The organism is Nannocystis punicea (assembly GCF_026965555.1).
GTDB classification, from domain to species: Bacteria; Myxococcota_A; Polyangia; order Nannocystales; family Nannocystaceae; genus Nannocystis; species Nannocystis punicea.
In genome coordinates, this window is sequence record NZ_CP114040.1 from 1207151 (window position 1) to 1264821 (window position 57671).

The window sequence follows — 57671 nt, forward strand, 5'->3', positions numbered from 1 at the left end:
GGCGCCCGGGACAGGCGCGAGGGCGGCGGCGGGCGCGGGCGGGGCGGCGATCACGGGTGACCGCAGGGACATGCCGAAAGGGACAGGTGCGAAGAGACCTGCTCCTACGGGCATGTCCCATGGCGCAGCCGCGGCCGCCGCGGGGGCGAGCAGGGCGCAGGCCAGGGCCAGGCGGGCGAGGGCGCGCGACATGGGGTCACTTGCCGGGCGCGGCCGCGGCGGGCTCGGCCTTCGGTGCGGCCGCGGCCGCGGCGGCGCCGTCCTGGCCGACGACCTGGAACTCGACGGCGGGGCGGTCCTTCATCTCGGTGGTGAGGTTGCCGCGCTCGTAGCCCTTGCTGACCAGCTTGAAGTTGCCGCCCTCGGTGACGTTGAAGCCGTAGGTCTGCGGCGACTTGAAGGTGTAGCCGCGCAGGTAGGTGAAGACGCCGTAGCCCTGGCCCTGGTAGGTGAGCTCGATGCGGGCCTCGTGCGGGCCGGGCGGCAAGGTGCCGTCGAACACGAGGATCTCGTCCTCGGCGTCGAGGCCGCCCGACTCGTCGCTGCGGGCGAAGATCTGCGCGCCGTCGAGGGTGTAGACGATCCGCACCAGGCGGAAGCCGACGCCCATGAGGTTGCGGTGGGCCAGGACGACGCGGCCGCCGGCGGCGACGCCCGCCATCACAGTGTCCCGAAGGACAGCCAGCCGCGCCTTGCTGCGGAAGATCTTGTCCTTGAGGCTGTTGACCTCGGCCTCGATGCCGTCGAGGCGGTCGCCGTAGAGGTCCGAGGTGCGCGCGCTGGCGGCCGGGTCCTCGCCGAGCAGACTGCCCTCGCTCTTGGCCGGGGTGGGCGCCTGCGCGGTCGGCTGGGCCGGCGCCGGATCGGCAGACGCAGGCGCCGCGGTCGGGGCCGCAGCGGCAGGCTCCTTGGCCTTCTTCGGGGCGGGAGCTGCGTGGGCCCACGTGCCGGCGCCGGCGAGGGCGAGGACGAGGGCGGCTGTGGAGAGCCGGCGCGACGGCGAGGCGACCATCGCAGACAGGCTACCAAGGCGCGTAATTCTGAGCCAGTCGGACGACAATTCGCGGGACTCCGAGGGTGCGTGCAGGAGGAGGGCGGGATCGAACCAGCGGCGACCGCGCTCGAGATCGTGCTGGGGCCACGAGTGATTCGCTGGTGCGGCGATCTAAGTAGTGGCCAGATCGCGGCGGTCCTGCCGAGAGCTGGAGCGATCGGCGGAGGGACGCGGCGGATCGCCCGAACGCGCGGCTGCTTGGCGTGTTCGCGGTGTGAGGGCGGCCTGTCCCGCAGGACAGGCGGCTCACCGCTTCCGCGGCTTGTCGGGCTCGCACGCGCCCGCGTGGGCGGTGATCCAGCGGGCGGCGAGCTCCGGCGGAGTGGCGGTGCCGAGGTAGCGATCCATGAAGTCGACCAGGCCCTGATCGACGCAGTTCGGCGTGCACTCCAGCGGCTCGTCGAGGTCTTCGGAGGTGATCACGAGCTTGCCCCGCTTCAGACGATAGTCATGGGGACGGGGGAGGTCGTCGTGGTCCGTCGGGGCGTGTTGGCCGTGCGGCCACTCGGTGTGCCGCCGGGCGAGGCTGAAGCCGCCCGCGGGGCCGTAGGTCAGCGCGAAGCGAGTGCGCTTGTAGATCCGCCGCTGGCCGAGGGCGCGCAGGGCCGGATCGCCCATGACCTCGACCAGCGAGTCGCCCCAGAACGCCCAGGCCGTCAAGACACCGCAGTGCCAGGCGGTGTGGTCGAGCTCGTGATCGAGGGCCCGCGGCGGCCGAGGGACGGCTTCGGCGGGCTCGGGCGGCGGGTCGACGGATGCGGCCGCCGCGAAATTGGGGGGAGGCGCGGCTCGACGGATGCGGGCGTCGGCGGCAGAGGCGGCGGTTCGGCCCGCTCTGGTGCGGCGGGAGGTGAACACGCGGCGCCTGCGAGCACGAGCGCCGACCAGGATGGGGGAGCGGGCCGAGGGCGCGGCGGCATTCGAATCTCACTCCGGGGCGATGAGGAACCGTCGGGTCTGTTGGCCGCGGCGGGATGAGGATCGAAGCTGGCGGACCCTTCCGGATGGAAGTGCGGAGCCGGGATGGGCGGTGAGGACGGATTGCAGTGCGGAAGAGATCGGGCGAGCGGAGCGGTCGCAGGCGCCGCGATGGCTTCGACCGTGCGCGTTTGTTTGGTAGAGGCCGGGTCTTCGCGAGGGCGCTTCGCTCGACTCGCGGGACCGATAGGCGTCATGGACATGTCGTCAAAGACATGTTCGAATGGACATGCCCCGACGCACATGTTTTAAATGACGAAGCGCGACCGCGGCACGGGGCCGGGGTCGCGCTGCGACGAGGAGCCGGAGGCTCAGCGGGCGGCGGCGGCGGCGAGGGCCTCGGCGCGGTCGGTGCGCTCCCAGGTGAAGTCGGGCTCGCTGCGGCCGAAGTGGCCGTAGGCGGCGGTCTGGGCGTAGATCGGGCGCAGGAGGTCGAGCTCCTTGATCAGCTTGGCCGGGCGGGCGTCGAAGTGGGCCTCGATCAGCTGGGCCAGCTTCTCGTCGGAGAGCTTGCCGGTGCCGAAGGTGTCGACGGCGATGCTGACCGGGCGGGCGACGCCGATCGCGTAGGCCAGCTGGACCTCGGCGCGGCTGCACAGGCGCGAGGCGACCAGGTTCTTGGCGATGTAGCGGGCGTAGTAGGCGGCGCTGCGGTCGACCTTCGACGGGTCCTTGCCGGAGAAGGCGCCGCCGCCGTGACGGCCCATGCCGCCGTAGGTGTCGACGATGATCTTGCGGCCGGTGAGGCCGCTGTCGCCCATCGGGCCGCCGACGACGAAGCGGCCGGTCGGGTTGATGTGGAACTTGGTCTTGGCGTCGAGCAGGTTGGTCGGGACGACCTTCTTGATCACGCTCTCCATCACGTACTCGCGGAGGTTCGCCTGCGAGACCTCGGCGCCGTGCTGCGTGCTGATGACGACGGTGTCGACGCGGACCGGGCGGCCGCCGTCGTACTCGACGGTGACCTGGCTCTTGCCGTCGGGGCGCAGGAAGCTGCTGCTGTCGGCGCGGCGGACCTCGGTCAGCTGACGGGTCAGCTTGTGCGCGAGGCTGATCGGCAGCGGCATCAGCTCGTCGGTCTCGGTGCACGCGTAGCCGAACATCATGCCCTGGTCGCCGGCGCCCTGCTCCTTCTCGCCGCCCTCGTCGACGCCCATGGCGATGTCGGGGCTCTGACCCTCGATGGCCACCAGGACGCCGCAGCTGTCGGCGTCGAAGCCCATGTCCGAGCTGGTGTAGCCGATGGTGCGGACGGTGGCGCGGACGATCCGCGGGATGTCGACGTAGGTGCTGGTGGTGATCTCGCCGGCGACGTTCACGTAGCCCGTCTTCACCAGCGACTCACAAGCGACGCGCGCGCGGGGGTCCTGGGCGAGGATCGCGTCCAAGATCGAGTCGCTGATCTTGTCGCACATCTTGTCGGGGTGACCTTCGGTGACGGACTCACTGGTGAACAGTCGGCTTGCCATGTGGACTCTCGGTGGCCTGAACGGCGGTTGACGTAAGGATTGGCACCCGCGGGCGCGGCGCGAGCATATGCGCGCCTTTTGCGCAGGGCAAGCGCTTTGCGGCCCTTTCGCGGCGATCTCACGCGGGCCAGGCCCGCTGGTCACGCAGGCCGCTGCCAACCCTCACACGCCCCGCACGAGGGCGTCATGGTGCAGCAGGCATGCCCCAGGACGTCGGCTCGGGCACGAGGCGCAGGTTCAGCGTGAAGGCCGGATCGCCTTCGCTGTCGGGCGGCAACTCGATGAACAGATACGGCGCGACGCCGGCCGCCCGCCGAGCCGCGAGGCGATCGACCACGACGCGCGCCGGACCGCCGGTGCCGGCCGCGCAGGCCAGTTCGTCCGTCGCAAGGCAGCCGGGCGTGCGCACGGCGAGGCCGACGTCCGGACGACTGACCGTGATCTCGAGCGCCCGCGCCGGCGGCACCGCAGGCAGGTCGAGCTGCAACACCCGCTCGCGCAGGCCGGCGCCGCCGCAGCTGTGGGCGTGCGCGTCGGTCTGCGGCAGGGCCGGATCGACGACCAGCGCGCCCTGGCCCTCGCTCAGCACCACCGGCGTACGCAGAGCGGTGCTGCAGGTGTCGGCCGGCAAGGTGGTGCACTCGGACGCCTCGCCCGGGGCGGCGGCCATGCACAGGGTGCCCGCGACGCAGCGCCCGCGCGAGGCCGGCTCGCACACCTCTCCGGCGAGGAGGACCCGGGTCAGACCGATGTCGAGCTCGTAGCTCAGGGGATCGAGGGCGTCCTCGGGGGCTGGCTTTTCAGACAGGTCCGAAAAGACAGTCGGGTCGACGCCGACGGCGAGGCGCAGGACGGTGCCGCCGGCGAGGTCGCGCAGCTCGAGCGGAGCGTCGGTGGCGCAGGCGATCTCTCGCCCCCCGAGGCAGTCGTCGGGGGCGAGCGAGAGGACGGGGGTGAAGCCGACCCCGCGGGCAGCGACGCGCAGGTCGGCCCGCACCGGGACCTCGACGCGGAGGAAGCCGTCCGGGCCGCCGCCGCCGCAGGCCCCGCCGATCGCCGCGTCGACCTTCATCGGCCGCAGGTTGCCGAAGTAGCGCCCGTGCGACACCAGCAGGGCGTCGTCGCAGGCGTCGGCGGGCGCGGGCGCCTCGGCCCACACGCCGCTGGTGCTGCTGTCGTCCGGGCCGCCGCCCTCGGTCGTCTCCGCGCCCGGCCCGTTGCAGGCCGCGTGCGCGAGCGTGAGCGCGAGCAGGCCGAAGGTCGCGCGTGCAGGCGCGAGGACGCGAGCTGTGCGGTACGCGGCGGGCGACATCTGCGCAGCAGGCAGGATAACCAAGATCCGGGCGAGTTTCACTTCCGTCAGGACCGTGAGCGCTGTACCTTGCGAGCCATGCGAGACCTCGGCTTTCGCACGCTCGACCTCCGCGGCGGGGGTAGAGCCGAGGAGCAGGCGACCTGGAGGAGCCTCTGCTCCCGCGCGGCCGGCCTCGAGGGCGAGGCCGACGCGGCCGCGCGCGCAATCATCGCCGACGTGCGGGCGCGCGGCGACGCGGCGGTGTGCGAGCTGACGAGCCGCTTCGAGCAGCGGACCCTGACGCCCGCGCAGTTCGAGATCTCCCGCGAGGCCCGGGCCGAGGCGGCCGCGCGCGTGTCGCCCGACCTGCGGGCCGCCCTCGTCACCGCGGCCCACGGGATCCGCGTGTTCCACGAGACGCAGGTCCGCGGCGACACCGGCCTCGAGATCGAAGATGTCTCTTTGTACAGCCGCGTGGCGCCGCTGCGCCGCGTCGCCGTGTACGCGCCCGGCGGGACCGCGGCGTACCCGTCGTCGGTGCTGATGGCCGGGATCCCGGCCAAGGTCGCGGGCGTGCCGGAGGTGATCCTGGTGACCCCGCGCGCGCCCGACGTGGTGCTGCTGGCGGCCGAGATCGCGGAGATCGACCGCGTGTTTCAGATCGGCGGGGCGCAGGCGATCGCCGCGCTGGCGCTCGGGACGGCGACGGTGCCCCGCGTCGACAAGATCGTCGGGCCCGGCAACGCCTACGTCACCGCGGCCAAGCGCCAGGTATTCGGCCTGTGCGCCATCGACGGGATCGCCGGGCCCAGCGAGATCGCGGTCGTCGCCGACGCAGAGGCGGACCCCGAGCTGGTGGCGGCCGACCTGATCGCGCAGGCCGAGCACGACGTGCTGGCCTGCGCGATCCTCATCACCGACAGCGAGCCGCTGGTGCCCGCAGTGAGCGCGGCGCTGGCCCGCCAGCTCGGCGACCTGCCGCGGGCCGAGATCGCCGCGCAGGCGCTGCGCGAGCACGGGGCGGCGGTGCTGGTCGACGACGTCGCGGCGATGGTCGCGGCCGTCAACGCCTACGCGCCCGAGCACGTCGAGCTGCTGCTCGCCGAGCCGGACGCGGTGGCCCGGCAGATCGTCACGGCGGGGGCGATCTTCGTCGGGCCGTTCACGCCCGAGGCCGCCGGCGACTACACCGCCGGCCCCAGCCACGTGCTCCCGACGGCCGGCGCGGCTCGCTTCGCCTCGCCGCTCGGGGTGTGGGACTTCGTCAAGCACACCAGCGTGCTGCGGCTCGGCCGCGCCGCGCTGACCGCCCAGGCGCCGGCGATCGCCCGCCTCGCCCGCGCCGAGGGCCTCGAGGGCCACGCACGCGCGGCCGAGCTGCGCCTGCGCGAAACGACATAGCTTTTACGACATGACGCGGAGGACATGTTCATGACGACATCTCAGTGGACCCGCCACTTACGGCCCGCGCTTGCGGGACTCGACGTGTACGACATCGAGCCGTTGCCGGCCAAGGCGCGCCTGGCAGCGAACGAGCTGGCGGAGCCGTGGCCGATGGAGGTTGTGCAGGAGATCGGCAAGCGGGTCGCCCAGATCGAGCTCAACCGCTACCCCGACACGTCGGGGCGCAAGCTGCGGGCGCTATTGGCCCAGCGCCACGGGGTCGAGCCGGACGCGGTGGTGATCGGCTGCGGCAGCGACGAGCTCATCGGCTTCTTGCTGACGGCGCTCGGCGGGCGCCCGAGCGAGCCGAGCTTCCTCGTCGTGCCGACGCCGACCTTCCACATGTACGGCCACGCGGCCCGCTGCCGCGGGATCGGCGTGCTCGAGGTGCCGCTCACCGAGGAGCTCGAGCTCGACGAGCCGCTGATGCACGAGGCGCTCGACGTCGCCACCGGGGCGGCGCTGTGCTTCCTGGCCCGCCCGAACAACCCGACCAGCAGCCTGTGGGACGCGGCGGTGATCGAGCGCTTGATCGCGCAGCACCCGGGGACGGTGTTCGTGCTCGACGAGGCGTACACCTCGTACGCGCCGGGGTCGACGCTGTGGCGCGCGGGCCTGCCCGACAACGTGGTCTACATGTCGACGCTGTCGAAGATCGGGCTGGCGGGGCTGCGGGTCGGCTACTGCGTGGCCCCGCCGGCGCTGCGCCGCCCGCTCAACGTGGTCCGCAACCCGTACAACGTGTCGGCCACCAGCCAGGCGATCGCCGAGCTGGTGCTGACCAAGTTCGAGGGCGTGCAGAAGGCGATGCTGACCCGCAGCCTGGCGGCCCGGCAGAAGCTGGTCGGCCTGCTCGGCAAGATCCCCAGGGCCAAGGTGTTCCCGGCTCACGCCAACTTCGCGGTCGTCCGCCTCGATCCCGCCGGCGAGGCCACCCGCGTCGCCGAGGCCCTGGCCCAGCGCGGGGTCCTCGTCAAGGACGCCTCGGCCCTGCCGCGCCTGGCCGGCTGCCTGCGCGTCGGGGTCGGCACCAACGCCGAGCTCGACGTGCTCGCCAAGGCGCTCGCCGAGGTGATCCCCGGCTACGGCGCCGACGCGAAGTGATCCCGAGGGACATGTTTCGAGGGACATGCCTTCGCGGGCATGTCCCTTGATGCATGTCCGAGAGGGCATGCCCGAAAGGACCGCTCACTCCGGCGGCGGCCGGCGCGGCAGCAGGCAGTGGAAGCTGGTGGTCTCGCCGGGGGTGCTCTCGACCCACATGCGGCCGCCGTGGGCCTCGACGATGCCGCGCGAGATGTAGAGGCCGAGGCCGAGCCCGGGGACGGAGCCCGCGCGGGCCTCGCGGGTGCGGGCGAACCGGCAGAACAGCGAGCGCTGCTGGTCCGGCGGGACGCCCTCGCCGTGGTTGGTGACGACCAACTCGACGGCGTCGTCGCGCGGGGCGACGTCGACGCGGATCTCCCGGCCCGGCTCGCCGTACTTCACGGCGTTGGACAGCAGGTTGTCGAGGACCTGCTGGATCCGGTCGGGGTCGACCCACGCCGGCTGCGGGCCCGCGGCGGCCGCCCGGATCGGCGCGCCGGGCAGGGTCTCGCGCGCCTGCTCGACCGCGCCGGCGGCCAGGGCGGCGAGGTCGACGAGGCGCGGCTGGACGGTCAGGCGGCGCGACTCGATGCGCGAGGCGTCGAGCAGGTCGTCGATCATGCGGCCGAGGCGGCGGCTGGAGGCCTTGATCCGCTCGAGGCCGCGGAGGGTCCGCTCGGGCGCGGCGTCGGGGCTGCAGCGCAGCAGGCCGTCGATGGTCAGCTCGATGACCGCGACCGGCTGCCGGAGGTCGTGCGCGACCACGGAGGTCCACTCCTCGCGCAGGCGCTCGATCTCCTTGAGGGTGCGGATGTCCTGGAACACGATCGCGGCGCCGGCGGGCTCGCCGACGGTGACGAGCGGGGTGGCGCTGACGAGCACCGGGACGGTGCGGCCGTCGGGGCCGACGATGCCGTACTCGACGCCGACCAGGGTCTCGCCCCGGGTCGCGCGGCGGGCCGGGGTGCGGTCGAAAGGCACGGGGGCGCCGGAGGGCTCGCGGATGTCGTAGAGGCGGTCGTCGGGGGTGCCGACGAGGCCCGAGCGGCGGGCGAGCGCGGCGGCGACGCGGTTGCGCAGGACGATCGTGCTCTCGCTGTCGACGATGATGATGCCCTCGGGCAGCTGGTCGATGACTGTCTGCAACCAGGCGCGCTGGAACGCCTCGCCGACGTAGCGGGTGGCGATCTCGATGGCCGCGCCGGCGCGCGCGGCCAGCAGCTCGATGAGCCGCTGATCCTGGATCGAGAATTCTTCGGCGCCGATCTTGTCGGCGAGGAAGAGGTTGCCGACCGAGCGGCCGTGGAAGCGGATCGGGACGCCGAGGAAGCTGTGCATGTCCGGGTGACCCGACGGGAACCCGCCGAAGGCGGCGTGCGCGTGGAGGTCGCGGGTGCGGATGATGCGGTTGTCGCGGGCGACGGCGCCGAGCAGGCCGATCGGCCGCGGGTTGCGGGCGATCCTGCGGGCGACGTCGTCGGCGACGCCGAGGGCGATCCACGGGTCGAACGGGACGGCGGGGTCGGTGCCGATGCCGAGCCCGACGTAGCGCGCGTCGGTCAGCGTCTGGGCCTGGCGGGCGATGACCTGCAAGACGGCGGCGAGGTCGGAGCGCGGCAAGTCGGCGACGGCCTCGGACACCGCGGCGGCGGCCCGCGTGAGGTCCTCGAGCTCGGCGCGCAGCCGCCGTTCGGCGTCGTGGGCCCGCTGGAGGGCCTCGTCGGCGCGCTTGCGCAGGGTGATGTCTTGACACGTGCCGATGCCGCGCAAGGGGACGCCGGCGCTGTCGAAGTCGACCTCGGCCCGCTCGCGGATCCACTTGACCTCGCCGCCGAGGACGATCCGGTGCTCGATGTCGAAGGGCGCGCCGGCGAGGGCGGCTCGCCACGAGCGGTCGAGGTGCCGGCGGTCGTCGGGGTGCACGAGCTCGAGGAAGCCGCGGTAGGTGAGCGTCGTGCCGCGCGGGACGCCGAAGATCCGGTAGCTCTCTTCGCTCCAGTAGACCTCGTCGCGCCGCAGGTCGAGCCGCCAGCTGCCGACGCCGGCGACCGACTGGGCGCGATCGAGGTCGGACTGCCGCTCGCGCAGGACCTCCTCGACGCGGCGGCGGGCCGAGACGTCGCGGACGTACGCCTGCCAGCGGCCATCGGAGAGGAGCCGGGCGCGCAGTTCCACCGGCACTGCGGCGCCGTCCTTGCGCCGCACGGTCGACTCGAGCGCCTCGGGCAGGTCGCGCAGGTCGGCGTCGCCGGCGTGGAGCAGCTCGGACAGCGACTTGCCCAGCAGCTCCGCGCGCGAGTAGCCGAGCATGTCACAGGCGGCCGGGTTGACCTCGGTGAGACGGCCCGCGAAGTCGGTGATGAGGATGCCGTCGGGCGCCTCCTCGACCAGCGAGGAGGTGAGCTGGCGGTGGGTATCCGCGAGCCGTCGCTCGGCCCGTCGCAGTCGCTCGTGAAAGAGGCTGAAGGCGATGCCCATGCCGACGAACACGGCCATCGGGATGATGGTGGCTGGGTCGTACTTGCGCAGCTGAAGCGACGGGGGGACGAAGAACCACCACACGAGCACGACGGACAGGGCAGTGGCGCCCAGGCCGGCGCGGAGGCCCGCGATCGAGGCGGCGAAGAAGACCGCCGGGTAGAAGCAGATGAACCACGTGCGGGGGATGAGGCGCCACAGGAGCAGCTGCAGGGTGAGCGCCACGAAGGGGAGCGACATCGAGGCGAGCAGGCGCGGCTCGAGGACGCTCGCAGAGCCCGCCGCTCGTGGCGGCGCGGCGGAGGGTCCCGGCGATCCGCGGGTCGCAGCGGGCGCGTCGCCGATCTCGCTCCGCCTGTCCGTGCTGTCGTGCTCGTCGGCGACGACGCGGCTCGCCATGGCGGAAGGTGTGAACCCGTTCGTCGGCGAGCGCCCGGACGGCGATGCGCGCGCGCACAGTGCCACGTTTCCGCGGGTGCGGCGCCGCGGGTGCGGCACGGTCGACGGTCCCCGGGGGGAGGTGGGCCGGCCGGGAGGCGGACTCCTGGTCCGACGCGCGAGGTCTGCGAGGCCGTAGCGAGGCGGGCGAGACGCAAGGCTGAGCCTGGCCCGGGTCTGCGTGGCGCCCGGCGAGCGCGCGGGGTCGGTCTCACGCGAAAGGCCGGCTCGCTTCGCCGAGCGCTGCTGGACAGAGGTGTCTGAAAGGGCATGTCTTTTGGAGCATGCCCTTCCGGACTAGCGGCGGCGCCGCCGGAGCAGCATGACAAGTGTCCCGAGAGACATGGCGAGGAGGCCATGTCCTTCGCGACTCGTGGTGCAGCCGCAGCCCTCGTCGGAGGCGGGCAGCAGGTCGGGGAGGCTGGCGTCGGGGGTGGCCTTGACGACGCGGGCGAACGCGCGGGGGTTGCCGGCGAGGTCGTAGGCGACCAGGACGAAGTTGTAGGCGGTGCCGTTGGTGAGGCCGCCGACGACCACCGAGTCGTCGCTGAAGTCGACGTGGTCGCTGCAGACGTGGTCCCAGGACAGGGCGTGGAGGCCGGGGCCGACGCGGAGCCGGCAGTCGCGGTCGCACAGGCCGTCGGGGTCGTTGTCCTCGCCGTCGTCGCAGGCCTCGCCGGCCTCGATGACGCCGTTGCCGCAGGTGTCGGGGTCGGTGACCGCGGCGGGCTCGAGCTGGACGGTGGAGAAGGGCTGGTCGCCGCACAGGTTGCCGGCGGTGAAGTAGTGGGTGCCGTCGTGCTCGGCGGTGGGATCGGGCGTAGCGAAGGCCTGGCCCGGCGCGGCGCCGCCGTCGGCCTCCTCGCACAGGACGCGGAAGCCGGCGATGTCGCCCGAGCTCGGCAGCTCCCAGTGGAGCTGGACCGCGCCGTTGCCTGGCTCGACGGACAGGTCGGTCGGCTGGATCAGCGGCGGCTGGTAGTCGAAGGCGAGCGACGGGATGCCGGACAGGGCCGAGAGGGCCTCGTCGGCGCGGACGAAGAACTCGGGCTCCTGGCAGTTCGCCATGGAGTTCTCGTTCGGTTTGCACATCCACAGGCCGGCCTCGCCGGCGCCGTCGCAGCCGCCAGCGACCATCACCAGGGGATCGTGGGCGAGGCGAGTGGGAGTCTTCGGCAGGAGCCCGTGGGCCAGGAAGGCGGGGTGGAAGGTGCTGCTGAGGCCGTAGATGTAGGTCGGGACGAGCTCCGCGGCGAGCATGCCGCAGCGCCGGAACGCGCCGGCGAGCGCAGTCTCGGCGACCGCGCACTCCTGGCCGATCATGGCCTGGAGTTGGTCGGCGGTGCTGGCCAGCTTGGTGTTCAACTGGATGTCGGCGCCGACCTGCTGGCCGCACTCGCAGCGGGCGCGGTTCAAGAACTGCCGCTGGTCGCGCTCGGTCATCGGCCGGACCTTCTCGCCGGCCTCGTCGGTGATGTGCCAGCTGACGGTGAAATCTGCCGGCTCGGGTAGCTCGGCCCGCGCGGTGGCTGCGAGGCACGGGGAGGCGAGCAGGATGGATAGCGGGAGGAGGCGCGAACGATACGACGCGTCAGACATGACTGCGGAACTTTGCCGGGTTCACGGTTGTTCCGCGAGCGCCTCGCGCGGCCGGGAGAGCGTCGACCTGCGACAGGTAGGACGGGCGGCCGCTACGAGGTGGTCCGAGCGAGCGACAGGAAAAGCACCTACTCGGTGCGCGTCGCTCGCAGGGCGCGGGCACGAAGCCTCGTTCCTGCGGGCGCGTGACGGACCGGCGAGCAGGTGGCGGAGATCGAGTCGGCCGGCTTCGACTGCCACCGAAAGGTCGCATTCTCGAGATGTTCGCAAGGACATGTCTTTTCAGTCATGCCCTTGCGACCAGAGGTATCAGCGGCGACGGCGGCGCAATGGGCCGAGGAGGAACGAGTAGAGGGCGATGCCGGCGACGCCGAGGCCGGACACGCCGGCGACCCATTTAAAAAAGCTGGTGTGCGGGCGGCCGCAGACGGTGTACCACTCGGCGCCGTCGGCGGGCGGCGTGGTGCAGGCGAACGTGTAGTCCTCCTCGAAGTCCTCGGCGCAGACGTACAGCCAGCGCGTGTGGCCGGTGATGTCGGTGGCCTCGACGTGGCACTGGCCGTAGGTCTGGTGCATGCTCGCGCTGACGTGGCGCTCGGGGGTGAAGGCCGCCATGATCACGGCCAGGCTCGTGAAGTAGAGGACCGCGGCGGCGTGGAGGATCCGGTCGGCGCGGCGCGGCTCGGCCGGGTCGGCGCGCTGGCGGCCGCGCCAGATCAGGAGGCCGTAGACGGCGATCACCGTGACGAGGCCGATCGGGCCCGGGACGCCGCCGTCGAGCTGCTGCAGGACGTTGAGCTGGAGCATCATCAGCAGCGTGCTGAGGCCGCACACCAGCGCCAGGCCCCTGGCGATCGTCTTGCCCGACACGGCGGGGTCGCGGTCGGTGGCCTTGCCGAGCAGCCACGAGAACGCGGCGACGAAGGTGATGACCCACATGGTGCTGCCGATCGGCGCGCCGAGCAGGCGGCTGGCGATCGGGGCGTCGCTGTCGTGCCAGGTCCACCACAGGAACTTGGCGCCGGTGATGTCGTAGGGGGCGTAGAACAGGCTGCCGGCCAGGCCGGTGAGGGCGGCGCGGGCCAGCGGCGGCAGGCCGAGGCGCCACACCGAGACCGTCGGGAAGTACATGAAGCAGACGTAGACGCAGGGGATGTACAGCGGCAGGCGCGGGGTGATCATGATCGTCCCCTGCGCCTGCCAGAAGTTGTCGACCAGCGGCAGGGCCATGAAGATCATGTCGTTGGCGGTGCCGGCCAGCAGCGCGCCGAACCACGCGAGCAGGTGCTTGCGCCGCTCGGCGCCCTGCTTCCACGCGTGCGTGAAGGCCAGCGCGGCGCAGGCGTAGAACAAATACTCGCCGAGCAGGAACGACGGCATGGTCGCCCACTTGTCGGCGGGGCTGGTGAAGACGTGCCAGGGGAGGTGCGGGGCGAGGTCCCAGGGGGCGTGCATGCGGGGCCGATCGTGGCGATGGGATGCTTGGCGGACGAGTCGTCGGGGCGATGAGATGCGCGGCGAACGAGCTCGCCGCGAGCGGGTCATTTGTAGCGGACGAAGTCGTCGTCGCTGCTGCCGCCCTCAGCCCCGGAGGGGCGTGAAGCCAGGCCCCGGCCGCCGTAGACGTCGGCGCCGTAGCGGCGGTTCTTGCGGCGGAGGGTGCCGTGGAGCCGGTCCCACAGCAGGAGGCACTGGCCGAAGTTGCAGTGGAAGTGGGCGTGGTGGTCGTCGTGGAACGTGGTCGGGCCCTGCCACGGCCAGCGCGAGCTCAGGCGCACGCCCGAGTGGTCGATGATGTTGAAGACGAGGATGTAGACGAAGACGGTGATCGCGGTGAGGTAGTAGATCGGCAGGAAGAACATCGGGATGAAGGTGACGCCCTGGAAGGTCAGGAACTCGACCGGGTGCATCGCGGTGACCACGAACGGGGTGGTCGCCACGTAGCGGTGGTGCCACGAGTGAACCTGGCGGAACACCAGCTTGTGGTGCATCGCCCGGTGGGCGTAGTAGGCCAGCAGGTCGACGAGCAAGAAGAAGGCGACGGTGCTGAACAGGAACCACGCCCAGCCGCGCTCGGCGAAGTCGAAGTAGAGGCCGGTCGGCAGGCCGCGGTCCAGGCCCCAGATGAAGGTGCCCGACAACAGCCCGCCGATGGTCATGTTCATCGTGCTGAGCTTCATCGCCTGCCGCTGCTGCTCGGGCCGGAGCCAGCGCTTCGGCTGGCACTTCCAGGCCTCGGGCTCGTGGCGGCGGAGGACGTAATAGCGGAGGTGGTAGTAGCCGCCGACGCCCCAGACGATGACGAGGCCGCCGACGATCGACCAGAACGCGAGGACGAGCCAGCGCAGGAACTCGTCCATGTTCACACCGCGGCGTCGAGGGGGAACAGGCGCTGCATCTTCATCGCCAGGCGCACGGGGCCGCGCAGGCGCCCGCGGCCGGTGGAGAAGGCGCGGGCGCCGTTGAGCTCGCCGTTGATCATGAGCAGGTAGTCCTCGGCCGACATCTCGATGGTGATGGTCGGCGAGGGGTGGGTGCCGGCGACCCGCTGCACGCTGCCGCCCTTGATCTCGGCGAAGTAGGCGCAGGCCTTGTCGCCGGTGAGCACCCACTGGATGACGACCTGCAGGTCGCCGGCGGCGGCCGGGTTGAAGCGCCGCTCGAGCGTCTCGAAGTAGTCGCAGACGGAGGCGAACTTGCCGGTGGCGGCGACGGGCCGCGGCTTGCGCGGGCCGAGGTCGATCAGGTGGGCGTCGAGGCCGGCGTCGTTGTTGTTGTTGCCGTCGTTGTTGTTGCTGCCGCCGTTGCTGTTGGCGGCCGGGGCCTGGGCCAGGGTGCGCAGCCAGCCCTTGAGCTTGCCGAGCGCGGTGGTCGGCTGAGCGGAGGCCGACGCGGGCGCGGCGGCCGGCTGGGCCGCGGCCTCGGGGTAGTCGTAGAACTGGCGGCACCAGCGGCGGTAGCGACCGATCGGGCCGTCGCCGCCGGCGAGCATCGGCTTGTCGAGATAGGCCTTGTTCTCCCAGATCGGGAAGTCCTTGGGGAAGTCGACCAGGAACGCCTTGTAGAAGATGTCCTCGATCTCGCGGGTGTAGCCCTCGTCCGCCATCTGCTTGATGTTGCTGACGCCGAAGATCGCGATCGTGTCCTCGTCGATCGGGGTCGGGTAGATCCGCTGGCGCGTGCGCATGTCCGAGGTCAGCACCGTGGTCGACGAGACGATGTGGCCGATGCCGTACAGCTTGACGTCGAGCTGGACGTCGTTGAACTCGTCGGGCATGTCGATCGGCGCGCCCGAGGCCTCCATGTGGAGGACGACGCGCATGAAGTGGCCCTCCTGCTCGACCGAGAGCACGTCGGTGCGGCCGACGTGGTGGACCGGGCCGAGGTGCGAGCAGTCGACGGTGTTCTCGGCGACCTCCTGCGGGTGCGAGCGCACGACCCACCGCACTGTCTTGTTGCCGGTCCAGCCCTCCTCGTCGAGTACGGGGACCTCGTAGGTCGGCGCCTGTCCTTTGGCGCAGTACCAGGCGAAGATCACGCCGTTCTGCTCGCGGATGTGCCAGGTCTTGACCGCCGCCTTGGGCGGGATCTTCGGCGCGTAGGGGACGTCGACGCAGGCGCCGTCGGGCCGGAAGCCCCAGTCATGGAAGGGGCAGCGCAGGCACTCGCCCTTGACGTGGCCGCCGCCGAGGTGCGCGCCGAGGTGCGGGCAGGTCTTGTCGACCGCCGACAGCACGCCGGACTCGGTGCGGAACACGACGATGTCCTGCCCGAAGTAACGGAGAGTCTTGACCTGCCCGGGAGCCACGTCCTCGGGGAAGCCGATGACGAACCAACCACGCGGAAACGAAGGGAAAGGAAAACGAGCGCCCACGGCCGCACACGGTAGCGGCGCGCGTCTCGCGAATCAATGCGGCGGAATTACGGGGTCGGCAGAGGTCTCGTGGGCCCTCGCCCCCAGAGGCGGGCAGTCTACGTGGGCGCTGTCGCACCCTGTACAAAAGGCCAGGCCCCGAAGGACCTGGCCCAAAAGACATGGCCGAAGAGACCCGCTCGCGCGAACGGGCGCCGGCGGGCGCTCAGGCGCGGAACCAGCGGGCGAGCGGGCGGGCGTAGGTCAGGGGGATGAGCAGCATCAACGAGGCGAGCAGGGCGAAGCCGGGCCCGTGGAGGATCAGGCTGCCGCTCGGCGTGGTGAGGAAGTATCCATGCGTGGGGGCGCCGAACAGGCCGAGGCCGTCGCCGAGGGCGATCGCGCCCGCGCCGGCGGCCGCGAACAGGCTCCACGTGCGCCCGCGGATCAGGCCGACGAGGGCGGCGACGCCCAGGCCCAGGGCGACGAGGTGCAGCGCCGTCTCGCGCGGGGCGAGCGTGAAGAGGATGAGGAAGGGGATCGACATGCCGGCCGACTTGATCGAGCGGCGCAGCAGGATCAGCGACTCCTCCTGGAAGTTGTAGCGCTCGACGCAGGCCTCGCTCCGCTCGTAGCGGGCGGCCATGCCCTCGCCGCCGAGGAACAGGGCGACCAGCAGGTGCGAGATGCCGAACACCAGCAGCGACGGCTCGGGCCCCGTCTGCGGCAGCGCCAGCAGCGAGAACGCCCCGAACTGGCCGAGGCCGATGGCGAACCACCGGGCCCAGAACCACTCGGCGGCGACGCCGACGAAGGCCACGCCGTAGACCGTCGCCAGAGCGAGGTAGCAGGCGTACACGTCCTCCGGGCCGATCAGGGCGACGAGCAGGAAATTCCAGAAGTAGAGGCTCACGAGGAGCAGGGAGATCGCGCGTCGGATGCCGAGAAACATGGTGGAGTGTCGCAAAGCCTACGCCCGCCCGGGGACCGGTGCAACGACGGCGGAGGCCGCGCGGACCGCCCACCGCCCAGGGCCGCCTCGGCAGGAGGTCGGGAGATGTCTCTTCGGACAGGTGAGCGGCGGGGGCGCGGGGGCGCGCAGGTCGCGAGGACCCGAAGTTGACCCGGAGTTGGCGGACTCGACCGCGGCCCCGCGCCCTCGACGAGAGCCGGACCGACCTCCGCGGCTCGGACGGAGTGCAGGGAGATCCACGCTGGCAGGATGGCGGAGGTCGCGAACGTCGCCAGCCCCGGACGAGCGACAGGATCGCGGAGTCGTGAACGTCGCCGGCCCCGGAAGGTGGCAGGATCGCGGGTCCGGCAAGCGGCAGGATCGCGGAGTCGTGAACATCGCCGGTCGCGGACGAATGGCAGGCTCGCGGAGGTCGTGAACGTCGCCGGCGCGGGGCGGCAGGCTCGCGGAGGTCGTGAACCTCGCCGGCGCGGGGCGGCGGCAGGTTCGAGGGTGAATAAAAGGACATGTTCATTGGAACATGTCCTTTTGCGCATGTAACAGCGAGGGCCGCGCCGGGGTGAACCGGCGCGGCCCTCGTGCGCGGCGGCGCTCACTGGCAGGAGAGGTGGACGTCGACGACCTCGCCGAAGCGCTCGCGGCCGACGGCGTCGCGCCAGGTGAAGGCGGCCCGCTCGATCTCGCAGTTGGAGCGGCCGTCGCAGCGCGAGTCGTTGCGGTAGGTCAGGCCGATGGCGACGATGCCGGCGGAGGTGATGGGGGTCAGCTCCCAGCTGGTGGAGCGGCGGTCGGCGTCGTGGTCGGCCCACAGGAGCAGGCGGGCGAAGCCGGGGTCGCTGGCGGAGATCTTGCCGTCGCGGTCGGTGTCGAGCTCGGCGAGGGCAGTGAAGCCGTTGTCGGCCAGGCCGCCGTTCTTCAGGACGGTGGCGCTGCCGAACAGCTCGCGGCCGGCCTCGATGGCGCCCGAACCATCGCGGTCGAAGGCGAGCCACGGGGTGACGGCGGTCGGCCAGTCGGTGGCGCCGCAGGTCGGGCCGAGGTCGAAGGCGGCGGCGGTGCTGTGGTAACGCACCGGGTCGCCGCCGAAGTTGAAGACCAGCGGGGTGGAGGTGCCGTCCTCCTCGCAGTAATCGGCCCACCACGGCTCGCCCTTGGCGTCGAGCTCACAGGTCAGGCAGCCCTGCTCCTCGCCCGGCTCACACGTGGGCTCGGCGAGGCAGACGCCCCAGTGGTACTTGGCTTCGGGGACACCGTAGTCGGAGGCGCAGTACTGGATGCCGCCCTCGCAGGCGCGAGAGGTGCCGACGATCTCCAGGTTGCACTCCGCTTCCTCGGGAGTTCCGGTGGTCGTGGTCTCGCTCTCGCCGCCTTCGGTCGGATCTTGCGGGCTCGCGGTGCCGGTGCCCTCGGAGTCGACGCCCTCGCTCTCGGTGCCCTCGCTGGCGGCGACGTTGCTGTCGCCCGGCTCGGGCTTGCTGTCACAGGCGATCAGGGCGGGGGTGAGCAGGAGCGAGGCGACGGTGAGAGCGGTGCGGGTCAGCATGCCTGGCCGGGAAAGCGAGGCTCGTGCCATGGCGAGATCATTGAAGAATCGTCCGAGTGCCGGGGGCCGGGCGCTGGCGCCGCGACAGGCCTGTCGTGCGCACAGTTCGAGGTCGCGGCGGCCATGACGCAAGCGCCGTGACGCGGTCGCCGGGCCCGAGAAGAGACGAACTCGAAGTCGCGGCCCGGTGTCGCTCGTACGCTGCGGCCCATCGGGTAGCTGTCGCTGTTCCGAGGAGCCGCCGCTGGCTCGTGTGCGTCGAGAGTTGCGTGCCGCTGCGCGGCTGCAGTCGCGCGGCCGGGCTCAGCGCTTCAGCGGCAGGAGGGCGCGCAGGCGAGGATCGCGGAGGTAGAGGCCGCCCCAGGCGATGGCGCCGAGGATGACGGGGAAGAGGATGTTGCCGAGCGTGTCGCCCATGCGGGCGTGGACGTCGACGGCGCCGCCGAGGTAACCGGTGACGAGGATCGCGCCGAGGACGCTGGTCGCAGGGATGGCGTAGAGGAGCGTGACGAGCAGCTCGACGATGCCGATCTTCAGCAGCGCGCCGTCCGGGTAGCCCATCGCCTTGAAGCCCGCGACGGCCTCGGGGTTCGACATGAGCTTGGCCGATGCGCTGAAGAGCAGCATGAGGACCGGGAGGACCGAGAGGACGATGCCGACGCGCCGCGGCCAGGGGTTGGAAGCGTGGGACTCTGTCATGGCCCAAGGAGCTTGACCAGCGGCAGCCGGTCGCACAAGAAGGCACACGCGTGTGACCACCGGCTACGGATCGATCTCCGGCAACTCGCCGGCCTGCGCGACGGCGATGCCCACCGGCAGCTCTAAGTCGTTGATCGCGCGGCGGACCGCCTCGACGTCGGCGGCGCTGCGCAGGCGAACTTCGACGGCGGCGACCGCGACACGATCGATTCGGTAGAGCGGTCCGCCAGTGGTGGTCTGCACGCGGACCAGGTCGCTCAGGGGGATCGGGCCGGTCGGCGAACCGACGTGGAGCTCGCGCGCCAGCTGTTCGATGGGACCTGTTCGATCGAGCACGTCGATGTCGACCGCGAGCTCGGGCCCGAGGCGCAGGCCGTCGGCTCGCGAACCGCGGACGGTGACCGGGCCGACGGCGAGGCGAACGACTGCAGCGGCGGCCGCGACCGGGACGCCGCGCGCCGCGAGGTCGTCGCGGGACAGCTCGACCTTGAGCGAACCGGGCTCCGGCGCCCGGACCTTGAGGCCAGTGACTCGGGGCAGGCCGGCGAGGCGCTCGGCGAGGCGGCGGGCCAGCCCAACGCGGAGGTCCGGATCTTGCCCCTGGACGTGGAGGCTCAGGCCGTGATCGGCGCGGGCCCGCGGGGCGATCGCTGCGACGCGCGGAGAACCTGTACAACGGGACATGGCGTTTCGGGCATGTTCGATGGGGAAGGTGACGGAGGTGCCGAGCTGCAGGCGGACGCGCGCGAGCGGCTCGCCGGGGGCGGGCTCGGCGACTGTGAGGGCCCAGGCGGGCAGGTCGGGGAGGGCGGCGAGGCAGGCGGCGACGGTGGTGCCGAGGTCGTCGCGGGGCTGCAGCTCGGCGGTGAGGACCGCGAGGTCGCCGTCGTCGGGGAGGGGGTCGGCGAAGAAGTCGACGGTGGGCGAGACGAGGTCGACTGCGTGCGGGCGGGCGCGGGTCGAGACGTCGCGCGGGTCGGCGCCGGACTGGGTGAAGGCGGTGAGGAGGGCGACGGGGCCGCGGGCGGTCCAGGCCCGGCAAGGAGGCGGGCGAAGGCCGTCCTGCAGGATTGCGACGTCGCGCAGCCGCAAGGAGCCGGCGATCGGGAGGGCGGCGAGGCGCTCGAACAGGGGGGCGGCGCTGTCGTCGGCGAGGGCGGCGGTGACTGCGTCGACGAGGCGGTCGAGCGGGACGCCGGCGAGGCGGGAGCGGTCGAGGACGACCGCGGCGCGCCGCTCGCCGACGCCGCAGACGTCGATGCGGCCGACGCCGCTGACTCGCTCGAGTCCGCTGCGCACTGTGTCGGCGAACTCGGGGAGGGTGGCGATCGCCAGGGCCGGCTCGGCGCCGCCCAGGCGGTGGAGCACCGGCGGCTCGGCGGACCGCGGGAGCAGCGAGAGGACGCCGCCGAGGGCCTCGTGCACCGCCTCGAGCGCGCCGGCGTCGGTGAGGGTGGCGACGACGTCGACGCGGCCTTCGAGGCTGCGGGTGTAGAGCCGGCGGACGGCGGGGAGCCGGGCCAGGGCGGCCTCGACCGGCGCGGCGACCGAGGCCTCGAGCTCGTCCGCGGGGTCGCCCGGGCTGGCCACGCCGACGCGGACCTGGACCGGCGGGGGCGGAGGCGCGGGCTGGGCCTCGGGCGGCGGAGGCGGGGCGGTGCAGGCGGCGAGGGACAGGAGGACCGAGAGGACAGGGCCGAAGCGACAGGGCCTTCGCGCCATGTCCATACGGTCAGCCTTCGACGGCCTCGTCGGTGATCTGCAGGCCGCGGTCGATGATGGCGAAGCCCTCGCGCAGCTCGGCCTCGGTGATCGACAGCGGCGGGTTGCACATCAGGGTCCACCAGTGCGAGATGGTGAACAGGCCCTCTTGCTTGAAGAAGGCCATCATGCGGTCGATGGCCGGGTGCGAGCCGTTGTAGGGGGCCATGCGGGTGCCCTGGCGGTCCTTCTGCAGCTCGATGGCGCCGAACAGGCCGATGGCCCGGAAGTCCCGGACGCTGGGGTGCTTGGCCTTGAGCGCGGCCATCTCGGCGAGCATGACGTGCTGCATGCGGGCGGCGTTGCCGACCATGTCCTCCTCGAGCATGACGTCGAGGACGGCCTCGGCGACGGCGAGGCAGAACGGGTGGGCGTTGTAGGTGAGGCCGCCCCAGAACACGTTGTCGCGGAAGTGGGCGGCGATCTTGTCGGTCACGCCCATGGCGCCGAGCGGGACGTACGACGACGTGAGGCCCTTGGCCATGGTGAGGATGTCGGGCTGGGCGCCGAAGTGCTCGAAGGCGAACAGCTTGCCGGTGCGGCCGAAGCCGCACATGACCTCGTCGCACACGAGGAGGATGCCGTACTTGTCGAGCAGGGCGCGCAGGCCGGGCAGCCAGCCCTCGGGCGGCGACTGGATGCCGTTGGTGCCGATGACCGTCTCGACGAACATCGCCGCGATCGTGTGCGGGCCCTCGTACTGGATGACCTCCTCGAGGTAGCGCAGGTGATTGGCGGTGCGCTCGGCGTCGGTGGTGCCGAAGGAGTAGTCGTAGGGGATCGGGTCCATCACGCGGATGAAGCCCGACGCGCCCGGCTCGTTGGCCCAGCGGCGCGGGTCGCCGGTCATCTGCATGGCCGCGTGGGTGGCCCCGTGGTAGCTGCGGTAGCGGCTGAGGATCTTGTGCCGGCCGGTGTAGAGGCGCGCGGCCTTGATCGCGTTCTCGTTGGCCTCGGCGCCGCCGAGGGTGAAGAAGAAGCTGTTGATGTCGCCGGGCACGAGCTCGGCCAGGCGCTTGCCCAGCCGCGCCCGCACCGGGGTGGCCGCGCTCGGGGCGGCGAACAGCATGTGGCCGTCGATCGCCTCCTTCATCCGCGCCAGCACCTTCGGGTGGCTGTGGCCGATGTTCACGCTCATCAGCTGGCTGTTGAAGTCGAGGTAGCGCTTGCCCTCGGGGGTGTAGAGGTACACGCCCTCGGCCCGCTCGAACGCGAGCGGCTGCAGCGGGCCGCTCTTCGACCACGACCACATGGTGTGTTGCTTGCAGAGTTCGACGATGGTGCGGCTGTCCATGGCGGAGATCCTCGAGGGTTCGTGAGGCTCGGAGGGCTGTTCGGACATGTCCCTCAGGACATCCAGGTGGCGTCCTTGCTGAGCTGCCAGCGGGTGGTCAGCTTGCGCGCGCGGGTCCAGAAGCGCAGGCCGTCCCAGCCGGTCAGGTCGCCGGCGCCGAACAGCGACTGGTTCCAGCCGCCGAACGAGAACGGCTCGCGCGGGACCGGGACGCCGATGTTGACGCCGCACATGCCGGCCTCGAAGCGCTCGACGCAGTAGCGGGCGACCGCGCCGCTCTGGGTGAAGATCGAGGCGGCGTTGCCGTAGGCGCTGGCGTTCTCGATGGCGAGCGCCTCGTCGACGGTGCGGGCGCGGATGATCGAGAGGACGGGGCCGAAGATCTCCTCGCAGCCGGCCGGCATGTCCGGCTTGACGTGGTCGAGGATCGTCGGGCCGACCCAGTGGCCGACGCCGCCGGGGCCCCTGGCGCCGCGGCCGTCGAGCAGGACCTTGGCCCCGCGGCGCTCGGCGTCGGCGATGTAGTTGGTGATCCGCTCGACGGCGCCGCCGTGGATGACGGGGCCCATGTCCTCGCCGAGGCGCAGCTTCCTGGCGTTTGCGACGATCGCGTCGACGATCGGGTCGACCTCGCCGACGGCGATCATCAGCGAGGCGGCCATGCAGCGCTGGCCGGCGCAGCCGTAGGCCGAGGCGACGACGGTGGTGCTGGTCAGCTCGATGTCGGCGTCGGGGACGACCAGCAGGTGGTTCTTGGCCCCGCCGAGGCACAGGGCCCGCTTGCCGGCGGCGGCGCTGCGCGAGTAGACCGCCTTGGCGACGCGGGTGCTGCCGACGAAGCCGACGGCCTTGATGTCGGGGTGGTCGGCGATGGCCTCGACTGCGGCCTGACCGCCGTTGACGGTGTTGAACACGCCCGCGGGCAGACCTGCCTCTCGGAGCAGCTCGGCCAGCTTCATCGCGCCGTAGGGGACGACCTCGGACGGCTTGAGGATGAAGGTGTTGCCCGACACCAGCGCCTGCGGCAGCATCCACAGCGGGACCATCACCGGGAAGTTGAACGGGACGATGCCGGCGCACACGCCGAGCGGCTCGTAGGTGATGCTGCAGTTGATCCCGCGGCTGACGTCGAGCTGCTCGCCGGCGACCATGTTCTGCAGGCTGATGCCGTACTCGAGGCACTCGATGCCCTTGAGCACGTCGGCCCGGGCCTCGCCGATGACCTTGCCGTTCTCGTGCGAGACCAGCCAGGCCAGCTCCTCGAGGTCGCGCTCGAGCAGGGCCTTGAGGCGGAACAGGACCTGGACCCGCTCCTTGATCGGGGTGTCGCGCCAGCCGGGGAAGGCGGCCCTGGCGGCCTCGACGGCGCGGGCGACGTCGGCGGCGCCGGACATGGTGACCTGGCCGAAGGACTTGCCGTGGCGCGGGTTGTCGATCGGCAAGCTGTCGCCGGCGGCGGACGGGGTCCACTCGCCGCCGATCCAGTTGTTGCACGGGACGTAGGGCGTGAAGTCGTAGCTGCGGGCAGGGAAGCGCAGGTCGTTCGTCATGGCGCGGCTCAAGCCTGAGGGATATCCCAGGCCGCGCCGCGGCGAAAGGGGGCCGGGGCCGGCCGGTCGGGCCCGGAACGGGGATCTGCGGCGCAAAGTCGGGGGGCGGGGGGCGCGGGCGGCTGGGCGCGGCGGGAATTTTGATACGGAAGTCCATCCATGCGGCGGGCGCGGCGGGGAGGGGCGGCGGTCGTGTCGCCGCGGCTCCGTGGGCCCGGCGAGGTCGTGGCGACGGTGCGAAGGGCGGCTCGCACGGAGATGAGCGGCGACAGTGCGAGTGATCCGCGGGGGTCGAGGGGCGGATGGATATGTCCTTCGGGACATGTCGCGGGGCGAGGTGTCAGGGGCTCGTGGCGAGCTCGTGGTCGAACGGGCGCTCGCAGATGGAAGACAGGGAATGCATGAGGCGAGCGTCGCTCGCTGCTGCTCGGTTCGCGCGCGATCGAGCCCCGCGGGGGAGGGCTCTGCGCTATGGTCGATCCATGTTCGTGCGACGAATGGTCTTCACGCTCACCTCCTGCGTCCTCGCTGCCTGCGGCGACGCCGGGCGCCCGGATGGCGGGGCGTCGGCGACGACGACCGCGACGACGACGGCGCCCTCGACGGGCAGCGCGACTAGCACGACGGCCGACCCGCCGACGTCGAGCTCGAGCTCCGGCGACTGGACCGCCACCGGCACCAGCGCGGCGCCGACGACGTCCACCGGCGACGAGCCGACGGGGACCACGGCGGTGACGTCGACGACGACCTCCGCGACCACGGTCGACCCGTCGACGAGCACGACGGAGCCGAACTTCTGCGACCCGCAGGCGGTGGCCGACACCGTCGCCTTCAGCTACGTCAAGAAGTTCGACACGGGGATCCCCGACAAGGTGCTGCAGGCGTCGTTCTATAACGGCGACGCCGACGAGGTCATGATCATGTCGTTCAGCGGCAAGGCCCGCCGCTTCACCACCGACGGGACGCCCAAGGGCGACGTGCTCGACGTGCCGCCCGAGGCGCTGCCGAAGCTCGACGGGGCCACGTACGACGCGAAGCTGCAGCGCGGGCTGCTGATCAACCAGGACTGCGTCCTCAACGAGGTCGACCCGGTGACGCTGGCGGTGCTCGAGCCGCCGCAACAGCTGGGCTTCGGCATGAGCATCTGCGCCGGGCTGGCGCTCGGCCTCGACGACAACCTCTACATCGCCAGCTACGGGACGAACGAGCTGGTGGTGCTGTCCCGCGACGGGCTCAGCGAGGTCCGCCGCGTCGACATGCCGGGGCAGGTCGGCATCACCGGCTTCGACGGGATCGCGCTCATCGCCGGCAGCGAGAACTTCTTGGTGATGAGCACGGCCCCCGACGCCCGCGCGGCCATCATCGACCCTCTCGGCGGCGTGGTCGCCCCGGCCACCAAGCTCGGCCTCGCCGAGGCGCCGCTGCTCGGCGGCGCGCCGATGCTGCCCGACGCGGTCCTCACTCTCTGCGGCAACGGCCACGCCTGGCTGTGCGAGGCCTACGACGCGACCTGCTTCGACTACGCGCCCGACGACGGCGACAAGGACGCGTGCGGCTGCCTGATCCCCCAGTGATCGGCGCAAGGGGTCGGAGGTTCAGCTCTCGCAGCTCTGCGCCTCGGGGACGCAGACCACCAGCTCGTCGGCGAGGCCTTCGGTGAGGCAATCGTAGCGCTCGCGGCTGGTGGCGAGGGCGAGGCAGGCCTCGAAGTAGGCCGGCTCCTCGAGGCTGTGCCGGGTGTCGGGGCCCGAGTAGTCGCAGAGGTCCATGCCTCCCGACTGGGTGACGATCGCGTTGCCGTCGGCCTGGATGTACACCTGGGTGTTGTAGGCCCACTGGCCGAAGAACTCGCGGTAGTACCAGGAGATCCGCCCGGGAGTGCGATCGCGCAGGGCCTCGAGGGCGCATTGCAAGGCGGCCTCGTCCTCGACGGGCTGGTCGTCGGGGCAGGTCTCCTCGCAGTTCAGGCCGGCGCCGGCGCAGAGCTCGGCGCCGCAGGTCGCCTCGTCGGCGAGGCAGGCACAGGCGGGGTCGAGCGGTTCGTCGCCGGTCGTGTCGGTGTCGGGCGGCATGGTCACGCTGTTGGCGGTGGTGTCCGGCGCCTCGGTCGGGTCGTAGGTGCCGCCGGTGAGGGCGGTGCCGTCGTCGGCGCCGGACGCCTCGGTGGCGGAGTCACTCTTGTCGGCGCCGCAGGCGAACAGGAACGACACGCTCATCGCGCAGCTCAGGGTACGTAAGTGCATGGGCGGAAGGTGGCACGACGGACCCGGACGGACAAGCCGCGCGCCGGGGCGAGGACGGCGGGGACGCGTCGCGCTGGACGGGCGAAAAGGGCCTGCTCGTGGCTGTCGGGAGCAAAATGTGTTCTAAAGGACAGGCTAATTTCAAAGCCTTTCGCGCTGGCGACGGGCGATGTGGTTTTACTTAATTCGCGAGGGGTGTCAGCTCTCGCGATTGGGCGGCAAGGAGAGCGCGGGGCCGTGGGGACGTCGACACGGCTCGGCCCGCCGATGCGCCGGCCGGACGCTCGCTCGCGCCAGGTGTCTCAAGAGAAATGTCGTGAGGGACATTGTGGGCTCGGGTGCTCGAGTCTCGGCGCAGTCGGTGGCTCCCGCGCAGGGACGGTGGGGCGCGACGAGGCGCGGGCGCGGGGACGCGACTCGGACTTTCGCGCGGAGAACTGCGCCGGCGCGGGGGCCCGGTCCACGGTAATGCCATGTCGATCTGCAGGTCCGTTGTGCTGGGGATGATGGTCGCGGCCGGCGGAGCTTCAGGCGCGGCGGAGCCCGCCCCGTCGCTCCCGCTCGTGGCGGTGCCGCGCCCGCCGGCGTCCGACGCCGAGCTCCTCGGGGTGCTGGCGACGATCCACGCGGTCAATCGCGCGGCGGCCGAGCCGGGCCGCAAGCGGGGGAAGGACCCACGGGTGCAGGCGCTGGCGGAGGAGATCGTGCACCACGCCTGGGTGGGGCAGCACCGCACTGCGGCGCTGGTCCGGAAGATGGAGGTCAAGAACGTCGGCGGCGATACGACCGACGGGCTGCGCTTCGCGGCCAAGCGAGCGTTCCCCGAGATGGAGTCTCTGGCTCGTGGGCGCGAGTTCGACGAGGCCTGGCTCGCAGGACAGATCGAGACGCTGACGCTGGTGATCGACACGATCAACAACAAGTCGCGGCCATACGCGCAGGCGCAGGCGCTGCGCGACGAGCTCGTGAGGGTGGTGGAGCAGGCGGCCGCCGATCTGGTGGCCGCCGAGACCGTGCGCGCGGAGCTGGGGAAGCCGACGAGCTGACTGTGCTGGTGGAGGCGTCGAGATCGGCCGGATGAGATCCGCCGGGAGGAGGATGTCGCGGGGGTGAGCGACGGCTTCCTGACCTGGGCCGTCATCCGCGGGGAGGACCGGGCCGGGAGGAGTGCTTCCGCGGGTCGACTGCGCCGGGACGGCTCTGCGCTGGCAGATGGGGCCGCCGCACGATGGCCTGCGAACGGCTGACGCCGCTGCGACGACGAGGCCGGGTGGCGGGGCCTCGCGGGCCTCGTAGGCCAACATGGCGGTCCTTGCCGATGCACGCGACCCGGTCTCGCCCTGGCACGCGTGCGTCGGGGGACCGGAGGCCGCGAGACCCCAGAGCGTCAGGAGGGCCTGCGGCGATCGGCGATAGGCGAGGAGGCGCGCTCGTGCGATGCTGCCCGCGGATGCGACGGCGTGTGGCGTCGCTTCCTCTCACCCCCAGGAGAATGTCATGACCCTGTCGATCAAGCTCTCGCTGGCCGCGCTATTCGTCGCGGCGTTCGTCGCTCCCGCCTGCTCGGGCGGCGGCGCAGACTCGCTGTGTGCCAAGGCCGCCGGTCCGCTGGCCGGTATCGTGATCCTCGAGGCCAAGGAGACCGGCGATTCGCCCGAGATCATGAAGACGCTCAACGCGGAAGTGACGGCCGAGTGCGAGGCGCAGAAGTTCGCGGAGAAGCACAAGGACGTGCTCGAGTGCTACGACAAGAACCGCTCGGCGATGGGCTATCGCCTGTTCAAGTCGTGCGCGGAGGAGCCCGGCAAGACGCTGATCGCCGCGGTGGTGGCCAAGCACGGCGGCAAGAAGCCGCAGTAGGCGAGGCGGACGGACGAGGGCGGTCGCCGCGAGGCGGCTGCCCTCGCGCGCTCGAGAGGAGGGGATAGGAGGAGCTTGGAACATGTCCTGATGGACATGTGAGTGTGACAGGGCTCGTTCAGCGCCCGTCAGGCTGACGGCGGCTCTCGAGCTTCGCGGCGTACAGGTGTTGCTCGACAGCGTCGATCAGGCGGTCGGCGGTGTAGTTGTCCTGGTTCGCTTGCGCGATCGCTGCCGAGATGGTCACCGAAAACGTGCGGCCGTCGGCGGTGAAAGTGTGGGCCGCGAGCTCCGTGCGGATCTGCTCCGCCAGCGCCGCGGCGCCCGCAGCGTCTGTCCCTGGCAGCAGCAGCGCGAAACGGTCGCCGGCGTGGCGCGCCAGGGCGTCGCCCGGGCGCACGTGCTGCCGCAAGCGCTGCGCGGCCTGTCGCAGCACCTCGTCGCCCGCCGGGTGCCCGTAGGTGTCGTTGACCCGCTTGAAGCGATCGAGGTCGAACAGCACCAGCGTGAGCGGTCGTCCGATGTTTCTCGCGTCTTTCAGCTCGCGGTCGATCTGCCCGACGAGATGATGGCGGTTGTGCAACCCCGTCAGACCGTCGAACTGGGACAGGGAATACCTCGGCTCGGGGATCCGCGGCACATCGACCAATTTAAAGATCGTGAAGCCGATCCATACGCGATCGCCGAGGCGCAGCAGCGCCTCCTGCACCTGATCCTGGTTGACGTAGACGCCATTGGTGCTGCCGTTGTCGATCACCCACCAGCCGTCGGCGCGTTTTTCGAAGCGCGCGTGGCTGCGGGAGACGGCGTCGCCGGGGAGCACGATGGCGTTGTGGGTGCCGCGGCCGACCGTGATCGGCGCGGAGGAGGGCTCCAGCGCGTGAAGCTGACCGAGGAGTTCCGCGTTGCGCGAGTAGATGATGGCGAGGAAGCACGAGCCTGCCGGAGACCGGGCGCCGGCCGTCGAGCCTCGTCCGCCCGAGAACAGGTGCGCGGCCCAAGTTCCGACCGGGTCGGGCCTGCCGAGCACATCCTGGCTCTCGATGCCGCCGTCCGACAGGCGCTTGGGGATGGCGATGCACTGGCCCGCGAGCGCCCGCGACTCGGCGTCGGCGACGGTGTCGCAATAATAGACGCGCTCCTTGCACTGCTGGCAGAAGCGGACGGACTCGGCGTCGGTCGGGGCGAGCGTCTCCCAGCGCTTGGTGCAGGCGAACGTGAAGCGGACCCTCGGGCGCTCCTGCATGGCGCCCTGGCTGCCGCAGTTCATGATCACGTCGCGCAGCAGCACGTTCGCGTAGTCGAACCCGATCTTCCGCGACAGCTCGATGAACCGCGCGATCACTGCGGGATCGTCGGCGGCGTGCGAATGGAGGGCGACCTCGAGGCGCAGCCATTCGGCGCGCTCGGGCTCCCTCTCCTCGACGAGCTGCGCATACGCGAGCCGATCGGCGTCGCTCAGCGCATTGCCGAATGCCTTGTGGATGAAGGGGCGCTCGTCCTCGAGGCTCAGGTAGTCGTAGAGGCGGGACCGCGCCTGTTCCACGGCGAAGAGCATAACACACCGGCCCGCGAGCGCCGTCCCGCCGGGCTGTGGGCGGCCTGCCACGGGCGAGGTGACGGATCGCTGTCCGCACGAGAATCAGGCGGCGAAGTCGAGCCTGGGCGCGATCGCCCTGGAGGTGCACGTCACGATGTGTTCACTGTTCACCCGCGACGTGGGGCTCGAGCCGTTCGAGCGCGAGGATCGATGCGACGGGTGGTCGGTGCCTCGACGATCGGGGGAACACGCGACATGCTCGTGCGTGGGCGCCGATACCACGTCGAGTGTCGACGGCGGCGGCGAGCGTCGGCATCGTCCGGGCCCGCCTCGACGGGGTCGACTGTGCACGGAGGATGGCCCGTGGTAGGTTGGGTGCCCCGATCTACAGGCTGCCGACCTCATGGAAGTCGTCGTGAACAAATACTACGCCCCCGCCCTCGACGCCTTGCCGGCGTCGCAGCGGCGTCACTTTCAGAAGCGACTCCTCGCGCTCACGGCCCGCGCCAACGCGATCGAGAACGGCGAGGACGAGCCGATGGACCGGGAGGCGCTCGCCGATCTGGGGTACGATCTCGGCGATTCGCTGGGCATCTCCTCGGAGGAGCTGCAGATCTTGCTGGAAGACGTGTTCGACGAGTCCGTCGATTCGCTGAGCTCGCTGCTCGAGGAGGTCCGCGCCGACGCGTGGGCCGCCAGGGCCCAGGAGGCGCTCTACGCCTGCCCTCACTGGGTGACGCTCCGGATCGTCGACAGCGATCTCTGGGATGAGGAGGGGGCGGAGGCGATGCGAAAGCAGACGAAGCGCTTCCTCGACAAGCTGGCCAAGGCCCTCGCGCTCGACCCCGCGACGCGCAAGCGCATCGAGTCCGACACCCGCGCGCTCCGGAGCAGCGACGAGGACGAAGACGACGACTGAACCGGCGCCTCTGCGCGCCGAACGACGTCGGCGCGGTGGATCGCTGGGTATGCATTCACAGCGAGCGCGGGTCGAAGAGCATCCTCACCCATGAGGTGATTCGCCGGCGAGCGGAGCAGGAGCCGGCAGCGGCGTCGGCTGCGCCAGCTCGCGGGACGCACGTGCGGCGGTGACGCTCGCGGCAGCTCCACGGCCTCCGCTCGCGGCGTCTCGTTCTCGCTCGAACCGATTCGCGGCGGTCGTAGGGTTGTCGGGCGCGCAGCGCGAAGGAGGCAAGGATGGCAGCGTACACCCGAGTCAGCGCAGAAGAGGCACGCCGAGCGGTCGACCGCGGAGACGCGATGTTGGTCAACGCGTACGACGACGAGGCCAAGTGGCAGAACACCCGCGTTCAGGGGGCCACGTCGTTCATGGACTTCACGCGGGCGGGCGCTCCGCCCCCGAACAAGCGAGTCATCTTTTACTGCGCTTGACCGCAGGACGCCACGGCAGTTCGCCGTGCCGAAGAGTTGGCCGCCAGCGGCCACGCCAGCGCGCAGGTGGTGAACGGGGGCTACAAGGAGCTCCTCGCAGCCGAGAGTGCCGCGGGCTGAGGGCGCGCCGGGGCTCGCGACCTCGGCCCTGCCGCGACAAGATAGCAGCCGCCCGGGCGACCCAGGAGTGCGTCGATCTGGACGACGGCGATCGGGCTCCTGCGCTCCGCCGCGACCGCCGAGTGAGGATCAGCCCCGCTTCTTCAGCCGGTGAAAGACCTGGCCCTCGACGTGGGCCAGGACCTCGTCGCCGCACATGAACAGCTCCGACACGCCGTCGGCGGTGATGCCGAAGTCGGCGCGTGTCAGCAGCGTCGGCTTGCCCCCCGAGAGCGGCACCTGTGCGCCGATGAACTCGGTCTTGTTGCGGCTGATGCCGCCTCCGAGAGTCACCAGCAACGAGCGGTTCGGGCCCGGCATGGGCTGCACGCCGAGGCTCAACTTCTTCTTCTCGGTGACGTCGAGGACGCTCTTGCGGCCGTCGCGCGAATAGAAGACGAGCTTCCCTGCGGGCAGCGGGCACACCACGCGGCCGTCGAGGGTGGGGAAGGTCCACGACGGGTTGACTCCGGTCATGTCGAAGAGCTTGGTCGCGCGCGCCTGGGCGTCGACGCGCCACGCTGCGTCGCGGAAGGTGATGAAGGCGAAGCCGTCGCTCAGGTTGTGCGCGCCCGTGCCGCCGGTGGCGTCGATGGCGTGGAGCCCGGTGACTTCCTTCCACGCGCCGTCCAGCCAGATGAGCGGCGCCGCTTGACCGTCGAAGTCGAACAGCATCGGCGCTTCGCCGAGGAACCCGACGACATCGGCGTCGCGGGGCGTGGGCAGGTGCTCGCCGCGCTCGGAGAAGTCGCGCGTGAGCCACAGGCCGTCGCGGTGCTGCAGCGCGAACAGTCCGCCCGGAGAACGTGCGGCGCAGAACACCAGCATGCGCGCCGACGTGCGCGGCGGCCACGACGTCAGGTCGACGAAGATCGACACCTCGTCGACGTACGAGCTGTAGATGATGCCGCCCGGCAGCACGCGGGTGCCCGTCGGCTCGTTCTCGAAGGGAATGACGAGGGCGTCGTCGGTGACCTGCGGCGCGGGCGTCCTCGGCGCCACCCAGTCGGTCGACGGCGCCGGCAGCTTCGGCTTCGGCGGCGGCTCCACCTTCGGCGCTTCACGCGGGACCCGGGTGGTGTCCCACACCGCGACGACGCCCTTCGTGAGCCGCTCGAGCACGAAGCGTCCGCCCGACGCGACGTGCAGCGAGCGCCAGCTCTCGAGGCGCGAGAGCTCGAGGTGCTGTTGCACGGGGGCGGCGTCGTCACCCGCGTAGAACGTGCCGGAGCCGACGGCGAAGCCGGTGGTGGTGAAGGCTTCCACGCCGCCGACGAAGCGGGCGTCGGCGAACAGCTTCGTCCGCGCGGGTTCTCCGGTGGCGATGGAGAAGGCCTGGATCGAGCGACGGCCCGAGCCCGGGAAGTAGATGGCGAGGCCGGCCACGTGCTCGCCGTCGATGGCGACGTCGTGCACGCCCCGTCCTGCGCCGAAGGAGCAGCGCCGCACCTCGCTGCCGTCCTTCGCGTCCCACACGATGAGCTCGCCCGCATCCTTCGCGCAGGTGGCGAGCCACCGGCCGTCATCGCTCAGCGCGCAGTGCTGCACGTTCTCCAGCGCGACGATGACGGCGCCGTCGAGGTCGAACAGGGTGGCGCGGTCGCGGTGGCCGCGGAGCAGCACGCGGTCTCCGCCGACGCGCAGGCGGCCGGTGCAGCCCTCGGCCCTGGCGAACACCCGCAGCCCGGAGGCCTCGAGCTTCCAGACCTCGGTCGATGCGCAGGCGATCAGCGCCGCGTCGCGCGAGAGCGCCGCGACGTCGGACACGAGGTCCTGCGGGATGCCGAGCGCGCGGAGGTCGTGCGTGGCGAGCAGCTCGCCGCTGCGGGCGTAGACCGTCGCGGTCGGCACGAAGTTGCGATTCTCGACGTCCCACACGGTCTCGCCGTCGGGCGACACGCTGCTCGCGCCGTTCCCGTCCGATACGAGGAACTGCGCCACGAGGCCCCCCTGGGCCCCGTCGAGCACGTAACCGGCCCGGAGCTTCTTGATCAGCTCGGCGACGTATTTCTCTTCGGCCTCGTGCGGCCGCTCGAAGGTCTCTTCCCTGGTCGCCGGCTTCTTCGTCGTGCCGCTGGTGATCGTCAGGCGTGTGCCGTCGAGCTCGGCCTTCCAGATGCGGAGAGTCTTGCCAGGGAGGATCAGCGCGCGCGTCGTCGTCATGCCGTGGGGAGAGGCCGTGGGTGGAGAGTCGCACCGTGCTCCGCTCCACGCGAGAGCGTACGCGCGCCAGACGGTGCAGGTATCGACCAGCAAGAATTCGGGTATGGCCTGAGCCAGCCTCGGACCGTGATCCGACATTCATCGATTTTCAGTCAAAACGAACTTTTGATTCGTTTCTTTTTCAGGAGGGTCCGGGTTTAACCGCCAGCGAAATGTCAGTTTCTTACTCCATCCCAACCGCCGCGCGCACGTGGACCCTCGCCCTCTTTGCCCTCGCCGGCTGCGCGTCACCGCCGGACGACTCCGGCGACGGCACCCTCAACACGACGAGCACCGACAGCACGTCCGTCGCGGACACGAGCAGCAGCACCACCGGGTCGACCACCGCCGTCGACCCGACGACCGGGCCGCTCACCGGCGACACGCTCGCCACCACCGAGGAGCTCACCAGCTCGACCACCGCCGAGAGCACCGGCGTCTTGCCGGACGACCCCGGGCCCGAGTGTGACCCGTGGACGCAGGACTGCCCCGAAGGACAGAAGTGCATGCCGTACGCCGGCGACGGCGGCCCGTCGTGGAACGCCCTCAAGTGCGTCGACGTCGCGCCCGACCCGGACGGCCTCGGCGAGCCCTGCACCGTGGTCGGCAGCCCGGTCAGCGGCCTGGACAGCTGCGACGAGGGCCTGATGTGCTGGGACGTCGACGCCGACACGCAGATGGGCGCGTGCGTCGCCATGTGCACCGGATCGCCGGACGAGCCGGTCTGCGCCGATCCCTCGACCCACTGCGCGGTCTCCGGGGGCGGCGCCCTCATCCTGTGCATCCCGGGCTGCGACCCCCTCGATCAACCCTGCCCGGACGGCGACGTGTGCATCCCCAACCCGGACGACCCGGAGTCCTTCGTCTGCGCGCCCGATGTCAGCGGCCCCGAGGGCCAGACCTTCGACCCCTGCGAGTACGTGAACGAGTGCGACGCGGGCAACCTCTGCCTCCCGCCGGTGTTGGCCGGCGAGTGCGACCCGATGATCCTCGGCTGCTGCCTCGCCTACTGCGACATCACCCAGCCGAACACGTGCACCGGCCAGGGCCTCGAGTGCATCCCCTGGTTCCCGGAGGGCCTGGCCCCGCCGACGCTCGAGACAGTCGGCTTCTGCGGCCTCCCGTAGTGAGTCGCGAGTCCGGGCCCGTCGGATTCGAGCTCGCCGAGCGCGGGCTCATGCTCGCGCGCAGCGCAGCTCGTCGGCCGTCGGGTGCGAGCCGACGGCCCGGGGTGATTCAGTCACCCGGCACCTGTTCGGCCAGCGCGCGGTACTTCGGGCAGTTGCCGGCGACCGTCGCGATCGGCTCGTCGCCGTTCAACGTCGGCAGGTCCTGCCCGCACGTCGCCAGGTCGAGGCCGATCCCCTCGAGCGCGCCCCAGTACCCGTATTGAAAGAAGCTCTCGGGGATCCCCGGCGCGCCGGCCAGGCTGAAGTGCATGAACAGGTCGGTGCCGAAGTGCTCCTTCCACAGCGCGAGGTAGCTCGTGTACGCCGCGTACATGCGCGCGTCGTGCTGCGCCAGGTGCTTGATCGGCAGGTTGGTCGCGCCGCTCAGGCCCTGGCCGCCCTCGTACGCGACGATCGGGATCCCGTACTCGGCGCCCAGCTGCGCGAACTCGGCGTACGTCGCGGCCTTGCCGGCGATGTCCTGATCGATCGCCGCGAACAGCGAGTCCATGGCGCCGGTCGAGTCGTCGTTCGGCGGCCCGAAGTACGGCGCCTGCGCCACCGCGGCCACGTGGGTCTTCGGATCGCCGTAGTTCTTGGTGATGAACTGCAGGCCGACGTCGCTGAACGCCGGCCCGAGCGCCCACCCGGCGAGCACCGGCGCGACCGCGTCCTCCTTGCCGATGGTCGCGAACGCGGCCTTGAACGCGCCCCCGATCTTCACCAGGCGGTCGGCGTTGTACTGCCCGACCTTCATCAGATCGAGGTTGCCGTTCATCCAGTCGGGCCCGTAGGCGCCGCTCGTCTCGCCCGTGTAGCGCCCCGGGTCGGCGTTGGCCGCGGCGAGGAACGTCCCGTAGGCCGAGAAGCCGCCGTTCCAGGTCTCGTTGCTGTTCTCGACGTACAGGCGAAACGGCGTGGTGAACCCGGCGGCGTCCCGGGCGCTCTGGATGCGCGAGAAGTCGAGCTCCTGGGCGAAGAACTGCGCCATCTGGGCGATGAAGTCGTCGTCGACCTTCTCGGGCACGGTCAGCCACGCGTCCTTGCCGGTCTCGTTGATCAGCTCGGCGATGAGCTCGTAGGGCACGCCGTCCTGGGCGCCGAAGCGCGCCGTGGTCGGCCGGTCGCTCCAGCTCACCAGCTGGCTGTTGTTGGTCGCCTCCCAGTCCATGAAGCGCAGCGCGCGAAACGGGGTCAGCGCGGCGAGGAACGCCGGATAGAAGCTCGCCGTCGGCTCGACGCCGGGCGGGTACAGGCGCAGGCTGGTCACCGACTGCCCCGGGCCGTTGGCGATGGTGATGCTGAGCAGCTGACCGAACACGCCCGGCGTCTGCGTGAGGTCGACGAGGCCGCGGTGGACATCGCCCTCGTCGGTGACATCGTGCAGGTTGCCGATGCCGCCCACGCTGACCGTGCCGCTGCCCTCCCACACGAGCTCGTACGTGCCGGTCGGGAACAGGAAGCCGACATCGGTCTGCGAGGTGCCGCTCTGGCCGGCGCCGGGCAGGCCGTTGGCGTCGAGCGTGCCCGAGAAGCCGCTCAGCTGGCGGCCGAAGTCGGCGGCCCACAGATCCGCCGAGACATTGGTCCCGACGTAGGCGGAGATGGTCGGGTTCGGATTGACCTGCCCGCTGTCCTCGGTCGTGCCCGCGCTGCTGGTGGTCGGTTCGTCGGGGCCGCTGCTGGTGGTCGGCGTGCCGGGGCCGGTCACGTCCACGGTCTCGCCGACGCTGCTCGAGCTGGTCTCGGAACCACCGCTGGAGCCGATGCTGCCGGAGCTCGCGCTCGTGTCGTCGCCTTGGCCGTCACCGCCGCACGCGGCCATCACCGCCAGCGTCGAGATCAACGCGCTTCGAATCAGGGACATGTTCGCAGGGTATGCGATCGGCACGGCCGCAGTCACGGTGAGCCCGGGGGCGCTGGCGACGAGGACGTCTCATGCGCGAAAACGCCGATGCGTGCGACCTGTCCCCGAGACCAGGATAGCGCGCGGGGCCCTGGACCCCCGCATGTCCCTCACGTGGGCATGTGGCGACCAAGGATGCGCGCGCCCCGTCGGACGACGCTTCGACGGCACGGCAAGCTCGAGCACCACGACGCCGGTCGCCTCCACTGCGCCATCGGCCACGTCGCGCCGGTCGACGAGGCTGCGAGCTTCGACCGCGAGCTCGAGGCCGCTCGAGCGCTCCGCCGCCACCGCCGAGAACTTGTTCGCCAACATCAAGCCACCATCATCCCGGTGAGACCTGCCCGGTTGCATCGACGCTGAGCCGATACAACCAGCCGGCTCGTCTGGCTCGGTGCCGTCGGCCGAGACGAGCACCGCCGCAACCTCGTCTGCGCGCGGCCAGTGGGGGCTGATCACGGCCGGTGGTTGTGCGACCATCGCCGCGTGAAGCACTTCATCAACGAGCGGGCGGACATCGTCCGTGAGGCGATCGACGCCGCGGTGATGCTCGGCGAGGGCAAGCTCGCCCGGCTCGACGGCTACCCCGCGATCAAGGTCGTCGTGCGCGCCGACTGGGACCGCAGCCGGGTCGCGGTGATCTCGGGCGGCGGGGCGGGACACGAGCCGGCGCACGTCGGCTTCGTCGGCGACGGCATGCTGACCGCCGCGGTCAGCGGCGAGATCTTCGCCTCGCCGAGCGTCGACGCGGTGCTCGCGGCGATCCTCGCCGTCACCGGCGCGCCGGGCTGCCTGCTCGTCGTCAAGAACTACACCGGCGACCGCCTCAACTTCGGGCTCGCGGCCGAGAAGGCGCGCGCGCTCGGGCTCGAGGTCGAGATGGTCGTCGTCGGCGACGACATCGCGATCCCCGAGGCGCCGCGCCCGCGCGGCATCGCCGGCACTCTGTTCGTGCACAAGGTCGCCGGCCACCTGGCCCGCGAAGGGGCGCCGCTTTTGGCGGTGAAGCGCGCCGCGGAGCGCGTCGCCGGGGCGGTGTGCTCGCTCGGCCTGTCGTTCACGTCGTGCACGATCCCCGGCCAGCCGGCGGAGCTGCGGCTCGGCCCGGACGAGGTCGAGCTCGGCCTCGGGATCCACGGCGAGCCCGGCGCGGAGAAGATCCGCTACGCGCCGGTGCGCGAGCTCGCCGAGGTCCTCGTGTCACGCCTCCACGCGCGGCTCGGCGACGCGGGCTCGCCCGTCGCGCTGCTGATCAACGACCTCGGCGGAGTGCCGCCGATCGAGATCGCGGTCGCCACGGGGTCGCTGCTCGCGTCGATGCGGCGCGAGGTCGGTCTGGTGTTCGGCCCGGCGCGGCTGATGACGTCGCTCGACATGAAGGGCCTGTCGTTGTCCGCGCTCGCGCTCGACCCCGAGCTCGAGCGCGCGCTGCTGTCCCCAGTCGGCCCGGCCGCGTGGGTGCCCGGGCGTCGCGTCGCCCGCGTCGCGCCGGTCCCGTTGCCCGCGGGCCTGCGGCCCGAGCCGCTCTCGCCGTCGGTGCACGTGGCGCGCCGACGCGTGGTCGAGGTCGTGTGCGAGGCGCTGGTCGCCCGCGAGGCCGAGCTCAACGCGCTCGACGCGAAGGTCGGCGACGGCGACACCGGCACGACGTTCGCGACGGCGGCGCGCGCCGTGCTGGCCGAGCTCGATCGCCTCCCGTTCGCCGACGCGGGGGCGCTGTGTGCGGCGATCGCCGGGCGCCTGTCGAGCGTGATGGGCGGCTCGAGCGGGATCTTGCTGTCGATCGGGGTGTCGGCGATGGGCGTCGCGGTGAGAGCGTCACAGGACTGGCCGGCGGCGCTGCGCGCGGGGGTGCGGCGGATCCAGCAGGTCGGCGGCGCCGAGGCGGGCGACCGGACGATGCTCGACGCGTTGCTCCCGGCGATCGCGGCGCTCGAGGCCGACGAGGGACTGGCAGCGGCCGCCGCAGCGGCGCAGCAGGGCGCGGAGGCGACGCGGACGATGACGCGGACGCACGCCGGTCGCGCGAGCTACGTGCCCGAGAGCGCGTTGCGTGGCGTGCCCGATCCGGGGGCCGTCGCCGTCGCGGCGATCTTCGATGCGCTCGCGACGGCGTCGTCCGGGTGATGCGGCCTGCGCGTCACCTCGGCCGCACCGCCCCGGCCTCGCTTCACCCGCTGTCCGATCGACCATGGCCGTCAGGACATGTTGGTGATGCGGCGAACGTGCGCAGCGGGCCCCGTCGATGTTCGAGCGGACACGCGCGGCCTCACTGCACGTTCCACGCGTCTTGATGCGATCGGCCGAGTGAGGTTGCCGGGTCGGCACCGATGGTCGTGTCGATCCATGCGAGCTCCGGGGACAGCGGCCCGCGGCAGCGCTCTTCCCTGATCTCCACTCGACGCATCCGAGCCGTGGTAGGTTCGGCGCTGCAGGAGCGTCGACCTGCTACCAGGATTGAGGAGTGCGATGACTGCAGAGAGCACCTCGGAGATCGTCGATCGGTTTGTGCGTGACCTGGGCTGCCCCGCGGAGGGTCCGGAGCTCGCGTTGGACTCCGCTCGCGCCCTCGCGCGCGTTCCGCCCGAGCAGCTCGTGCCCCACGTCGCGCCGATCGTCACTGCGCTGGCGAAACGGTTCCGGGTCACCGGCGGCGACCCGGCGATCGATCGCGCCGCCGATGTGCTCGAGCGGATCGAGCCGGGTGCGCTCGCGGCGGCGCTCGCGGGCGCGATCGGTGCCGGCGACGAGGCGGCGCGCGCGTGCTGGCTCCGCGAGCTCGACGGCCTCGCGCTCGCGTGCCCCGCCCTCTTTCCCGCGCTCGAGTCGCTCGCGCCGCGCCCACCCGCGCCCGCTGGCGACGCCGCGTTCGAGGCCGAGGTCGGGCGCTTCGCGCCCTATGTCGACGCGTTCCTCGCCGCGCTCGCCAAGAAGGCCGCGCTCGGCTCGCTCGGGGCGTACAAGGCGGTGGTGCGCGCCCGACTCCGGAGCCCGAGGGTGCTCGACCCGTATCTCGCGCTCGACTGGGCCGCCCTCTCGCTCCTCACCATGGACGAGAAGTCGCTCGCCTTCGACGCGATGGCGCACGCGCCCGCACCGAACGTCGAGCTCATTGACTTCGGCGTGTGCGTGTACAAGCGCCTCGTCGAGGTGGTGGAGGACCCGGCGACGGAGATCGATCGCGCGGAGCTGCGCGAGCTCAAACCGGACTACGCGGACGAGGTCGAGCTCGGGCAGACGGTCGGCGTGTTCGATCGCGACCGCGAGCGCGCGCTCAAAACCGCCGCCCTCCGTGCGTTTGGCCTGTGAGGCGGCGAGACAACCTGCGTCGGCGCGAGCCTAGCACCGACGCTGCGGTTCAAGCGCTGCGGCGTCGTCGAGCTCGACACGTCCGAGAGGCGCTGTCACGTCCGGGGTCGCCGCGGCGACGACGGGAGCAGGCAGGACAGAAAGATCCCCGCGCCTCTCGAACCACCGCGTCGATCGCCGTCGTCGTCGCTGTCGGCGAGATCCGACTCGCCCGGCTCGTAGACGATCAGGTCGCCCGGCTGGCAGCCGAGCGCCGCACATCACTTCGCCAGCGTCGAGGAGCGTGCGCCTCACACCTTGCCCGAGCGGACGTGCTGTTCGCGACCAGGACCCACGAGGGATAGAAGCGCCGCCGGAGGATGCGGAGGTCCCGCTCACCTCCGGGCTCGTCGGCGCGCTGCAGGCGCTCGGGGGAGGAAGGGCAGGACGCGACGTGGGTTCTCCCTCGGCGCATCGGGCGCGAACCCGAACCTGAGCGCTTCCGGAGCGACGACCGCGACCCGGCCGACTCGAGATCGCAGCCGGTCTTCCTGGGTACGGACCGGCGTCACTCGCCGGAGCAGCGTCTGCCTCTGCGAGCCCTCAAGCACCCCGCCCGGCGCACGGGAGACACCACGCGGTACCACACGTGGATCGGCTCGGGCGGGGAGGGCGGTGGACGCGATCACCGCCCGCCCGAGCCGCCGTCTCCGCCGCCGTCTGAACGGCGGGGAAGACGAAGCGGAAAAAGCCCCGGATTGCGCATATAGCGTGAGCCAAGCGCCCTCGGAAGTTTTCGGGGAAATTTCGCGTTCTCGGGCCGCGCGGGTAGCGTGAGCGCCCGACGTCGCCGGCAACCGATGCTCTTCGTCAGCTTCGACTTCCTGCTCTTCATCGTCCCCGTGCTGCTGATCTCGTGGGGGCTGTCGCACGTGCCCGTGCTGCGCGTGCTGTTCCTGATCGCGGCCAGCTATTTCTTCTACATGGCCGGGCCCGAGACGGACCCGCTGCAGCCGCCCTGGTACTACGTCGGGCTGCTGCTGCTGTCGACGGTGCTCGACTACGTGTGCTCGCGGCAGATCTGGCAGCAGCGCGAGGCCTTCGAGGGCAAGGACGCGCGGGCGAAGACGGCTGCGACGCGCACGCGCAACTTCTGGCTCGGCGTCAGCCTGGTCGGCAACCTCGGCCTGCTCGGCTACTTCAAGTACACCAACTTCTTCCTCGGGGTGTTCTCCGACGTCGCCCACGCGCTGGGGATGTCGGTGGTGGTGCCGCACCTCGAGCTGCTGCTGCCGATCGGGATCAGCTTCTACACCTTCCAGACGCTGAGCTACACGATCGACGTGTGGCGCGGGCGGCTGACGCCGGAGCCGAACTTCCGCAAGTTCGCGCTGTTCGTGGTGTTCTTCCCGCAGCTGGTGGCCGGGCCGATCGTGCGCGCGCACGAGTTCCTGCCGCAGCTGCACCGCCCGCCGCGCCTGTCGGCCGAGGCGATGACGCGCGGGATGTACCGCGTGCTGATCGGTGTGGCGAAGAAGGCGATCCTCGGCGACTGGATCGCGTCGCAGTTCACCGACGCGGTCTTCAACGCGCCCGAGAACTACACGTCGCTCGAGATCCTGCTGTCGCTGTACGCGTTCACGTTGCAGCTGTACGCCGACTTCAGCGGCTACACGGACATCGCCATCGGCGTGGCGTTGATGCTCGGCTTCGTGCTGCCGGAGAACTTCGAGCGGCCGTACCAGGCGAAGAACCTCGGCGAGTTCTGGCGCCGCTGGCACATGACGCTGTCGACCTGGCTGCGCGACTACGTGTTCTTCCCGCTCGGCGGCAGCAAGGGCTCGCCGGGGCGGGTGTACTTCAACCTGTGGCTGACCATGTTCCTGGTCGGCATGTGGCACGGGGCCAGCTGGAACTTCGTGCTGTACTCGAACATCCACGCGCTGGCGATGGTGTTCAACCGCTGGAACCGGCTGCGCAAGCGCGGCGCGGCGACGGCGAAGACGCGGGCGATGTGGGTCACCGGCATGCTGCTGCTGTTCGGCGCGGTGGTCGGCCTGTCGTCGTCGGTGCTGCAGCTCGGCCAGCCGGAGAGCCTCGGCCTCGCGGGCTTCGCGGTGCTGATGTTCCTGATCGTGGCCCGCCTGCCCGAGACGGGGACGGCCTGGAACACCGCGCTGCACGTGCTGCTGACGTTCCACTTCACGGTGCTGTCGCGGGTGTTCTTCCGCGCCGACGACCTCGACACCTCGCGCAAGATGATCGCCGGGCTGCTCCGCTTCGACGCCCACGGGATCCGCGACGGCCTCATCACCCCGGCCGTGTGGGCGGTGCTGCTGTTCGGGATCGGCTACCACCTGCTGACGCCGAAGGGCCTGGTCGACCGCGAGTCGTACGCGGTGTTCCGCCGCCTGCCGGGGCCGGTGATCGGGCTGCTGCTGGCGCTGCTGGGCCTCGCAGTCCACCTGCTGCTGTCCAGCGGGCCGCGGGCCAACATCTACTTCCAGTTCTGAGGGACATGACCCGATGACCAGCAGGACCGCGACCGCGGACGAACACGAGGGGCTCCTCGACGGCGAGGAGCGCAAGGTCAAGGTCGACCTCACGCGCGACGAGGAGCACGCGGCGAGTTACCCGCCCGGGACCTTCCGCAAGGTCATCGGCGCGATCGTCGGGCTGGGCCTGGCGATCGGCCTGACCTACGCAGTGCCGGCGCCGCAGGTCTCGACGGCCGCGGAGGAGCCGGAGAAGGGGAGCCTCGCCGCTGCGCTGGTGGCCTGCTTCGCGGCGCAGCCGGGGCTGGCGGGGTCGAGCTGCCTGCACCTGGCGCGGCCGTGGACGCTCGCGACCGACCCGGACACCGGCGAGTACAAGTACGTGCCGTTCTGGAACCTGATCGGCCGCGAGCTGCTGGGGATGGGCCAGAAGGCCGAGGTCGCCGACGCGGAGGTCAAGGAGGCGATCGCGGTCGCCCGCGCGGAGGCGGAGAAGGCGGAGGTCGAGGAGTTCAAGGAGGTCGAGGTCCGGGCGACGCCGGTGCAGGAGGACGAGAAGGTGCCGCCGCTCGCGCCGCACGAAGACGACGCGGAGCCGGTCGAGGTGCCGCTCGAGCGGCCCGAGGCGCTCGACCGCTTCTACGCGGCGCTGACCCGCACGCAGCTGGGCCTGCCGGGGGCGATCACGCGGGCGATGCACTACGGTGATTCGGCGATCGGCAACGACGGGATCACGGGGGCGATCCGCAGCAAGCTGCAGGCCCGCTTCGGCGACGCCGGCCACGGCTTCCACCTGCTCGGCCAGCCCAACGCCAGCTACCGCCACCAGGGCGTGCGCTTCGACGAGCGCAGCCAGTGGCAACATTGCTTCATCATCTTCGACTGCAAGAAGGACGGCTATTACGGGCTCGGCGGGACGACCTTCGAGTCGGCCGGGGGCGCGGAGATCCGGCTGTCGACGGCCCAGAAGGGCCCGATGGGCCGCAAGGTGGCCCGCTACGAGGTCTGGTACGCGGGGCTGCCGAAGGGCGGCAAGCTGCGGCTCAAGCTCGACGAGCAGGAGCCGGTCGAGCTCGAGACGGCGGCGGACCAGCTCGAGGACCGCTGGCACGTGATCGAGACCGACGACGGCGAACACACCCTGTCGGTCCGCGCGGCCGGCGGCGGCAAGGTCCGCGCGTACGGAGTGGCGATGGAGCGCAGCGTGCCCGGCGTGGTCTACGACGAGATGAGCCAGATCGGCGCGCTCACCCGCCGCCTGCTCAACTTCGACGCGGAGCACCTGCAGCGCCAGCTCGCCCGCCGCGACCCCGACCTGCTGGTGCTCATGTTCGGCGGCAACGACATGAACACGCAGGGCACGATGGAGAAGTACAGGGCCGAGTACTCTTCGGTGATCCAGCTGTTCCGCAAGGGCGACCCGCAGCTGCCGTGCCTGGTGATGGCGCCGCTCGACCACGGCGAACGCGACGGCTCGGGCAAGATCGTGACGCGGCCGATCGTGACGAAGCTGGTCCAGGCCCAGCGCGAGGTGGCCCAGGCCGAGGGCTGCGCCTTCTTCGACACCTACGAGGCGATGGGCGGCTCGGGCTCGATGGGCCGGTGGGTCCGCTCGTCTCCCGCCCTCGGCGCCGGCGACCTGTCGCACCTCACCCACCACGGCCACAAGGTGGTCGGCTCCATGCTGTACCGCTCGCTGATGCAGGGATACGCCGATTATCGCCAGCGCATCGCCGGAACGCCGGTCAAGGCGCTGAGCGAGGCGCCGGCGAGCGGGAGTCAGCCGGTCAAGGCCGACACGCCGAGCGACGCGGCCCCTTGACAGGGCGAGAGCGAGGCGCGATTTCGCGCCTTCGGGCCCGCGCGAAGCTTGATACAGTCGCGTCGTGCGAACGCAGGTGACGTGGGCCCTCGCGCTGGCCGCGGCCGGCTGCGGCGGCAAGGGCAGCATCCTGGACGAGCTGACCGCCACCGCCGGGCAGACCTACGATCCGTCGTACGGCCCCTCGGGTGAGCCTGACGACTCAGGCGACGAGCCGACGGGCGGAGCGACGACGGGCGCGACGACGGGCGACGAGCCGACGTCGGGCGGGCCGCCGGGGACGGGTCCGATCGACGTGCTGTTCGTGATCGACAACACCGGCTCGATGGCGGACGAGCAATCGCTGCTGGCCAAGAACATCGCCGCGCTGGTGAACACCGAGCGCGACCTGCGGATCGGCATCACCACCACGGACGTCGGCAACCCGCGCTGCCCGCAGGCACAGACGACGCCGGAGCGCGGGGCGATGGCGACGGGGAGCTGCGTCGAGGCGGCCGCGCTCGGCGACTTCTCGTTCAACATGGAGGACTTCTCGTACGCGTGCACCGATGTCTGCGCCCTCGCATCGATCGACGTCGTGCCGACGCCGACCACCGAGGAGCCCGAGCCGGAGGTGCGGCCGTGGTTCGAGCGCACCGGCGGGGTCACCAACCTCGCCGAAGAGGGCCTGAGCCTGGTGCAGGCGCTGCAGTGCGCGCTGCCGCGGGGCGTGGCGGGCTGCGGCTTCGAGTCGCCGCTCGAGAGCATGCGCATGGCGCTGGCCCGGGCGATGGACGCGAGCTCGCCCGAGTACGGGTTCTTGCGGCGCGAGGCCGACCTGGTGGTGGTGATCCTGACCGACGAGGTCGATTGCAGCTACAACCCGGCGTTCGACGACATCTTCGAGACCAACATGATCTTCTGGGAGGACCCGGATTGGCCGGCCCCGACCAGCGCGGTGTGCTTCAACGCGGGGGTCCAGTGCGAGGGCGCGGGGCCGGCGTATGAGGCCTGCCCCGCGACCAACTACAACATCGAGGGCGAGCCCGGCGTCGCCGACGACGAGGCGGTGCTGTGGCCGGTGTCGCGCTACACCGATCTGCTGGCCGACATTCAGGCGAGCAAGACCGGCGGGGCGCGGGTGCGGCTGCTGGCGATCGCCGGGGTGCCGCGCGGCTTCGAGACCGGCGACGCGGCCCTGGTGTTCGCGGACGACCCCGATCCGGAAGATAACGATCTGTTCGGCATCGGCCCCGGCTGCGTGCTGGCGAATCCCGACGACCCGGACTATTCGCAGACCGCCAGGCCGCCGGTGCGCATGCTCGAGGTCGGCGCCAGCCTCGGGCCGCTCGAGTTCCATTCGATCTGCCAAAACGACTACTCCGTGCCGCTCGCGAAGATCGCCCAGCCCTGAGAGCCCCCCATGTCCGCACGCCAGCACCACTTCTCGTTCGCCAAGAAAGTCATCCCCGCCGAGACGTTCCGCGCGCCCGACCGCATGTTCGCGGAATTGACGGGTCCGCAGCGCGAGGCCTTCCTGTTCTTCCTGTGGACGGAGTCGGGCAAGGGGCTGGCCGAGGCGCTGCCGCACGTGGGGCTGGCCCCCGGCGGGCTCGAGATGGCGAAGCTCGACGTCGTCGGTCACGTGACGGCGGGCGACACCGAGGTCGTGGTGATCTCGATGCCGCCGGCGCTCAACGCCAACGAGGCGATGTTCCTGGCGCTGGTGCGGCGGGCAGGCGCGCCGAGCGTGTTCTTCTACGAGCGCTGCGCCGATCTCAGCACCGGGACGGTGCACCCGAAGGAGGCGGTGCTGGCGGAGACGCGGCCCGACGGCAGCCGCAGCAACTACGGGTTCCACGAGGGCCTCGACCTGCAGTCGTTCAAGGCCCAGCTCGAGAAGATCCTCGGCGTCTCGCTGGCGGGCCTCGAGAGCAGCCTCGAGCCGGTGACCGCGGCGGCGTTCGTGGCGGCCGGGGCGGCGCGCACGAGCGGGGGGCGCTCGACGATCCGGCGCGTGGCCGAGCCGGCGAGGCCGAAGCCCGGCTCGGTGCTCGAGGTGCTGCTCCTGCTGCGCTTCAGCCTGCCGCTGGTGATGTACGCGGTGTGGAAGACGGTGCCGTCGCTGGGCTATCAGCTGGCGCCGGCGATCGGGCCGCTGTACACGCTGTTGTCTATTGGGATCGGGATCTCGCTGGTGGTGTTTTTGTACAAGGTGTACGACGCGCGCCGCGGACAGACGCCGTTCGGGCCGGGGATGGCGGTGGCGGGCTGGATGATCCCGGTGGCCCAAATGGTGATGCCGCCGCTCATCGTCGGCGGGGCCTATCGGGCGGTGGTCCGCTCGAGCGCCGGCCTGATGGTGACCGTGTGGTGGCTGGCGTGGCTGGTGCAGATGGTGAACGAGGTGATGCGCGGGCTGAGGGCGCAGCTCAGCCGCGTCGACGGCGGCGACTGGTACGCGGCGTTCGAGGCGGGCGGCGGGTTCCACCTGCCCGAGCCGGTGGCCGACCTCTACATCATGATGAGCTCGGGCATCGGCTCGCTGCTGACGACGCTCGCGGCCTACGGGATCTTGTGGCACATCGTGAGATCGATCCGCGCCAAGCTGTGACCCGCGCGACGATCGCCGAGGTCACGGGCCTGCGAGCTCGATGTCGACGGTGAGCGCCGGGTCCACCGGCCCGCCGACGCGGGACGTGAATTGCCAGGCGCCCGCGGTGAGCTGCATGGTATGAGCGCCGCGGCTCAGGGTGCCGTTGAACCCGGGCTGCGGCTCCAGCGGGTCCTGGGTGCAAGCGGTCAGACGTACCTCGTCGCTGAGCGTGAGGTCGTAGTTCGCAGTCTCGGGGACGTCGAAGCGGGCGCCGATGATGTACGCGGTCCCGCCGGCGTCGGTGAAGATCGGGCCCACCGTCCACGGCTCGTCGCAGGCGCCGGTCGCCTCGAAGTGGAGCGCGGGGGCCGGACCGGAGCTCCACGCGATCGGCGAATAGGCGCACGCGAAATTCGGGTGACGCTCGAAGGTCGGCCGCGCCGCGGCATAGTCCGCCTCGAGCGTCTCGACGTCGACGCCCAGGTGTTCGGCGACCACGCTCGCCCGCCGCCCGGCGGCCCAGGGATCCTCGCCTCCCTCGTTGCTGGCCGCGTAGAGCTCGAGGAATCCCGCGAGTCCGAGCTTCTGGGCGATGTAGCGAGTGAAGCGCGCGGCGTCGGCGTAGAAGACGTCGTCGCTCGTGGCGGCGCTGAAGAGCACGTCGGGCGCCCCTGGGTCCTCGGTCCCCTTGGGAGGGATGTAGTAGGGCTCGCCGTCCTCCAGCATCGTCGCCGTGCCCTCGATGAGCCACGGCGCGGGGGTGCCGAGCCGGGCGAGCAGGGCGTGCGCCATCTCGTGGCTGGCGGCCTGCAAATCGCTGTAGATGGCGATGCCGTCGTCGCTGCGGGTCGTGCAATCGTCTCTGCCGAACGGGCACCCCGGATAGCCGTCGCGCGCCCAGTACATTTTGAAGGGATCGTCGCGTCCGACGATCGCGACGATGCGGTCGCGCTGGGCCTGCAGGTACGGCAAGGTGCCGGCGCAGACCGCCTCGTCGAAGTCGGTGTAGAGGTGGAAGCCGTCGAGCTCGAAGCTCTGGGCGGCGGGGAAGTCCTCCTCCGCGCGGCAGGCGAGGCCGGGCGCGAGGAGGAGGGCGAGGAGCCAACGCGGCGAGGTCGATCGCAATCGCGGACGCACGCCTCGAGGGTCGCATGGTTCGCGACCCAGGACATCGGACTCCGCTCGACGGGGCCACGGAGCGCCGTGCAAGAACGAGCGGGACGGTGCGGCCCTAGTCGCGGCTGAAGCGGCGCCACAGGCCGAAGCCGACGCCGAGGCCGAGCAGGATCAGGATGCCCAGCGGGATGCGGTAGAGCAGCGGCTTGCCGAGGTCGTCGACCTTCACGCCGAGCAGGCCGGCGGCGTCCTCCGGGGTCAGCTCCCACACGTTGTCGCCGTGGTAAAGGCAATACTTGCCGTCCCAGGTCCACAGGTCGAGCCAGAACACGCCGAACTGACTGTAGAGATAGCCGACCTTCACGTCGTGGCCGGTGGTGTCGTCGGCGAACTGCTTGGCCTCGCCGGCCAAATCGTCATAATGCAGGATGCTCTCGCCGTGGGTGATTAACAGGATACCCTTGCCGGCGTGGGCCTCGGTCGAGGCGAGAGCGACGCCCGCGAGCGCGAGCGCGGGGATGGAAAGAGACAGCAGTGGGCGCATTCGTACCTCCGCGGCGATGCTCCCAGCGGGCCCGGGCGCTGTCAAACGGCGCCCGGAGGGGTGAGGCGGTCGACATTGTCGAGGGCGGGGAGAGAACAGGGTTTGTCGGCGAGGTCGTCGTCGTCGGCGAGAAACTCGGGCGCTGCGGCGGGAGATCGGGCCGCTCGAACGCCTGGGGCAAAGATCAGAGGGCCGCGGCGTAGGGGATGTCGAGCGGGGCGGCGTCCGGGTCGCGGAAGGTGAAGTGCCACCATTCCTTGTCGTACGGGGTGAAGCCTTGGGCCTGCAAGGTGCGGCGCAGGAGCCGGCGGTTGGCGAGCGCGGGGCCGGCGGCGCGGGCGTAGTTGCTCTCGGGCCCGAGGTGGTCCCACGCGGTGCCCATGTCGAGCGGCTCGCAGGTGCCGGCGCGCGCGAGGGTGAGGTCGATGGTGTCGCCGCGGTTGTGACCGGAGCGCCGGGCGATGTAGCCGTCGTCGACGAGCCGCCGCCGACCGCTGCGCTCGGCCCACTCGACCATGGCGAGGCTGGCTCGCACCGGGCGATAGGCGTCGTACACGAGGAGCGTCAGGCCCTGCGAGCCGAGGGCGGCCTGCGCCCGCGCGAGCGCCTCGGCCGGGCGCGCCCGCAGCCACGAGCCGGGCGCCTCGTAGCCGGGCAAGACCGCCCCGGTGAAGTTGTCGGCGGTGGCGTAGCGGACGTCGAAGCAGGCGCCGGGCAGGGCAGCGCGCAGGTCGACCAGGCCGGGCGGGGGACGAGTGGAGATGTTCTTTTGGACAGGTGATGTGTCCGGGCGACCAGGTCCGGAGCTCGCGGCGAGAGAGGTGTCCGCCGGGACATGTGCGGTGGGCGGAGTGAATCGATAGATGTCCCCGGGGACATGTGATGTGTCCCCGGAGACAGGGACGGCGATCGGAGCATTGCCGGCGCCAGCGGTGCCCGGGGCGAGTTGTGAAATGTCTCCGGGGACAGGTGATGTGTCCCCGGAGACAGGGGCTTCTGTCGGGGTACCGCCGGCGTCCGCGGTGCCCGGGGCGCCTTGTAAAATGTCTCCGGGGACAGGTGGTGAGCCCCCGGAGACAGCGGCGGCGGTCGAGGCGTCGCCGGCGTCGCACGCGGCGAGGAGGACGAGGAGCAGGCGCCGCGGCCCGGGCGGTGCGTGGTCTGGAGCGAGTGCGCGGGGCATGAGGGTCAGAGGCTGCGGAGGAGGCGGGCGGCGCCGACCGGGTCGACGGCCGCGGCGGCGAGGGCTCCGCCCATCATGGCGCCGATGACCCCGACGGTGGCGACCTCGCTGCCGGCGAAGAAGAGCCCGGCGATCTTGCTGCGCGGGCGCAGGTAGGGGTTGGCGAACCGCTCGGGGGTCGGGAGGATGCCGTAGATCGAGCCCTGCGTCGGCCGCACGAAGGTGTCGGTCGACAGCGGGGTCGACAGCTCGACGTGGTCGACGAGCGGCCGCAGCCCTGGAAGCTTTTTAAAAAATTGCTCGAGCAGGCTGTCCTGCAGGCTTTGTTTAAATTGATCGTAGTCGTCGCCGCGGCGCTTCCAGCGGGTGCCGAGCCAGCCGGAGAACCGGTCCCACGGGACGAACGTGACGACCTCGCCGGTGTGGCGCTGCTCGGGGCCGGGGTCGTAGGCCGGGTCCTTCAGCGAGGGGAAGCTGCAATACAGGACGGGGGCCTCGGCGAGCCGCGCGGGGTCCGAGATGTCCCAGGCGTCGATCTCGGTGTCCCACGTATTATAATACCATTGATTGTAGGCACCGGCGCCGGCCGAGCGGATGTCGCCCTTGAAGCCGAGGTAGAGGCAGACGTGGGCCGGCGCGGGCGGGAGGGCGCGGACGCTGGCGGCCCAGCGGGTGTCGGCGACCTCGCGCGGCAACAGCCGCTGCACCGTCGACGACACCCCCGCGGCGCTGATCACCCGGCGAGCGCGGAGCTCCTCGCCGTCGCGCATGCGCACCCCGACCGCGGTCCCCTTCTCGAGCAAGATCTGGGCGACGTCGGCCGAGATCCGCGTGTAGCCGCCGGCGTCGGCGACTGTCTGCAGCAGCTCGCGGGCGATCGCCGAGGAGCCGCCGACCGGGTAATACCCGCCCCACTGGAAGTGCTTGGTGACGAGCGCCTGGATCGCCAGGGAGGCGCGGCTCGGGGTGGCGCCGTGGTAGGCCCACTGGGCGGCCAGGACGGTCTTGAGCCGGTGGTCGCCGCTGAGCCGGTCGAGCGCGTGCTGGGCGGTCTCGCCGAAGGCGCGACGGGCTGTCCTCGTGAACATGTCCGTGAGTACATGTGCGGAAGGTGGGGCGAGCCGGGCCAGGTAGTACGACCGCATCGCCGCCGAGACCTCGCGGACGCGCGCGAAGTAGGCGTCGACGGCCTGCCGACCCTCAGGAAAAGTGTCGTGCAGGAGGGCGCGGAAGGCCTGCGGGTTGTCGGGGAAGCCGAGCTGCAGGCCGTCCGGGAAGGCGAAGGCGTCGTAGACCGGGCCCAGCGAGGCCCACTGCAGGCGACGCCCGGTGAGGCCGGCGAGCAGCCGCCCGGGCATGCTGCGCTCGGTGACCTCGCCGACGGCGTGGACGCCGACGTCCCAGTGGTACTTGCCGCGCTTGAAGCTGTGGGTGAAGCCGCCCGGGACGTAGTGCTGCTCGAGCACGAGGACCCGCTGGCCGAGCGCGGCGAGCAGCGCGGCGCAGGTCATGCCGCCCATGCCGGAGCCGATGACGATGCTGTCCCAGAGGACAGGCGCGGCGAAGCCGGACGGGAGGTTCTTCGACCAGGGGTGACGCACAGGGCGGTCGGACATGCGTGCCCAGCATACAGCGCGCGGCGGCCGCGGAGCGGTGGCGGTGCAAAACAGCGGTCGAGGCCGCCGCGGCCGCAGATCGACCGAGGCGCGGAGCGGGACGCCGGCGCCCGTGGCGACGCCGGCGAGCACGACGGTACGAGGCCGCGAAGGGGGGCCTGTGTGGGCGATCGCGCGATCACGAGGGCGCGGCGGAGCTTTCGGTCCCACGCTCGAGGCGAAGGAGGCTACACACGATGACTCCGCTCGTCCTGTTGCTCCTGCTGTTCCTCGGCTTCGGCCTGTTCGGAGTGCTCAGCGACCGTGCCTGTCGCGCCGAGTCGCTCCGCCGCGGACGCGAGGAGCGCCGCGTGACGCTCAAGGACTTCGTGGTGCCGGTGGTGCCGGTGCGACACCGCTGGCTGCGGCCGCGGGTCCATCGCGGCTGAGGGCGTCAAGGGAGGCAGCTGTGCTCGACCGACGCGCGAGAGCATCGGCCTCGAGCTGCAAACGCCGAGCACGCTGCGGCTCACGCTTGAGGGCGGTCAGGCAACGCGACAGCAGGCGTGCGACGTCCATGCGCACGTATCGATCGGCGTCGTCGGTTTCAGTCAGGCGGCGCGCTTCTTCGAGATGCGGGAGGGCGATCTCCGGTTGCCGATTCTCCAAATGATAAGAGGCGAGGCCGTAGAGGACAAAGGCCCTGTGTTCGGGGTGTTCGGGCGGATTATTGGTATAGAGCGCGTTCAGGCGTGAGAAATAGCCGAATCCTTCGCCACAGCGTTGCAGCTCGCAGAGAGCGGCGCCCAGGCTGTAGAGTAGCGCCTCCAGATCGAGCTCCACGCGGCCATCATCGTGCCAGGTAAGGAGAGCTCGGTAGACCTCCACCGATGTGGAGGGTTGATGGGCCTCGAGGAATATGTCGCTTAGCAGGGCCAGGGCCTCGACACGCAGTTGGTGCTGCGCGGGCACGGATGACTCTGGATATCCGAGGACCGTTCGGGCCCGGGCCGTCGCCAGTGCGAACTGACGCTCGGCGAAATCGATATGGGCGAGCTCGAGTTCGACTCGCGCGAGGAGGATGGTGTCCGGACCGTAGGTTCGCAGCAAGATCGGTCGAGCATCCGCAAAGCAACTGCGTGCCGGCCCCGTCTGGTCGAGCTCGGCGAGGAGCTGGGCCTCGGCGAGCTCGACCCGCACGACGGCCGGATGCTCGCGGCCGAAAATCTCGAGTGCGTCTCGCTTGAGCTCGTCGAACAGCTTCATGGCCAGCTCCGGCTCGCCCGCGTTCGCGGTCGCGTTGGCGAGGCGCAGGCCGGCCCAGATCAGCTCAGGATGGCGGGCGTCGAGAAAATCGCGGCGCAGCTCGTAGGCTTCTCGATGACGTGAGAGCGCCTCAAGGTTCTGATCCTCCAGAAACAGGATATGACCATCGGTATCCAGGAGATCGGCGCGGTCGTTGGGAGTGAGACGAGCATGGCGGGTCGCGGCAGCGCGGGCGTATTCGAGGTACTGGCGCGCTCGTTCTCCGTCCTGTTCGACTCGTGCCGCGAAGACAGCGAGATCGTTCCAGACCCGCCAGGCCAAGCCGTCGAGGGCCGATCCCGTGGCCAGTACGCCGGCGGCGTGCAGGTGTTGGAGGCCGCCGCGCACGTCGCCGAGATGGTGGCCGAGCAGGACGCCGCGCAGGCGCAAGGCGTCTGCTTCCAGCAGCGGATCGCCGACAGCTCGGATCGCCGCGAGGGCGGCGTCTACCTGCGCGAGCGCTTCGACTCCCAGCCTGGCCGCGTGAAGGCTCGTGGCGTGGGCCAGCGCGGCCTCTGCGGGCGCGAGGCGTGGATCGCGAGGGCGCTTGTAGGACCCATCGAGGAGAGCCTCGCGGTCGCGGCAAACACGGATATCGGGCAGCCGGTGGACGAGCTCCGGGACAGAGGCGACCAGGGCGGCGTCCGCATGACGGAGCTGTTCGATCAGAGCATCCAGGGCGCTTCGCCGGTGCGCGAGACAGAGCTCGCTACGCTCGAAGAGCAGCAGTGCTTGTTCGTTGCGGCCCTGTATCTCCTCGCAGACTTGGACGTGGGCGTCGAGCCACTCCTCGACATACGCATCGAGGCGACTCTGGACGAAATCGGCGGTTTGGAGGGAGAATGGCTGCGCTGTGGCGAGGATGGCCGTGCGGACTGCTGCTTTCGTTTGAAAGTCCCAGATGCCTTCGAGCTGGTCCCTGGGCTCGGGGCAGAGGCCGGGGGAAAATGCGTCGAACGGTATGATCGCGGCCGCAATGAGGCCGCCGGTGAGGAGCAGCACGAGCGGAAGGAGGAGCGAGCGGACCAGTCGGAAGGATTGCTTCTCGAGGGCACCGAGCAGCACGTCCATCGAGGTGAAGCGATCGGCAGGGCGCACGGCGAGGCCGCGGGCGAGGAGGCGGCGCAGCGCCCTCGGGATCCGTCTTTGCCCGGCGCCGGCCGGAAGCTCGATCGCTCGGTAGGCCAGCTCACGCCCGGGAACGCTCCGGGGTCCGAAGGGGCGGTCGCCGTAGAGGCACTCATGCAGGGCGACGCAGAAGGAGAACTGGTCGCTGCTGGCGTCCACACGGCCGGTGCTGAAGGCCTCGGGGGCCATATACGCCGGGGTTCCTGCGACTGTGCCGGTATCGGTGGCGCGGGCGCCGGGATCGGTGGTCGAACCCGAGAGCTCGGCGATCGTCGGCGAGTCGACTGCCGCGGCGCCGCGAGCGAGGCCGAAGTCGACGATCCGGACGCGTCCGTCGTCGCCGACCAAAATGTTTCCGGGCTTGACGTCGCGGTGCACGATGCCGGCCCGGTGCGCCGCTGCCAGACCTCGCGCGGCGGCGACGAAGACGTCGACGATCGCGGCGACGTCACGGGGCTCGGTCCGCAGCCACTGTGACAGCGTCGTACCGGCGACGTACTCCATGACGAGGCAGACGGCCTCGCCGGCAGTGACGACCTCGTGGAGCTGGACGACGTTGGGGTGCGAGAGACGCGCGAGCGCCCGGGCCTCGTGGAGGAGGCGCCGGCGATCGGCGTCCGAGACGAGGACGTCGTCCCGGATCATCTTCAATGCGACGACGCGGCCGAGGGTGTCGTCCTCGGCCGCGTAGACGACGCCCATGCCACCGACCCCGAGCGAGCGCAGGATCCGGAATCGTCCGAGCTGCATCGGCGCGGTGTCCTCGCCGAAGAGGCGAGCGCCGATCCTCCGTCGCATCGCCTCGGCGTCGAGCGGACGAGTTCGGGCGAGCTGCGGGAGGGTCGACGCGATGTCTTCGGTCGGGAGCGGTGGAAACATCGAAGATCAGGAGTCTTTGCTCTCGAGGTCCCTGTCACCGATGCGGGTCTTGCGAATCTTGACTGTGATCTTGGTGCCGGTAGGTTTCGTACCATCAAAGAAGCAAAGGCGCCACGCGTGCTCTTGCCCGAGCGGAGGATGAGTGAAGAAGACCAAGATTGTTCCATGTCCCAATTCGACCCACCCCGATCCCTCGACCGGGGTGATTTGCAGACTTTTCGCCTGCTGTGCATGTTCTGGCGCGACAGGCTCGAGCTTCACAGCCGATACACGGGCGCCGGCGACATCGAAAGATCTCTCGACGTACCCGCCCTTATCGTATCTTATGGTGGGAAGCTCGCCTGCAGGCAAATCTTCATATCTATCCACGGTGGTCGAGGTCGAGTCGTTCATGTGTCCTCCGTCTGGTTGGGTGTACTTGGGGTAGTGTCGCCGGTTTCGGGATCCGTTAGCGACTTCGCGAGGTCGTGCTAACTTTGTACGGATGGCGAGCGATATCGAGCTGTTTCGGGCCTGGCGTGCTGGCGAGCGTCAGGCGGGTAGCGTTTTGTTCGCGCGGCACTTCGACTCGATCTACCGGTTCTTCCGCAACAAGGTCGACGGGGAGGTCGAGGACCTCGTCCAGCGGACCTTCGTCGCTTGCGTGGAGGGGCGGGAGAGGTTCCGGGAGGAGTCCTCATTTCGGACGTATCTGTTCGCGGTCGCGCACAACCTGCTGCGAGACCATCTGCGCCGGAAGAAGCGGGCCGCGGAGCAGCTCGACCTCGAGGAGGTCTCGGTGGTCGACCTCGGGGCGTCGCCGCTGTCCTTCCTGGCCGCGCATGCCGAGGAGCGGGTGCTGCTGCACGCGTTGCGGCGGATCCCCGTCGCGTCGCAGATCATCCTCGAGCTTTATTTCTGGGAGCAGATGACGGGGCCGGAGATCGGCGCGTTCCTCGGGGTCATCGAGGACACCGCGCGCAGCCGGATCCGCCGGGCCAAGCTGCAGCTCGAGGCGATGATCCGCACCCTCGAGGCCACGCCCGCCGAGCTCGAGAGCACGCTGTCGAACCTCGACGGCTGGGCCGAGGCGATCCGTCGTCAACTCGCGCCGACCTGAGCCGGCGAGCCGCCGTCGGTCCGGGCTGGCTTTCTTTCAGCGGTGAGACGCCATTCGCACCGGAGCGAGTCGAGCGCTCGCTCCGGATCGCGGATGCGGACATGCGCGCTGGGAGGCGGCTCGACCCACACACATGCGCTGCGAGGTCGCCTTCGTCAGGCAGAGAGGCTCGACGTGGGACCTCGCGGTGGCGCTCAGCCGGGCGGGACGACCACGCCGCAGGCGCACTTGATCGAGACCTGGACCTCGCCGTTCTGGATGGCGTCGCAGGCGTCGCCGACCAGCTCGACCTCGCCGGGGTTGTTGAGCTGCCAGCCGTCCTCGTCGCCGAAGGGGACGACCATGCCGTTGACGTAGACGGTGCACTGGTCCTCGCCGCCCTCGGAGACGGTGCCGTCGAGGGTGAGCTTGCAGTCGCGGACGCCGTCGACGATGTCGGCGAACGCGTCGGCCAGCGCCTGCGCGTCGTCGGCCTTGTAGAACGGCGCGTCGGGGTCGCCGGGGCCGACGCCGGCGCCGGCGTTGGCGACGTCCTGCAGGTGCTGGTCGCTGACCTCGTTGCCGACGCTGATCACGTAGGTGCGCACGCCCTGGGCGAACGCGGCGGCGGCGGCCTCGACCGACTCCTCCTGGCCGTTCTGCGGGTTGGGCTCGGCGCAGGTGTCGGGCTCGCCGTCGGTGGCGAGGACGATGATCTTGTTGCCCTCGGTCGGGTCCATGACCAGCGTCGGCGTGACCGCGGCGATCGATTCGCCGGTCGGGGTCTCGTCCTCGGGCTGGCTGGCGTCCCAGCTGGCGGCGATCGCCTGGTAGTTGTCGAGCGCCGGCGGGGTCTCGGTGATGACGGGGCACTCGCCGCCCTGGTCGCCCTCGAAGCTGGTGTAGAGCGCCATGCCGAAGCGGACCTGGCCCTCGAGGTGGGGGACGAGGCCGTCGTCCTCGTCGAGCAAGGCGTTGTAGACGGCCTCCCAGCGGTCGGTGTTGCCGAACTGGGTGGTCATGCTGCCCGATTGATCGATGAGCAGCAGGACGGTGGGGATCTGCGGCTCGAAGGTCACGTCGGCGTCGGCACACACGCTGGTGTCGCTGGCGCCCTCGCTGTCGGTCGCGCTGCCGGGACCGCCCCCGAGGTCGAACTTGACGGCCTCGTCGGTGGTCGAACCAGTGGTCGGCCCGGTCTCGGTCGCGCCGGCGCTGACGCTGGTGACCCCGGGAATGCCGGTGGTGCTGCTGCCGGTATCCGTGTCGGTCCCGGGAGTGCCACCGACGCCGCCGCAGCCGGCCATCACCGCGACCATTGCCCACATTGTCCCGCATGAATGGTTAATTCGCGCAAGCATCAGTGCAAGCATAGTGAGGTCGACCGGGCGCGCTAGCCGGATTGTACCTGCCGCTTTCCTCGTCCTCCGGACGGGGTTCATGGACCCTCGCTCGAGATCGATACCTGCGAGCGCGCGTATAGCCCGCAGCTCCGCGCGCAGATCATGCCACACTGCGCTGCATCGACGGCGCGGCGGAGGATTGCTCGATCGCGGCAAAAATCGCCGTCTCGCGGCGTTCTCGGGCCGTCTCGGCGCGGCCGCGACCGGCGACGCGCCGGGGCGAGCGCGAGCGACGAGGCGCTCGCGCGTCCGCGACGGCGGGGTCGGGGATTCGTCCTGTCGCGCGCGACCGACAAGCAATGCGGCGAGGCGGCGACGCATCGCGGTGGTGCGCGGATTGCTGTCGATCGTCGCGCCGAAGCGCCGCGACGGGCGATCTACCACCGTTCGATGGTGAGGGCGCGAATTGATATTCCAGGTCGAGAAGGGTCTTTTATGGCGACCGATCGCGCAGCGAGGCCCGCTAGCCGCGGTCGCGCAGGGCCTTGCGGTGGATCAGCCGCGCCAGCGGGCCGCGCGGCGGGACGGACCACAGCGGCTCCTCGGCGGCGCCATGGTGGTGAAGAATGTGATTGGCGGCGAGGATGCCCGTGCTGGCGGCGCGCTCCATGAGGGCCGTGGGGAACGGAGTGTGGATGCAGTCGCCGGCGAGGTAGAGGGTCGGGTCCGGGGTGTCGACGCGCAGGCGCAGGGGGTGGGTGCCGGGGCGGAAGGCGGGGCAGTCCTGGCTCAGGAGGAAGCGCTCGTCGAGCGTGGCGGCGTCGCGGGTCTCGGGGTAGAGGTCGTGGAGGGCGCGCAGCAGGTCGGCCTTGATCTCGGCCTCGTCGAGCTCGTCGGGGAGGGCGTAGGCGTGCAGCTCGACGACGCTGCCGCCGCTGCGCGCGGCCCAGTCGCGGCTCTCGTCCTCGAACAACGGGTAGAGCGAGATGTTGTCGACGAGGCCGAGGCCGGTGGTGCCGACGAACGCGGCGCGGCCAGGCGCGGGCGGCCGATCGAGCCACAACCTCCACACCGCGAAGCGAGCGGTGACGGTCTGGGCGGCGACCTGCTCGCGCCAGCAGTGGCCGATGCAAGGATCCTCGGGGGCGACGCCTCGCGGGTAGCCGAGATGCGGCGACTCGGCGACGAGCTGCTGCAGGCCGGGGACGCTGGCGGCGAGGATGCAGGCGTCGGCGTGATAGACCTGTCCTCTGGAGCTGGTGACGCGATGGCGACCGTCCGGCCCGCGGTCGAAGTTGACGGCGGCCTCGGCGAGGCGCAAGCGGACGCCGCGGCGC

Annotated in this window: 45 protein-coding genes (2 of these 45 running past the window's edge); 16 read left to right on the forward strand and 29 right to left on the reverse strand. The window is 71.0% G+C overall.

Going from position 1 to position 57671, the window contains the following annotated elements:
* The 5 genes from O0S08_RS04660 to O0S08_RS04680 all read right to left on the reverse strand — a co-directional run.
* Positions 1–192, reverse strand: the 5' portion of a protein-coding gene (locus O0S08_RS04660; protein ID WP_269037764.1) for a tetratricopeptide repeat protein. The gene continues 2499 nt to the left of window position 1, outside the view; the window shows 192 of its 2691 coding nt (coding positions 1–192); it begins with the start codon at positions 190–192; the stop codon falls past the left edge of the window.
* Between the two features lie 4 nt (positions 193–196).
* The gene (locus tag O0S08_RS04665) at positions 197–1012 is read right to left on the reverse strand and encodes a dihydrolipoamide acetyltransferase (RefSeq protein WP_269037765.1); all 816 of its coding nucleotides are present in this window, start codon (positions 1010–1012) and stop codon (positions 197–199) included.
* Positions 1013–1300: 288 nt separating this feature from the next.
* Positions 1301–1714 carry a hypothetical protein gene (locus O0S08_RS04670; protein ID WP_269037766.1) on the reverse strand — a complete coding sequence of 138 codons (414 nt, stop codon included), beginning with the start codon at positions 1712–1714 and terminating at the stop codon, positions 1301–1303.
* Between the two features lie 629 nt (positions 1715–2343).
* On the reverse strand, positions 2344–3501 hold the full coding sequence (gene metK / locus O0S08_RS04675) for a methionine adenosyltransferase (RefSeq protein ID WP_269037767.1): 1158 nt from the start codon (positions 3499–3501) through the stop codon (positions 2344–2346).
* A gap of 184 nt (positions 3502–3685) precedes the next feature.
* On the reverse strand, positions 3686–4813 hold the full coding sequence (locus O0S08_RS04680) for a hypothetical protein (protein ID WP_269037768.1): 1128 nt from the start codon (positions 4811–4813) through the stop codon (positions 3686–3688).
* A 78-nt stretch (positions 4814–4891) separates the two neighbouring features.
* Between O0S08_RS04680 and hisD the strand changes: the two genes are divergently transcribed.
* A complete protein-coding gene (gene hisD / locus O0S08_RS04685) occupies positions 4892–6196 on the forward strand; it encodes a histidinol dehydrogenase (RefSeq protein WP_269037769.1) in 1305 nt (434 codons plus the stop codon).
* A 30-nt stretch (positions 6197–6226) separates the two neighbouring features.
* Positions 6227–7342 (forward strand): pyridoxal phosphate-dependent aminotransferase, encoded by a 1116-nt coding sequence (locus O0S08_RS04690; RefSeq protein ID WP_269037770.1) that lies wholly within the window; start codon positions 6227–6229, stop codon positions 7340–7342.
* An 84-nt stretch (positions 7343–7426) separates the two neighbouring features.
* Here the strand turns inward: O0S08_RS04690 and O0S08_RS04695 are convergent, their stop codons facing one another.
* The 11 genes from O0S08_RS04695 to O0S08_RS04745 all read right to left on the reverse strand — a co-directional run bounded on the left by O0S08_RS04695 (position 7427) and on the right by O0S08_RS04745 (position 23512).
* On the reverse strand, positions 7427–10042 hold the full coding sequence (locus tag O0S08_RS04695) for a PAS domain S-box protein (RefSeq protein WP_269037771.1): 2616 nt from the start codon (positions 10040–10042) through the stop codon (positions 7427–7429).
* Positions 10043–10537: 495 nt separating this feature from the next.
* Positions 10538–11839, reverse strand: coding sequence for an MYXO-CTERM sorting domain-containing protein (locus O0S08_RS04700; protein WP_269037773.1), 1302 nt, complete (start codon positions 11837–11839; stop codon positions 10538–10540).
* A 309-nt stretch (positions 11840–12148) separates the two neighbouring features.
* The gene (locus O0S08_RS04705; protein ID WP_269037775.1) at positions 12149–13294 is read right to left on the reverse strand and encodes a DUF7802 domain-containing protein; all 1146 of its coding nucleotides are present in this window, start codon (positions 13292–13294) and stop codon (positions 12149–12151) included.
* Positions 13295–13380: 86 nt separating this feature from the next.
* Positions 13381–14199: a sterol desaturase family protein gene (locus O0S08_RS04710; protein ID WP_269037777.1), complete on the reverse strand. Its 819-nt coding sequence runs from the start codon at positions 14197–14199 to the stop codon at positions 13381–13383.
* Between the two features lie 2 nt (positions 14200–14201).
* Positions 14202–15713 (reverse strand): Rieske 2Fe-2S domain-containing protein, encoded by a 1512-nt coding sequence (locus O0S08_RS04715; RefSeq protein WP_269037778.1) that lies wholly within the window; start codon positions 15711–15713, stop codon positions 14202–14204.
* Between the two features lie 205 nt (positions 15714–15918).
* Positions 15919–16644, reverse strand: a complete 726-nt coding sequence (locus O0S08_RS04720; protein WP_269037779.1) for a hypothetical protein — start codon at positions 16642–16644, stop codon at positions 15919–15921.
* Positions 16645–17257: 613 nt separating this feature from the next.
* Positions 17258–18208, reverse strand: a complete 951-nt coding sequence (locus O0S08_RS04725; protein ID WP_269037780.1) for an SPM autocatalytic domain-containing protein — start codon at positions 18206–18208, stop codon at positions 17258–17260.
* Positions 18209–18511: 303 nt separating this feature from the next.
* Positions 18512–18907 carry a DoxX family protein gene (locus O0S08_RS04730; RefSeq protein WP_269037781.1) on the reverse strand — a complete coding sequence of 132 codons (396 nt, stop codon included), beginning with the start codon at positions 18905–18907 and terminating at the stop codon, positions 18512–18514.
* Between the two features lie 63 nt (positions 18908–18970).
* Positions 18971–20629 (reverse strand): efflux RND transporter permease subunit, encoded by a 1659-nt coding sequence (locus tag O0S08_RS04735; RefSeq protein WP_269037782.1) that lies wholly within the window; start codon positions 20627–20629, stop codon positions 18971–18973.
* 10 nt (positions 20630–20639) lie between these two features.
* On the reverse strand, positions 20640–21962 hold the full coding sequence (locus O0S08_RS04740; protein ID WP_269037783.1) for an aminotransferase class III-fold pyridoxal phosphate-dependent enzyme: 1323 nt from the start codon (positions 21960–21962) through the stop codon (positions 20640–20642).
* A gap of 53 nt (positions 21963–22015) precedes the next feature.
* Complete coding sequence (locus tag O0S08_RS04745) at positions 22016–23512, reverse strand: CoA-acylating methylmalonate-semialdehyde dehydrogenase (RefSeq protein WP_269037784.1); 1497 nt, start codon at positions 23510–23512, stop codon at positions 22016–22018.
* Positions 23513–23994: 482 nt separating this feature from the next.
* On the opposite strand from O0S08_RS04745, the gene O0S08_RS04750 reads away from it, so the two are divergent.
* Positions 23995–25086, forward strand: coding sequence for a hypothetical protein (locus O0S08_RS04750; protein ID WP_269037785.1), 1092 nt, complete (start codon positions 23995–23997; stop codon positions 25084–25086).
* A 21-nt stretch (positions 25087–25107) separates the two neighbouring features.
* Here O0S08_RS04750 and O0S08_RS04755 read toward each other — a convergent pair whose 3' ends face one another.
* Positions 25108–25755: a hypothetical protein gene (locus tag O0S08_RS04755; RefSeq protein WP_269037786.1), complete on the reverse strand. Its 648-nt coding sequence runs from the start codon at positions 25753–25755 to the stop codon at positions 25108–25110.
* A gap of 473 nt (positions 25756–26228) precedes the next feature.
* Between O0S08_RS04755 and O0S08_RS04760 the strand changes: the two genes are divergently transcribed.
* Together O0S08_RS04760 and O0S08_RS04765 are read left to right on the forward strand one after the other, a co-directional pair.
* On the forward strand, positions 26229–26801 hold the full coding sequence (locus O0S08_RS04760; RefSeq protein ID WP_269037787.1) for a DUF4142 domain-containing protein: 573 nt from the start codon (positions 26229–26231) through the stop codon (positions 26799–26801).
* 451 nt (positions 26802–27252) lie between these two features.
* A complete protein-coding gene (locus O0S08_RS04765; protein ID WP_269037788.1) occupies positions 27253–27615 on the forward strand; it encodes a hypothetical protein in 363 nt (120 codons plus the stop codon).
* Between the two features lie 118 nt (positions 27616–27733).
* Here O0S08_RS04765 and O0S08_RS04770 read toward each other — a convergent pair whose 3' ends face one another.
* The gene (locus tag O0S08_RS04770; protein WP_269037789.1) at positions 27734–29161 is read right to left on the reverse strand and encodes a GGDEF domain-containing protein; all 1428 of its coding nucleotides are present in this window, start codon (positions 29159–29161) and stop codon (positions 27734–27736) included.
* 397 nt (positions 29162–29558) lie between these two features.
* On the opposite strand from O0S08_RS04770, the gene O0S08_RS04775 reads away from it, so the two are divergent.
* Positions 29559–30074 (forward strand): hypothetical protein, encoded by a 516-nt coding sequence (locus O0S08_RS04775; RefSeq protein ID WP_269037790.1) that lies wholly within the window; start codon positions 29559–29561, stop codon positions 30072–30074.
* 341 nt (positions 30075–30415) lie between these two features.
* Entirely contained in the window at positions 30416–30547 is a 132-nt protein-coding gene (locus O0S08_RS04780; protein WP_269037791.1) for a hypothetical protein, read from the forward strand.
* 249 nt (positions 30548–30796) lie between these two features.
* Here the strand turns inward: O0S08_RS04780 and O0S08_RS04785 are convergent, their stop codons facing one another.
* Positions 30797–32869 (reverse strand): WD40 repeat domain-containing protein, encoded by a 2073-nt coding sequence (locus O0S08_RS04785; protein ID WP_269037792.1) that lies wholly within the window; start codon positions 32867–32869, stop codon positions 30797–30799.
* Between the two features lie 212 nt (positions 32870–33081).
* On the opposite strand from O0S08_RS04785, the gene O0S08_RS04790 reads away from it, so the two are divergent.
* The gene (locus tag O0S08_RS04790; protein WP_269037794.1) at positions 33082–34035 is read left to right on the forward strand and encodes a ribulose phosphate epimerase; all 954 of its coding nucleotides are present in this window, start codon (positions 33082–33084) and stop codon (positions 34033–34035) included.
* Between the two features lie 109 nt (positions 34036–34144).
* On the opposite strand, the gene O0S08_RS04795 is transcribed toward O0S08_RS04790, so the two are convergent.
* Together O0S08_RS04795 and O0S08_RS04800 are read right to left on the reverse strand one after the other, a co-directional pair.
* Positions 34145–35944, reverse strand: coding sequence for a hypothetical protein (locus O0S08_RS04795; protein WP_269037796.1), 1800 nt, complete (start codon positions 35942–35944; stop codon positions 34145–34147).
* Positions 35945–36013: 69 nt separating this feature from the next.
* Positions 36014–36298, reverse strand: coding sequence for a hypothetical protein (locus tag O0S08_RS04800; RefSeq protein ID WP_269037797.1), 285 nt, complete (start codon positions 36296–36298; stop codon positions 36014–36016).
* A 171-nt stretch (positions 36299–36469) separates the two neighbouring features.
* On the opposite strand from O0S08_RS04800, the gene O0S08_RS04805 reads away from it, so the two are divergent.
* The 6 genes from O0S08_RS04805 to O0S08_RS04830 all read left to right on the forward strand — a co-directional run bounded on the left by O0S08_RS04805 (position 36470) and on the right by O0S08_RS04830 (position 46181).
* On the forward strand, positions 36470–38110 hold the full coding sequence (locus O0S08_RS04805) for a dihydroxyacetone kinase subunit DhaK (protein ID WP_269037798.1): 1641 nt from the start codon (positions 36470–36472) through the stop codon (positions 38108–38110).
* 342 nt (positions 38111–38452) lie between these two features.
* Positions 38453–39292 carry a hypothetical protein gene (locus tag O0S08_RS04810; RefSeq protein ID WP_269037799.1) on the forward strand — a complete coding sequence of 280 codons (840 nt, stop codon included), beginning with the start codon at positions 38453–38455 and terminating at the stop codon, positions 39290–39292.
* An 839-nt stretch (positions 39293–40131) separates the two neighbouring features.
* On the forward strand, positions 40132–41784 hold the full coding sequence (locus tag O0S08_RS04815) for an MBOAT family O-acyltransferase (RefSeq protein ID WP_269037800.1): 1653 nt from the start codon (positions 40132–40134) through the stop codon (positions 41782–41784).
* Positions 41785–41797: 13 nt separating this feature from the next.
* Positions 41798–43588 (forward strand): GDSL-type esterase/lipase family protein, encoded by a 1791-nt coding sequence (locus O0S08_RS04820; protein ID WP_269037801.1) that lies wholly within the window; start codon positions 41798–41800, stop codon positions 43586–43588.
* 64 nt (positions 43589–43652) lie between these two features.
* Positions 43653–44981, forward strand: a complete 1329-nt coding sequence (locus tag O0S08_RS04825; protein ID WP_269037802.1) for a hypothetical protein — start codon at positions 43653–43655, stop codon at positions 44979–44981.
* Between the two features lie 9 nt (positions 44982–44990).
* Positions 44991–46181: a DUF4328 domain-containing protein gene (locus O0S08_RS04830; protein ID WP_269037803.1), complete on the forward strand. Its 1191-nt coding sequence runs from the start codon at positions 44991–44993 to the stop codon at positions 46179–46181.
* Positions 46182–46202: 21 nt separating this feature from the next.
* On the opposite strand, the gene O0S08_RS04835 is transcribed toward O0S08_RS04830, so the two are convergent.
* From O0S08_RS04835 to O0S08_RS04850, 4 genes are all read right to left on the reverse strand, one after another.
* Positions 46203–47300 carry a hypothetical protein gene (locus O0S08_RS04835; RefSeq protein ID WP_269037804.1) on the reverse strand — a complete coding sequence of 366 codons (1098 nt, stop codon included), beginning with the start codon at positions 47298–47300 and terminating at the stop codon, positions 46203–46205.
* Positions 47301–47394: 94 nt separating this feature from the next.
* Positions 47395–47823, reverse strand: coding sequence for a hypothetical protein (locus tag O0S08_RS04840; RefSeq protein WP_269037805.1), 429 nt, complete (start codon positions 47821–47823; stop codon positions 47395–47397).
* Between the two features lie 184 nt (positions 47824–48007).
* Complete coding sequence (locus O0S08_RS04845; protein ID WP_269037806.1) at positions 48008–49006, reverse strand: M15 family metallopeptidase; 999 nt, start codon at positions 49004–49006, stop codon at positions 48008–48010.
* Between the two features lie 5 nt (positions 49007–49011).
* Positions 49012–50622: a phytoene desaturase family protein gene (locus tag O0S08_RS04850; protein ID WP_269037808.1), complete on the reverse strand. Its 1611-nt coding sequence runs from the start codon at positions 50620–50622 to the stop codon at positions 49012–49014.
* A gap of 236 nt (positions 50623–50858) precedes the next feature.
* On the opposite strand from O0S08_RS04850, the gene O0S08_RS04855 reads away from it, so the two are divergent.
* On the forward strand, positions 50859–51050 hold the full coding sequence (locus O0S08_RS04855; RefSeq protein WP_269037809.1) for a hypothetical protein: 192 nt from the start codon (positions 50859–50861) through the stop codon (positions 51048–51050).
* Here the strand turns inward: O0S08_RS04855 and O0S08_RS04860 are convergent.
* Together O0S08_RS04860 and O0S08_RS04865 are read right to left on the reverse strand one after the other, a co-directional pair.
* Entirely contained in the window at positions 50980–53913 is a 2934-nt protein-coding gene (locus O0S08_RS04860; RefSeq protein WP_269037810.1) for a serine/threonine-protein kinase, read from the reverse strand. The genes O0S08_RS04855 and O0S08_RS04860 overlap by 71 nt on opposite strands.
* A 6-nt stretch (positions 53914–53919) precedes the next feature.
* Entirely contained in the window at positions 53920–54306 is a 387-nt protein-coding gene (locus tag O0S08_RS04865) for a hypothetical protein (protein WP_269037811.1), read from the reverse strand.
* Between the two features lie 91 nt (positions 54307–54397).
* On the opposite strand from O0S08_RS04865, the gene O0S08_RS04870 reads away from it, so the two are divergent.
* On the forward strand, positions 54398–55012 hold the full coding sequence (locus tag O0S08_RS04870; RefSeq protein ID WP_269037812.1) for an RNA polymerase sigma factor: 615 nt from the start codon (positions 54398–54400) through the stop codon (positions 55010–55012).
* A gap of 194 nt (positions 55013–55206) precedes the next feature.
* Here the strand turns inward: O0S08_RS04870 and O0S08_RS04875 are convergent, their stop codons facing one another.
* Together O0S08_RS04875 and O0S08_RS04880 are read right to left on the reverse strand one after the other, a co-directional pair.
* The gene (locus O0S08_RS04875; RefSeq protein WP_269037813.1) at positions 55207–56310 is read right to left on the reverse strand and encodes a vWA domain-containing protein; all 1104 of its coding nucleotides are present in this window, start codon (positions 56308–56310) and stop codon (positions 55207–55209) included.
* A 547-nt stretch (positions 56311–56857) separates the two neighbouring features.
* On the reverse strand, positions 56858–57671 hold the 3' portion of the coding sequence (locus O0S08_RS04880) for an FAD-dependent oxidoreductase (protein WP_269037814.1). 752 nt of this gene lie beyond the right edge of the window; only the last 814 of its 1566 coding nucleotides appear in the window; the start codon falls outside the window, past its right edge — the gene reads right to left on this strand; its stop codon occupies positions 56858–56860.

Bases quoted from the DNA above. Each gene is read 5' to 3' on its own strand.
- O0S08_RS04665 (WP_269037765.1), bottom strand. From the start codon at position 1,012: ATGGTCGCCTCGCCGTCGCGCCGGCTCTCCACAGCCGCCCTCGTCCTC.
- metK (WP_269037767.1), bottom strand. From the start codon at position 3,501: ATGGCAAGCCGACTGTTCACCAGTGAGTCCGTCACCGAAGGTCACCCC.
- O0S08_RS04680 (WP_269037768.1), bottom strand. From the start codon at position 4,813: ATGTCGCCCGCCGCGTACCGCACAGCTCGCGTCCTCGCGCCTGCACGC.
- hisD (WP_269037769.1), top strand. From the start codon at position 4,892: ATGCGAGACCTCGGCTTTCGCACGCTCGACCTCCGCGGCGGGGGTAGA.
- O0S08_RS04690 (WP_269037770.1), top strand. From the start codon at position 6,227: ATGACGACATCTCAGTGGACCCGCCACTTACGGCCCGCGCTTGCGGGA.
- O0S08_RS04695 (WP_269037771.1), bottom strand. From the start codon at position 10,042: ATGTCGCTCCCCTTCGTGGCGCTCACCCTGCAGCTGCTCCTGTGGCGC.
- O0S08_RS04700 (WP_269037773.1), bottom strand. From the start codon at position 11,839: ATGTCTGACGCGTCGTATCGTTCGCGCCTCCTCCCGCTATCCATCCTG.
- O0S08_RS04705 (WP_269037775.1), bottom strand. From the start codon at position 13,294: ATGCACGCCCCCTGGGACCTCGCCCCGCACCTCCCCTGGCACGTCTTC.
- O0S08_RS04710 (WP_269037777.1), bottom strand. From the start codon at position 14,199: ATGGACGAGTTCCTGCGCTGGCTCGTCCTCGCGTTCTGGTCGATCGTC.
- O0S08_RS04720 (WP_269037779.1), bottom strand. From the start codon at position 16,644: ATGTTTCTCGGCATCCGACGCGCGATCTCCCTGCTCCTCGTGAGCCTC.
- O0S08_RS04725 (WP_269037780.1), bottom strand. From the start codon at position 18,208: ATGCTGACCCGCACCGCTCTCACCGTCGCCTCGCTCCTGCTCACCCCC.
- O0S08_RS04730 (WP_269037781.1), bottom strand. From the start codon at position 18,907: ATGACAGAGTCCCACGCTTCCAACCCCTGGCCGCGGCGCGTCGGCATC.
- O0S08_RS04735 (WP_269037782.1), bottom strand. From the start codon at position 20,629: ATGGCGCGAAGGCCCTGTCGCTTCGGCCCTGTCCTCTCGGTCCTCCTG.
- O0S08_RS04740 (WP_269037783.1), bottom strand. From the start codon at position 21,962: ATGGACAGCCGCACCATCGTCGAACTCTGCAAGCAACACACCATGTGG.
- O0S08_RS04745 (WP_269037784.1), bottom strand. From the start codon at position 23,512: ATGACGAACGACCTGCGCTTCCCTGCCCGCAGCTACGACTTCACGCCC.
- O0S08_RS04750 (WP_269037785.1), top strand. From the start codon at position 23,995: ATGTTCGTGCGACGAATGGTCTTCACGCTCACCTCCTGCGTCCTCGCT.
- O0S08_RS04755 (WP_269037786.1), bottom strand. From the start codon at position 25,755: ATGCACTTACGTACCCTGAGCTGCGCGATGAGCGTGTCGTTCCTGTTC.
- O0S08_RS04760 (WP_269037787.1), top strand. From the start codon at position 26,229: ATGTCGATCTGCAGGTCCGTTGTGCTGGGGATGATGGTCGCGGCCGGC.
- O0S08_RS04765 (WP_269037788.1), top strand. From the start codon at position 27,253: ATGACCCTGTCGATCAAGCTCTCGCTGGCCGCGCTATTCGTCGCGGCG.
- O0S08_RS04775 (WP_269037790.1), top strand. From the start codon at position 29,559: ATGGAAGTCGTCGTGAACAAATACTACGCCCCCGCCCTCGACGCCTTG.
- O0S08_RS04780 (WP_269037791.1), top strand. From the start codon at position 30,416: ATGTTGGTCAACGCGTACGACGACGAGGCCAAGTGGCAGAACACCCGC.
- O0S08_RS04785 (WP_269037792.1), bottom strand. From the start codon at position 32,869: ATGACGACGACGCGCGCGCTGATCCTCCCTGGCAAGACTCTCCGCATC.
- O0S08_RS04790 (WP_269037794.1), top strand. From the start codon at position 33,082: ATGTCAGTTTCTTACTCCATCCCAACCGCCGCGCGCACGTGGACCCTC.
- O0S08_RS04795 (WP_269037796.1), bottom strand. From the start codon at position 35,944: ATGTCCCTGATTCGAAGCGCGTTGATCTCGACGCTGGCGGTGATGGCC.
- O0S08_RS04800 (WP_269037797.1), bottom strand. From the start codon at position 36,298: ATGTTGGCGAACAAGTTCTCGGCGGTGGCGGCGGAGCGCTCGAGCGGC.
- O0S08_RS04810 (WP_269037799.1), top strand. From the start codon at position 38,453: ATGACTGCAGAGAGCACCTCGGAGATCGTCGATCGGTTTGTGCGTGAC.
- O0S08_RS04815 (WP_269037800.1), top strand. From the start codon at position 40,132: ATGCTCTTCGTCAGCTTCGACTTCCTGCTCTTCATCGTCCCCGTGCTG.
- O0S08_RS04820 (WP_269037801.1), top strand. From the start codon at position 41,798: ATGACCAGCAGGACCGCGACCGCGGACGAACACGAGGGGCTCCTCGAC.
- O0S08_RS04830 (WP_269037803.1), top strand. From the start codon at position 44,991: ATGTCCGCACGCCAGCACCACTTCTCGTTCGCCAAGAAAGTCATCCCC.
- O0S08_RS04840 (WP_269037805.1), bottom strand. From the start codon at position 47,823: ATGCGCCCACTGCTGTCTCTTTCCATCCCCGCGCTCGCGCTCGCGGGC.
- O0S08_RS04845 (WP_269037806.1), bottom strand. From the start codon at position 49,006: ATGCCCCGCGCACTCGCTCCAGACCACGCACCGCCCGGGCCGCGGCGC.
- O0S08_RS04850 (WP_269037808.1), bottom strand. From the start codon at position 50,622: ATGTCCGACCGCCCTGTGCGTCACCCCTGGTCGAAGAACCTCCCGTCC.
- O0S08_RS04855 (WP_269037809.1), top strand. From the start codon at position 50,859: ATGACTCCGCTCGTCCTGTTGCTCCTGCTGTTCCTCGGCTTCGGCCTG.
- O0S08_RS04860 (WP_269037810.1), bottom strand. From the start codon at position 53,913: ATGTTTCCACCGCTCCCGACCGAAGACATCGCGTCGACCCTCCCGCAG.
- O0S08_RS04865 (WP_269037811.1), bottom strand. From the start codon at position 54,306: ATGAACGACTCGACCTCGACCACCGTGGATAGATATGAAGATTTGCCT.
- O0S08_RS04870 (WP_269037812.1), top strand. From the start codon at position 54,398: ATGGCGAGCGATATCGAGCTGTTTCGGGCCTGGCGTGCTGGCGAGCGT.
- O0S08_RS04875 (WP_269037813.1), bottom strand. From the start codon at position 56,310: ATGGTCGCGGTGATGGCCGGCTGCGGCGGCGTCGGTGGCACTCCCGGG.